Genomic DNA, 57,671 nt, shown 5'->3' on the forward strand with positions numbered 1-57,671 from the left:
TGGGTCGAGGTGTTGCCGCTGGAGTTGCCTGGGCGTGGTCGGCGCTTCAATGAACCCTTGCAGACCGATATGCAGGCGCTGGCCAATCAGCTCGCGGCTGAGCTGAGTGAGTCGCTCAGGCAGCCTTACGCGCTGTTTGGCCACAGTCTCGGTGGCTTGCTGGCTTTCGAGTTGGCCCATGCACTGCGCCAGCTCGGCATGCCAGCTCCGCAGGCTCTGTTTGCCTCGGCAGCCCCGGCGCCGTCGCGCCGCGAGACCCATCTCGAACTGGCACAAGAGCTGAGCGATGAGCAGTTGCTGCAGCGTCTTCGATCCCTGGGGGGAACCCCTGCAGCCGTATTTGACGATGCGGAAATGCTCAGTCTGACCCTGCCGGTGCTGCGCGCCGATTTTCTCCTCTGTGGCCGTTATCGCTACTACCGGCGTGCGCTGCTTGGTTGCCCGATCCATGTGCTGGGTGGCAAGGCGGATCGGGTGTCGGTGGATGCGCTGGCAGCCTGGCAGGACGAAACCGCCGAGGACTTCTCGCTGGAGATGTTCGAGGGCGACCACTTTTTCATCAACGCCTGCGAACAGCAGTTGCTCGAGCACTTGCTCGGCAAGCTGCGTGACGGTGGGCGCGATCTCCGGGCCACCGAGGCCTGAGAGGAGCATGCGATGACTTTCTTCTCCATCAAGCCTTTGCCTGAGTCGCGTGGCGGTTTACCGCTGTTGGTGCAGGCTGAGGGTGGCGTCGACCTGCTGGCGAGCCAGCAGGGGCTGTGCGAGCTGATCGATCAACACCTCGAGCGCTGCGGTGGGGTGTTGTTGCGCGGTTTCGACGTGGGTGAAGCCGAGCGCTTTCGTGCGTTCGCCGCCGCATTCGGCGACCCATTGTTGAGCTACGAATTCGGTTCCACGCCACGCAGTAACGTGACCGCTGGCGTCTACACCTCCACCGAGTATCCGCCGCACCAGCATATTCCGCTGCACAACGAGCAGGCTTATACCCGCGAGTGGCCGATGCGTATCTGGTTCTACTGCGTGCAGGCTGCACAGAGTGGCGGGGAGACGCCGATTGCCGATAGCCGGGTGATCTACCGCCAGGTCGGTGAGGCTATCCGTCGTCGCTTCAGCGAGCGTGGGCTGATGTATGTGCGCAACTACGGCAATGGTCTGGACGTCGCCTGGGAGCAGGTGTTCAACAGCAGCGACCGTGCGGTGGTCGAGGCCTACTGCCGGGCTCACCAGATCGATTGCGAGTGGAAGGACGACGGCGAACTGCGCACGCGTCAGCGCTGTCAGGCCGTGGCCCGCCATCCACGCACCGGCGACTGGGTGTGGTTCAACCAGGCGCATCTGTTCCACGTCTCCAATCTGCCCCCCGAGGTGCGCGAAAGCCTGCTGGAAATCGTCGATGAGGAAGATCTGCCACGCAATGTCTATTACGGCGATGGCAGCCCGATCGAGGAGTCCCTGCTCGATGACATCCGCGGCGTGTTGGCTGAAGCCACGGTCAGCTTTCCCTGGTGCAGCGGCGATGTGCTGATGCTCGACAACATGTTGACCGCCCATGCGCGCGCGCCTTTCAGCGGCGCACGCAAGGTCATCGTGGCCATGGCGCAAGGCCATGGCCTGGACCTGCTCTGAGCGCCCGATTTCCCCATTTCACGCGACGGGTGCAGAGCACCCTTCGCGATTCAAGGTGATGCCATGAATGATCGTTACGATGCTGCCGCCAATCTGGTCGAGGCGCTTGTCCTGCGTGCTGCTGAAACACCGCGTGATATTGCCCTGCGTTTCATCGCCGAAGGGGTGGACGAGGTACTGACCTATCGTGCACTGGATGAGCGAGCGCGTGACCTGGCCGTCTGGCTGCTGCAGCATGGCCAGCCGGGTGACCGCGCCGTCTTGCTGCTGCACAGCAGTACGGAATACGTGGTGTCCTTTTTTGCCTGCCTGTATGCCGGCATCATCGCTGTACCGGCTTATCCGCCCGAGTCGGTACGACCGCAGCATCTGACGCGTCTGCAGGCCATTCTTGGCGATGCCGAAGCGAGTCTGGTGCTTACCGATTCCAGCCTGCTGGAAGTCCTGCGTCCGGCCTGTCAGGTTGCCGGCCGTGTAGTGCCGCACCTGATCGCCGTTGACCGCACGCCGGCCGGCCTGGGGCTGGCCTGGCGCATGCCGGAGTTGAGCGATACGCATATCGCCTTCCTGCAATACACCTCGGGTTCCACCTCGACACCCAAGGGCGTGCAGGTAAGCCATGGCAACCTGCTGGCCAACGAGCGGTTGATCCGCCATGGCCTGGGTATCGGTGCCGATGACGTGATGGTCAGCTGGCTGCCACTGTTTCATGACATGGGGCTGATCGGTGGGTTGCTGCAGCCGATCTATAGCGGCATTCCCTGCGTGCTGATGTCGCCGCGCTACTTCCTCGAACGTCCGCGCCGCTGGCTGGAGGCGATCTCCCGTTACGGTGGCACGGTCAGCGGCGGCCCGGATTTCGCCTACCGGCTGTGCTGTGAACGCATCAGCGAAACGGCCATGGAGGGGCTCGATCTGAGTCGCTGGCGCCTGGCGTTCTCCGGCTCCGAACCGATCCGTCCGGACACCCTGGAGCGCTTCGCAGCCACCTTCGCGCGGGTTGGGTTCGATGCCGATGCGCTCTATGCCTCCTACGGCCTCGCCGAGGCGACGCTGTTCGTTGCCGGTGGCCAGCGCGGCAAAGGCATCGGTTTGCTGGAGGTGGATCCGACGGCGCTGGCCGGTAACCTGGGGCGCCCCGGACGCGGCACCTTGCTGGTCAGTTGCGGGCATTTGCAGCCCGAGCATGAGGTGCAACTGGTCGATCCGCACAGCGGCGCATCGTTGGGCCCTGGGCAGGTTGGCGAGATCTGGAGCAGTGGCCCCAGCGTTGCGTTGGGCTACTGGCGCAACCCCGAGGCCAGTGCACGGGCCTTCGTCGAGCGCGATGGTCGTACCTGGCTGCGTACCGGCGACCTGGGCTTCCTGCACAACGATGAGCTGTACGTCACCGGGCGGCTCAAGGACATGATCATCGTGCGGGGCCAGAACCTCTACCCACAGGATCTGGAGCGCTGCGTCGAAGAGGACGTGGACGTGGTGCGCAAGGGCCGCGTTTCTGCATTCGCCGTGGAGCACAACGGTCGCGAGGGGATCGGTATCGCCGCCGAGATTGGCCGCAGCGTGCGCAAGTTGATACCGGCAGCGGCGCTGATCAAGGCCATCTCGGCGGCCGTGGCCGACAGCTTCCAGGAAGCGCCGCTGCTGGTGGCGCTGCTTGAACCGGGCGCGTTGCCGAAAACCTCCAGCGGCAAGCTGCAGCGCTCTGCATGTCGCCAGCAATTGGCCGACGGCACCCTGGCGGCTTACGCGGTGCAGCGTGCCGGGCAACTGCTGGAAGGTGACCAGGTGAGCACTGCTCGGCTGAGCGAGGCGGAGCAGGCCATGGCCGCCCTCTGGTGCGAGGTGCTGCAGGTGGAGGCGGTCGAACGTGACGACCACTTCTTCGTTCTCGGGGGCGATTCGGTGCGGGCGACCCAGTTGCTGGCACGCCTGCGTGAGCGTCATGGCCGGGCAGTAGAGCCGCGCCTGCTGTTCGAGGCGCCGGTGCTGGGCGCCTTCGTAGCTGCGCTGGCCAGCCATGTGGCAGACGCACCGGTCGCCGCCGAAGTGCCCTGTCTGGATCGCCATGGCCCGTTGCCGCTGTCGCCGGCCCAGCGCCGTCTTTGGTTCCTCTGGAAGCTCGAGCCGCACAGCCCGCTGTACCACATCGCCGGTGGCCTGACGTTGCGCGGTGAGCTGAATGTCGACGCCGTGCAACAGGCATTCGTCGATCTGCAACTGCGTCACGAGACGCTGCGCAGTCGTTTCGTCGAGGAGGGCGATGGCGAGGTGCGCCTGCACCTGGCCGATGTCGCGCCGGTGCCGTTCAGCCAGATCGATCTGAGTGGCCAGCCGAGCATGGCCGAAACCGATGCGCAGCAGTTCGCCGGCGAACCCTTCGATCTGGCCAGCGGCCCGTTGCTGCGCCTGCGTCTGCAGCGCCTGGGCGAAGGCCGTCAGACGCTGCTGTTGTGTGTGCACCACATCATCGCCGATGGCGCCTCGCTGAACCTGCTGCTGGAGGAGTTCGCAGCGTCCTATGCGGCGCGTCTGCAAGGTCAGGCCGCGCAGCTGCCGCAACTGAGCCATCAGTACGTCGATATCGCCGCCGCTCAACAGCAGAGGCTGGACAGCGGGGCGAGTGCACGCCTGCTGCAGTGGTGGCGTGCACGCTTGGGTGAAGAGCATCCGCCGCTGGAGCTGCCTTACGCTCTGAATGAGGCCGCAGGGCCGGGCGGGCGACGTGCTGCGTTTATCGAGCAGCGTCTTGAGGGTGACCTGAGCAACGAGTTACGTCGCCTCGCCCAGCAGCACGGTGTGACCCTCGCCATGTTGCTGCTGGCGGCGTTCAACCTGTTGTTGCAACGCTTTACCGGTCAGCAGGATCTGCGCATCGGTCTTACCCAGGCCGGGCGTGAGCAGCTCGCCAGCGAGCGCCTGGTGGGGTTCTTCGTCAATCTGCTGGTGCTGCGTCATGACCTGTCGGCCAATCCGAGCCTGAGCGCACTGTTGGGCCAGGTGCGCGATGGGTTGCTGGATGCTCAGGCGCATCAGGATCTGCCGTTCGAACAACTGGTGCAGGCGTTGCAGCCAGAGCGCGGCCACGGCCGCCATCCGCTGTGTCAGGTGGCGTTCGACCATCAGGTGCGAGGGGAGGTGGCGTTGCAGGGGCTGAACGTGGAAGGCCTGCGTCAGATCGATCTGGAAACCCCCTTCGACCTGGTGTTGCGTGTGCGCGAGAGTCGGGCAGGTATCGAACTGAGTTTCTGTTATGCCGCCGAACGCTATTGCGCTATCGGCATGACACGCATGGCCGAGCAGTTCTTCGCGCTGCTGCGGGCTCTGCCGATACAGCCGGCGGACACGCCGCTGGAGACGCGTGCCTGGCTTGACGAAGCGCTGTGGCACCGTGCGGTACCCGCCAGCGTCGACGCGTTCGAACCTCTGGCGGCGCGCATCGCCGCCCAGGCTGCCGCCCAGCCCGAGGTCATCGCCGTGCTGGATGAGCAGCGCAGCCTGAGCTTCGCCGAGCTGGATACACGTGCCAACCGTCTGGCTCAGGCGTTGGTGGCGGCGGGTGTCGGCCCCGAGGCGCGGGTTGGTGTGGCTCTGCCGCGCGGCGTGGACATTCCACTGGCTCTGCTGGCCGTGATGAAGGCCGGCGGCGCCTATGTGCCGCTGGATGTGGATCATCCGCGCGAGCGCCTGGCCTGGCTGATCGAGGATGCCGGCATCGGCTGGTTGATCAGTCAGTCCACGCTGGCCGAGAAGCTGCCGCTTGGCGATTCGCTGCAGCGCCTGGATCTCGACCGTTTCGATGATGCCGCCTGGCCGGCGCAATGCCCGACTTCCCACGTTCATCCGGCCAATCTGGCCTACCTGATCTACACCTCCGGCTCCACTGGCCAACCCAAGGGCGTTGCCGTAGCGCATGGCGAGATCGCCGCACACTGTCGCGCCATTGGTGAGCGATATGCGATGCAGCCGAGCGACCGCGAGCTGATTTTCATGTCGTTCGCCTTCGACGGTGCCCATGAGCGTTGGCTCACCGCGCTGAGCCACGGCGCCAGTCTGCTGATTCGCGGTGCTGCGCTGTGGACGCCGGAGCAGACCCTTGAGCGCCTCAAACAGCATCAGGTGACGGTTGCCGCCTTCCCGCCGGCCTTCCTGCAGCAATTGGCCGAGCAGGCGGCGCGCCTCGGCCATGCGCCGAGCATGCGCATCTACTGCTTCGGTGGTGACGCGGTGCCGGAAGCAGCATTCGAACTGGCGCGGCGCAGCCTCAAGGCGGAACACCTGATCAATGGTTATGGGCCGACCGAAACCGTGGTCACGCCCCTGTTGTGGAAGGCTGATGCGGCCAGCCGTTGTGGCGCCGCTTACGCGCCCATCGGCGAGGCCGTGGGTGCTCGCGATCTGTACGTGCTCGACGAGCATCTGCAGCCGCTGCCGCGCGGTGTGGCCGGTGAGCTGTACATCGGCGGTGAGCTGCTGGCGCGTGGTTATCATCAACGTCCCGGCATGACCGCCGAGCGTTTCGTCGCCGACCCCTTCGGCATGGCGGGTGGCCGTCTCTACCGTACCGGCGACCGTGTGCGATGGCGTGAAGATGGCGCATTCGATTACCTCGGGCGCGTCGATCAGCAAGTCAAAATTCGCGGCTTCCGCATCGAGCCGGGCGAGATCGAAGCACGCTTGCGCATGCTCGATGGGGTCAGCGAAGCGGCGGTGATCTGTCGCGATGGCGCAGCGGGGCGCCGGCTGGTGGCCTACGTGGCGCCACTGCAGGCGACCGAGGCGCTGAAGGCGGCGCTGCGCGAGCAACTGCCCGAGTACATGGTGCCCACGCAGATCATCGCGCTGGCGCAGCTGCCGCTGAACGTCAATGGCAAGATCGACCGCAAGGCCCTGCCCGACGTGGCAGAGGTTAATGACAATTACACTGCGCCGCGCGAGGGTCTGGAAAGCCAGCTCGCCGGCCTCTGGGCCGAGCTGCTCGAGCTGCCGCAAGTCGGCCGCGAGGATGACTTCTTCGAGCTCGGTGGCCATTCGCTGCTGGCGACCCGGCTGGTCTCGCGGATACGCCAACGTCTCGCCATCGAATGTCCGTTGCCGATGATCTTCGAGGCCTCGCGACTGGATGCCTTCGCTGCCCGCGTGGCGGCGCTCGCTGCCCCCGACAGCCGCCCGCCACTGCGTAGCGTGCCGCGTGATGGCGCACTGGCGCTGTCCCCGGCGCAGGCGCGCCTGTGGTTCTTCTGGCAGATGGAGCCGCACAGCGCCGCCTACAACGTCCCCGGTGCCCTGCGCCTGCGCGGCGCGCTGGACGAGGTCGCGCTGCGCCAGGCATTCGCTGCGCTGATGGCGCGTCACGAGACCCTGTGCACCACCTTCGACGAGCGTGACGGCGAGCCGTGCCAGATCATCCATGCGCGGATGGAACTGCCCATGGTGCGTCTGGATCTGTCCGCCCACGGTGATGCCGAGGCTCAGGCCCATCGCCTGGCTGAAGAGGAGGCCGGACGCCCGTTCGACCTGCGCGACGGCCCGCTGCTACGCCTGACGCTACTGCGTCTGGGCGCAGAGGATCATGTGCTGCTGCTGACCCTGCACCATATCGTCTCCGATGGCTGGTCGATCCGTGTGCTGATGGATGAGTTCGCTGCGCTGTACAGTGCAGCGCTGGCGGGCAATCAGGCCACGTTGCCGGCGCTGCCGGTGCAGTACGCCGACTACGCCCAGTGGCAACGCAGCCTGCTCGCCGGTGGCGAGGGCGAGCGACAGTTGGCCTGGTGGGTGCAGCGACTGGGACGGGACAATCCGCGTCTCGATCTGGCATGTGATCGCCCGCGTCCGGCGCAACAGAGCTACCGTGGCGGCAGTCTCGGCTTCGAGCTGGACGCGGCGCTGAGCGACCGCCTGAGAGCATTGGCGCGTAGCCAGGACGTCACTCTGTTCATGTTGTTGCTGGGCGCTTATGGCGTCTTGCTGCGCAGTTGCAGCGGTCAGAGCGATCTGCGTATCGCGGTGCCGGTCGCCAACCGCCAGCAACTGGAAACCGAAGGGCTGATCGGCTTCTTCGTCAACACCCTGGTCTATCCCTGCCAGGTCGACGCGCAGGCTTCCTTCAGCGATCTGCTGGCCGCGCTCAAGCCGCTGGCGCTGGGTGCCCAGGCGCATCAGGACGTGCCTTTCGAGCAATTGGTCGAGGCGCTGCAACCGGAGCGTAGCCTGGCCTGGAACCCGCTGGCGCAGGTCAAGTTCAACTTCGGTTTCGACGTCAGCCGTCTGCCGGATGCCGGCCCGCTGAAGCTGCAGCTGTTCAGCGAACAGCAGTACGGTGCGCGTTTCGATCTGGCCCTGGATATGGCTGAGGCCAGCGAGGATGGCCATCTGCGTGGCAGCTTCGTCTTCGCCCAGGATCTGTTCGATGCCAGCACGGTGGCGCGCATCGTCGCCACCTTCACCTGGCAACTGGAACAACTCTGTGCCCGGCCATTCGAGCCACTCAAGCAACTGCCACTGGCTCCAGCCGAACTGCGTTCGGAGCTGGCCGGCGAGCGCCGTCCATGGCCGGCTGCCGATGTGCTGAAACTGTTCAACCGGCAGTGCGCGGCACGTCCGGACGAAATGGCGGTCGAGGCCTGGGATGGCCAATACCGCTATGCCGAGCTGGACGCTGCGGCCAATCGTTTGGCCAACGCCTTGCGCGCCCAGGGTATTGGTGCGGGTGAGCGCGTCGCGCTATGCCAGGCGCGCGGTGCGCGCTGGCTGCTGATGCTGCTGGGGGTACTGAAGTCAGGTGCTGCCTACGTGGCGCTCGACCCGGCATTGCCGAGCGCGCGTCTGCAGCAACTGCTGGCCGAGAGTGGCGCGCGCTGCGTGCTGGTGAGCGAGCGCGAAACCGCTGCGCTCTTCCCAGGGCAGGCATTCCAGGTCGAGGCCAGCGGGCCGCTGGACTGTGCGGCGCAGACGCCTGCCGTGGTCATCGATCCGACCAGCCCGGCCTATGTGATCTTCACCTCCGGCTCCAGTGGTCAGCCCAAAGGCGTGGTGGTCAGCTACGGCGCCCTGGCCAACTACGTGCAGGGCGTGCTGACCCGCTTGGACAGCCGGCCCGGTGAGGGCTGGGCGATGGTGTCGTCGGTGGCGGCGGATCTCGGCCATACCAGCCTGTTCGGTGCGCTGTGCAGTGGCGGGCGACTGTGCCTGGCCAGTGCCGAGGAGGTGGCCGACGCCGAGCGTTTCGCCGCCTTCATCCAGGCGCGTGCGGTGGCCGTGCTGAAGATCGTGCCCAGTCATCTCAGTGGTCTGCTGGCTGCTGCGCCACAACCGGCCGAGGTATTGCCGTCGCGCCTGCTGGTGCTTGGTGGCGAAGCCAGCGGCGCGCCGCTGTTGGGCCGGTTGCGTGAGTTGGCGGCTGATCTGCGTGTGGTCAATCACTATGGCCCGAGCGAAACCACGGTGGGCGTGCTGACCCATGAATGGCGCCTCGGTGATGCCCTGCCGCAAGGCAATCTGGCCATCGGCCGGGCGCTGCCCAATATCCGCGTGCGGGTGGTCGACGAGCAACTCGTCAGTCTGCCGCTTGGCGTGCCGGGTGAGTTGCTGATTGCCGGTGCCGGCCTGGCCGATGGCTATCTCGGCCAGCCGCAACTGACGGCGGAGCGTTTCATCCTGCTCGAGGGTGAGCGTTATTACCGCAGTGGCGACCGCGTGCGCCTGCGCGCCGATGGTGAGATCGAATTCCTCGGTCGCCTCGACGAGCAGGTAAAGATCCGCGGTTATCGGGTGGAGCCGGCCGAGCTGGCGCAGGTGCTCAAGCGGCTGCCAGGTGTATTCGATGCCGTGGTGCTGGCCGAGCGCGAAGGCGATGGCCCGATGCGCCTGCTGGCCTGGTGCTTGGCTGAAGGAGAGGCCGAAGCGTTGCGCCAGGCGCTGGCCGCCCAGGTGCCGGACTATCTGCTGCCGGCGCACCTGATGCTGCTGCCAGCCTTGCCGGTGACGGCCAATGGCAAGGTCGATCGCCAGGCCCTGCCGCGCCCGGATGTGGCTGCCAAACCGCGTGAAGACGCGCTGCTGAGCGAGCTGGAAAGCCAGTTGGCGGCGATCTGGCAGGCGGTGCTCAAGGTCGAACGGGTAGGCGCCGAAGACAACTTCTTCGAGCTGGGTGGCGACTCCATCCTCAGCCTGCAGATCATTGCGCGGATCCGCAAACTGGGCTTCAAGCTCAGTCCCAAGCAGTTGTTCGAGCGGCAGACCGTGCGCCAACTGGCGCAGTGGCTGCAAACACGTGAGGTGCCGGCAGTTGCCGCGGCGCCTGCCATCATCAACGCATCGCTCGACAGCGGTGCGCCGCTGGCCCCGGTGCAGGCGCGCTTCTTCGAGCGTGTACCGGCTGCGCTGCGTAACCACTGGAACCAGGCGATCCTGCTGGAGGCCAGCGAGCCGCTGGATCTCACCGCGCTGGAGCGTGCGCTGCATGCCTTGCTGCAATGCCACCCGGCGTTGCGCCTGCGTCTGGATGGTGAGCAGGCGCGTCTGCGTATCGCGGAGATGGGCGCACTCGACCTGACGCTGCTCTGGCGCCGCCATGCGGCTGATCGGCAGACGCTCGAGCGCCTGTGCGACGAAGCCCAGCGCAGCCTGGATCTGCGTCACGGCCCGTTGCTGCGCGCGATGCATGTCAGTCTGGACGAGGGCGGTGAGCGTCTGTTGCTGGTGATCCATCACCTGGCGGTGGATGGCGTCTCCTGGCGGGTGTTGCTGGACGATCTGCACGCTGCCTATCGCGCCATCCGTGCCGGTCAGCCTGCCGCATTGCCGGCTGAAGGCGACTCCCATGCCGTCTGGGCTGACCGCCAGCAGGCGTTTGCGAAGAGCCCGGCACTGGCTGCCGAACTGTCGTACTGGCTGGCGCAACTGGCCGATGCTCCGGCGATTCCTCAGGCCGACAGCCATGCAGCGGTCACCTGGCGCGAGGCACGGCAGCGCCATGTTGCTCTGGACGCTGACGCCACCGCCGAACTGCTTGGCCCGGTGCTGGCGGCGCAACGTCTGCGCATCAATGACCTGCTGCTGACGGCGGTTGGCCGCGCCCTGTGCCACTGGACGGGGAGCGAGGAGGCCTTGCTGGAAGTGGAGGGCCATGGTCGCGATGCCTTCGATGAGGGCGAACCGCTGGAGCTGTCGCGTACCGTTGGCTGGTTCACCAGCCTTTATCCGCTGCGCCTGCGCCCGACTGGCGAACCGGGGACGGCACTGCGCGCGGTCAAGGAAAGCATCCGTGGTGTGCCGCGTGCCGGTATCGGCTATGGCGTGTTGCGCTACCTGAGCGACCACACCCAGGTATTGAAAGCAGCGGGGCAGGCCCGCGTTACCTTCAACTACCTGGGGCAGTTCGACCAGCAATTCACCGGTGATTCCGTACTGCGCCCGGCCAGCGAGTCGGCTGGCCATAGCCAGCCGGAGAATGCTCCGCTGGGCAACTGGCTGGTGATCAATGGCCGCATCCTGGGCGGACGTCTGGGGTTGGAACTGACCTACAGCCAGGCCATGTTCCCGGCCGAGGCGATCGATGCCCTGGTGCAGGGGTTGGAGCAGGCGCTGCATGAGCTGCTGGCCCATGTGCGCATCGCCACGCCGCGTCTGTCACCGAGCGACGTGCCGTTGGCGGGCGTGGATCAGGCGACGCTGGACAGCCTCGATCTGCCGGTGGGTGAGCTGGACGATCTCTATCCGTTGTCGCCCATGCAGCAGGGGCTGTTGTTCCATGCGCTCGACGTGCCGGGCTCCGGTCTTTACGTCAACCAGCTGCGAGTCGACCTGGATGGCATGGAGGCGCCGCGCTTCATCGCCGCGTGGCGGCAGGTTGTGGCGCGTCATGCCGTGCTGCGCAGCGGCTTCCTGCTTACCGAAGCGGGTGTGCCATTGCAGTTCGTGCTGCGTCATGCCGAGCTGCCGGTGCGTGAGCGCGACTGGCGCTCACGGGCTGCCGAGCCCGAAGCCCTGGATGCACTGGCTGCAGCCGAACGGGCCGAAGGCTTCGACCTCGCTGTGCCGCCGCTGCAACGCCTGACCCTGGTGCGCCTGGGTGAGCGCCGTTACCACTTGCTGTGGACCTGCCACCACCTGATCGCCGACGGCTGGAGTAGCGCTCGGCAAGTGGGCGAGGTGCTGGCGCTCTACCGGGGGGAAACACTGCCGGCGCAGCCTGGCCAATACCGCGACTACATCGCCTGGCTGCAGGCTCAGGATGCTGCCGCTGGCGAGCGCTTCTGGCGCGAGCGCCTGGCCGCGTTCGACGAGCCGACCCTGCTGGCCGGTGCGCTGGGGCAGGCCGCCGCAGAGCCTGCACGTGAAGTGCATGGCCGCTTGAGCGTCGAGCTGACGCAGAGGTTGCAGCAGTTTGCCCAGGCCCAGCGTGTGACCCTCAACACCCTGCTGCAGGGGGCCTGGCTGCTGCTTCTGCAGCGTTACACCGGGCAGGCACGGCCCTGCTTCGGCGCCACCGTCGCCGGGCGTCCTTCTGAGTTGCCGAACGCGGAAAGTCTGCTCGGGCTGTTCATCAATACCTTGCCGATTGCCCATGAGATCCAGCCGCACTGGGCCGTTGGCGACTGGCTGCGCGACTTGCAGGCACTCAACCTGCACGCCCGCGAGTTCGAGCACAGCCCGTTGCACGACATTCAGCGCTGGGCCGGCAAGCCGGGGCAGGCACTGTTCGACAGCATCCTGGTGTTCGAGAACTTCCCCATGGACAGCGTGCTTGCCGGCGGCGGTGACAGCCTGCGCGTACTCGACCAGCGCCCGGTCGAGAGCACCCATTTCGCCCTGGCCCTGGTGGCCAGCGCTGGCGAGTGTCTGGATATCCGTTACGCCTACCGTGCCGACCGCCTGGCGCCCAGCCAGGTAGAGCAATTACGTGAGCACTTCGAGCGTCTGCTGCTGGCCCTGGCCGAGGGTGCCGAGCGCTGTCTGGGGGATCTGCCGATGCTGGCAAACGCAGAACGCGAGCAACTGCTAGGTGGCTGGAACACCACCGAGGCGGCGTTCCCCGCTGACGTGCAACTGCAAACCCTGCTGCAACAGCAGGCCACGCAAACCCCGGACGCCTTGGCGCTGCAATTCGGCGCGCAGCGCCTGAGCTATCGCGAGTTGCACCAGCGCGCCAACCAGCTGGCACGCTGGCTGCGCGCGCAAGGTGTGGGCCCGGATGTGTTGGTGGGCGTGGCGGCCGAGCGCAGCGTCGAGCTGGTGGTGGCCTTGCTGGCCATCGTCAAGGCCGGCGGTGCCTATGTGCCGATGGATCCGGATTATCCACATGACCGTCTGCAGCACATGCTGGACGACAGCGGTGTGACGCTGCTGCTGACCCAGGCGCATCTGCGTGATGCGCTGCCAGTCTCGAACGCTCGTACGTTCTGCCTGGACGTGGACTGGTCAGAAGTGGAGGGGCTGGAAGGGAGTGATCTGCCGATCCAGGGCACGCCGGACAACCTGGCCTACCTGATCTACACCTCCGGCTCGACCGGCAAGCCCAAGGGTGCCGGCAATAGCCACCAGGCGCTGATCAACCGCCTGCACTGGATGCAGAAAGAGTACGGCCTGACGCCCGCTGATCGCGTGCTGCAAAAGACCCCGTTCAGCTTCGACGTGTCGGTGTGGGAGTTCTTCTGGCCGCTGCTGACCGGCGCGGCGCTGGTGGTGGCCGAGCCAGGGGCGCACCGTGACCCGCTGGCCCTGCGCCAGGTGATCAATGAGGGCGAGGTCAGCGTACTGCACTTCGTGCCCTCGATGCTGCAGGCCTTCGTTGCCTCCGGCGAGTTGGAGCACTGCCCGTCACTCAAGCAGGTGATGTGCAGTGGCGAGGCACTGCCCTACGAGCTGCAACAGCAGTTCCGCCAGCGTCATGCAGCCAAGCTGCACAACCTCTATGGCCCCACCGAAGCGGCCATCGACGTCAGCTACTGGGCCTGCGACGAGGAGAACGAGCGGCACATCGTGCCCATCGGCCGGCCCATCGACAACCTGCGCCTGTACATCCTCGACACCTGGCTGGAGCCGGTGCCGCAAGGCGTCGCGGGCGAGCTGTACATCGGCGGTGTTGGTCTGGCGCGGGGTTATCACGCGCGGCCTGGGCTGACTGCCGAGCGCTTCGTCGCCGATCCCTTTGCTGGTTTATATGGTCAGGCGGGCCAGCGCCTGTATCGCACCGGTGACCTGGCGCGCTGGCGCGCGGACGGTGCCATCGAATACGTCGGCCGTATCGACCATCAGGTGAAGATCCGTGGCCTGCGCATCGAGCTGGGCGAGATCGAAGCGCGTCTGCAGGCGCAGCCGCAGGTGGAAGAAGCGGTGGTGGTCGCGCACGACACGCCGCAGGGCAAGCAACTGGTGGGCTACGCCGTGGCCGCTTGCGACGGTGAGGCGCTGCGCCAGGCGCTGGCCGAGCAGTTGCCGGAGTTCATGGTGCCGGCGCGCATCCTGGTACTGGATACCATGCCGCTGTCACCGAACGGCAAGCTGGATCGCAAGGCCTTGCCGGCGCCGGAGTTCGGTACTTCGGCTGTGGGTTACGTGGCACCACGCAATGATCTGGAGCGTGAGCTGGCGGCGATTTGGGCGCAGGTGCTGCAGGTCGAGCGGGTCGGTATCCACGACGACTTCTTCGAGCTGGGCGGGCATTCGCTGTTGCTGACTCAGGTCGGCATGACCCTGCGCAATCGCCTGGGCGTGACGCTGCCGCTGCACGCGTTGTTCGAGTTGAGTTCCATCCAGGCATTGGCCAGCCACCTGCAGGCGCAACGTGATAGCGCGCCCTCGCAAGAGGCCGAGCTGGAGCTGATGGACGAATTGCTGGGCGAGCTGGAGAACCTCTGATGACCATGCTGGATGCACAACTGCGCACCGTTGCCGAACGCCTGGCGGCGCTCCCTGAAGAAAAGCAGCTGACCTTTCTGCAACAACTGCGGGAGAAGGGCGTGAGCCTGGAGCGCCTGCCGATCACGCGTCAGCCCTGTGAGCGTGCGCCCCTGTCGCCGGCGCAGAGCCGCTTGTGGTTCCTCTGGCAGATGGAGCCGCACAGCGCGGCCTACAACATTCCGGCGGCCTTGCGCCTGCGCGGCACGCTGGATACAGAGGCACTGCGCCAGGCTTTCGAGGCATTGGTGGCGCGCCACGAGACTTTGCGTACGCTGTTTCGTGAAGAAGGTGGCGAGCCATTGCAGGTGATCCTGCCAACGCTGCCTCTGGCCATGCTGGAGGAAGATCTTTCCTCTCTGCCGTCAGATCGGCGTGAGGACGCCGCACATGAGCGCCTGGAACAGTTGGCGCGGCAGTCTTTCGATCTCGCCAATGGTCCGTTGCTGCGCCTGCACTTGCTGCGATTGAGCGATAGCGAGCACCTGCTGCTGCTGAACCTGCACCATATCGTCTCCGATGGCTGGTCGATGGGCGTGCTGATCGATGAGTTCGCCAGCCTCTATGGCGCCTGCGTCACAGGTCATGAAGCCAGCCTGCCGCCGCTGCCGATTCAGTACGCCGACCATGGTCGCTGGCAGTGGTTGTGGATGGCGGCGGGGGAGGAGCAGCGTCAGCTCGATTACTGGACGCAACGCATCGGCGATCCGTCGCTGCTGCTGAGCCTGCCCAGCGACCGACCGCGACCGCCAGAGCAGAGTTACCGTGGCGCCACGCTGGACTTTCAACTGCCCACGGCGTGGGTGAGCGAGCTGCGCAGCCTGGCGCGTGGCCAGGGTGCAAGCCTGTTCATGGTGCTGCTGGCGGCATTCGAGGTCTTGCTGGTGCGCTACAGCGGCCAGCGCGAGCTGCGTATCGGCGTGCCGGTGGCCAACCGTGGCCGGGCTGAGTGCGAGCGCCTGGTGGGCTTTTTCGTCAACACTCAGGTGCTGTGCGGCGAGGTCGAGGAGCAGGCTTCCTTCGTCGAGCTGCTCGGCGCGGTACGCCAGGCCGTATTGGAGGCACAGGCCCATCAGGAACTGCCCTTCGAGCGCTTGGTGGAAGCCCTGCAACCCGAGCGTAGCCTGAGCCACAACCCGCTGTTTCAGGTGGCCTGCAACCATTTGCCCAGCGCGCAGGATGCCTTGGGCGAGTTGCCCGCTGCCGATGGTGGGGCACTGACGATGGAATCTCTGCAACTGGCGACCGGCATCGCCAAGTTCGATCTGATGCTGCAGACCGAGGAGAACCGTGAGGGCGCGGTGCGCGGGCAGTTCGCCTATGCCAGTGATCTGTTCGAGGCGGCCACCATCGAGCGTCTGTGCGGTCACTTCCTCAATCTGCTGAAGGCATTGGCGACCGACCCGCAATGCCCGGTGGGGCGTCTGCCGATGTTGGCAGGCGCAGAGCGCGAGCAACTGCTCGATGGCTGGAACGCCACCGAGGCGGCGTTCCCCGCTGACGTGCAACTGCAAACCCTACTGCAACAGCAGGCTGCGAAAACCCCGGACGCTCTGGCGCTGCAGTTTGGCGCGCAGCGCCTGAGCTATCGCGAGCTGCACCAGCGCGCCAACCAGCTGGCACGCTGGCTGCGCGCGCAATGCGTGGGTCCGGACGTGCTGGTGGGTGTGGCGGCCGAGCGCAGCATCGAGCTGGTGGTGGCCTTGCTGGCCATCGTCAAGGCCGGTGGCGCCTACGTGCCGATGGATCCGGATTACCCGCATGACCGCCTGCAGCACATGCTGGACGACAGCGGTGTGACGCTGCTGCTGACCCAGGCGCATCTGCGTGATGCGCTGCCAGCCTCGAACGCCCGTACGTTCTGCCTGGACAGCGACTGGCCAGAAGTGGAAGGGTTGGAGGGGAGCGATCTGCCCGTTCAGGGTACACCGGACAACCTAGCCTACCTGATCTACACCTCCGGCTCGACCGGCAAGCCCAAGGGCGCCGGCAACAGCCATCAGGCGTTGATCAACCGCCTGCACTGGATGCAGAAGGAATACGCGCTGACGCCGGCTGATCGTGTGCTGCAAAAGACCCCGTTCAGCTTCGACGTGTCGGTGTGGGAGTTCTTCTGGCCGCTGCTGACCGGCGCGGCGCTGGTGGTGGCCGAGCCAGGCGCGCACCGCGATCCGCTGGCGTTGCGCCAGGTGATCAACCAGGGCGACGTCAGCGTGCTGCACTTCGTGCCGTCGATGCTGCAGGCCTTCGTTGCCTCCGGCGAACTGGAGCACTGCCCGTCACTCAAGCAGGTGATGTGCAGCGGCGAGGCGCTGCCCTACGAGCTGCAACAGCAGTTCCGCCAGCGCCACGCCGCCAAACTGCACAACCTCTACGGCCCTACCGAAGCTGCCATCGATGTCAGCTACTGGGCGTGTTACGAGGAGAACGAGCGGCACATCGTGCCCATCGGCCGGCCCATCGACAACCTGCGCCTGTACATCCTCGACACCTGGCTGGAGCCGGTGCCGCAGGGCGTGGCGGGCGAGCTGTATATCGGCGGTGTCGGCCTGGCGCGGGGATATCACGCGCGTCCGGGGCTGACTGCCGAGCGCTTCGTCGCCGATCCCTTTGGCGAAGGTGGGCGGCTGTACCGCACTGGCGACTTGGCTCGCTGGCGGGCGGACGGCGCCATCGAGTACGTCGGGCGGATCGACCATCAGGTGAAGATCCGCGGTCTGCGCATCGAACTGGGCGAGATCGAAGCGCGTCTGCAGGCGCACCCGCAGGTGGAGGAAGCCGTGGTGGTGGCGCGTGACACACCGCAGGGCAAGCAACTGGTGGGCTATGCCGTGGCCGGTTGCGACAGCGAGGTGCTGCGCCAGGCGCTGGCCGAGCAGTTGCCGGAGTTCATGGTGCCGGCGCGCATCCTGGTGCTGGATGCCATGCCGTTGTCACCGAATGGCAAGCTGGATCGCAAGGCCCTGCCGGAGCCGGACTTCAGCGTCGTTCAGGCCGATTATCAGGCGCCAGAAACAGCGCATGAGCGACTGCTGGCCGAAATCTGGCAAAGCGTGCTGGGCGTGGCCCAGGTCGGTCGTGAGGACAATTTCTTCGAGCTGGGCGGTGACTCCATTGTCTCCATTCAGGTGGTCAGCCGTGCCCGTCAGGCCGGTTTACAGCTGACCCCCAAGGACATGTTCCAGCACCAGAGCCTGCGTGCCCTGGCGGCCGTTGTTCGTGAGGCCGTAAGCGAGCCCGAGCAGGGGCCGGAGCAGGGCGAGACGCCATTGCTGCCGATCCAGCGCCTGTTCTTCGCCACGCCTATGCCGCAGCGTGCGCACTGGAACCAGGCCGTGCTGCTGCATTGCCGCGAGACGCTGGACGCGCAGCGTATGGCCAAGACCCTGGCGGCGCTGCAGGCCCATCACGATGCCCTGCGCTTGCGCTTCGCTGCCGATGGTAGCCATGCCGTGCACGCCGAACAGGTGGCTGCCGACGTGCTCTGGCTGCGCGAAGCGGCCGATGTCAGCGAGTTGGAGGGCCATTGCGCCGCCGCGCAGCGCAGCCTCGACCTGGAGCACGGCCCGCTGCTGCGCGCCATGCTGGTGAACATGGCCGACGGCAGCCAGCGCTTGCTGTTGGTCGTCCATCACCTGGTGATCGACGGCGTGTCCTGGCGCGCGCTGCTGGAGGATCTGCAGGCGCATTACGACGGCCAGCCCCTGCCGCCGCGCAGTAGCTCGTTCAAACGCTGGGCGCAACGTCTGGTCGATCTGGCTGCCAGCCCCGAGCTGGGCGCCGAGCAGGATTACTGGCGGGCCCAGCTCGAAGCCCAGGCACCGAGCCTGCCCGGTGCCCGCACCGATGCCAGCCTGGCTGAGCGCCATGCTCGAACCCTGCGTCTGGAGCTGGACGAAGGCGAAACCCGCGCCCTGCTGCAACAGGCGCCAGCGGCCTACCGCACCCAGGTCAACGACCTGCTGCTGACTGCGCTGGCCCGCGCTTTGTGTGCCTGGAGCGGGCAGGGCAGTGCCGCCGTACTGCTGGAAGGCCATGGCCGCGAAACGCTGTTCGACGATATCGATCTGAGCCGTACCCTGGGCTGGTTCACCAGTCTCTACCCGCTGCGCCTGCAGGCTGACGGCGAGCCGGGTGCGGCGATCAAGGAGGTCAAGGAACAACTGCGTGCGGTGCCGCGTGGTGGGCTTGGCTATGGTCTGTTGCGTCATCTTGGTCAGGGCCTGGACGGACTGCATGAGCCACGGGTGACCTTCAACTACCTGGGCCAGTTCGATGCCAGCTTCGCCAGCGATGCCCTGTTGCGTCTGGCCAGTGAAAGCGCCGGGGCGAATCGCGACGGCGCCGCGCCGCTGGGGAACTGGCTGAGCATCGATGGCCAGGTGCTCGATGCGCGCCTGGGCCTGCGCTTTACCTTCAGCAGCGAGATGTTCGACGAGGCGCCGGTCATGCAACTGGCGCAGCGTTACCTGACCGAGCTGCGCGCCCTGATCACCCATTGCCTGACACCTGGCGCGGGCGGCGTGACGCCGGCGGACTTCCCCCTGGCCGGTCTCGATCAGGCGCAGCTCGATACCCTCGACCTGCTGGCCGCCGCCATCGAAGATATCTACCCGCTGTCGCCGATGCAGCAGGGCATGTTGTTCCATGCCCTCGACAATCCGGGCTCCGGGCTCTACGTGAACCAGATCAGCGTGGCGGTCGAGGCGCTAGATCCGGCACGTTTGCAGGCGGCCTGGGCGCAGGTGGTAGCGCGCCACGAAACGCTGCGCAGCGGGTTTCTCTGGCAGGGCGGGCTACGCCAGCCCTTGCAGGTGGTGCAGCGTCAGGTGCCGACCGAGGTGCGGGTGATCGAGGGCGAGACAGATGTCATCGCCTTCGCCGAGCGAGACCGCGCTGAAGGCTTCGATCTGGCCCGACCGCCGCTGCAGCGCATGAGCCTGCTGGCTCTGGGCGAGGGGCGCTGGCAACTGGTGTGGACCATGCACCACCTGGTCACCGATGGCTGGAGCGGCGCGCAACTGATCAAGGAGGTGCTGCAGGTCTATGCCGGTGAATGTCTGCCTGCGCCCGTCGCACGCTACGCCGACTACATCGCCTGGCTGCAGCATCAGGATGGCGACGCTGCCGAAGCGTTCTGGCGGCAGCGCCTGACCGGGCTGGACGAACCCTGTTTGCTGGCCGACAGCCTGTCGCGCCCCGCTGAAGGCAGTGGCCATGGCGTGACCTACAGTCATTACGACGCGGGGGCAACCGAGCGCCTGCGAGCCTTTGCCCGGCAGCAGCGCGTTACCCTCAACACCCTGTTGCAGGGCGCCTGGTTGCTGCTGTTGCAGCGCTACACCGGCAAGCAGCGGGTCACCTTCGGCGCCACCGTCGCCGGACGACCCACCAGCCTGGCTGGCGCCGAGACGCTGCTGGGGCTGTTCATCAACACCCTGCCGGTGGTGCAGGCGCCAGCAGCGGATGCGGGGCTCGGTGACTGGCTGCGAGCACTCCAGGCGTACAACCTGGAGGTGCGCGAATACGAGCACACGCCGCTGTATGACATCCAGCGCTGGGCGGGTCATGGTGGCCAGGCGCTGTTCGACAGCATCATCGTGTTCGAGAACTACCCGGTGGACGAGGCGCTGCGGCGCGGTGGCGGCGACGGGCCGCGTTTCGGCGAGCTGGCGTCCAAGGACGTGACCAGCGTGCCGATGGACCTGGCCGTGCGCCTGGGCGAGGGAATGGAGATCGAATACCAGTACCTGCGCAGCCATTTTCATGTGGACGCGGTACTGCGTATCCGCGCCAACTTCGAGCAGATTCTCGCCGCCATGCTGCAGGGGGGCGAGCAGCGCCTCGGCGATATCGATTGCCTGAGCACGCTCGAACACGAGGCGCATCATCGTCTGCACGGTCAGGCATCGTTGCCGACGGCATTCGAGCCGGTGCACCTGGCTGTCACTCGACACAACCGCGAGCGGCCGCAGGATTGTGTGCTGATCGACGAGACCGTCAGCCTCGACCGTCAGCGTCTGGAACTGGACTCCAACCGCCTGGCCCAGCGTCTGACTGCGTTCGGCGTCGGCCCCGAAGTGCGCGTGGGCGTGGCCTTGCCGCGTGGTGTCGAGTTGCCGCTGGCGTTGCTCGCCGTGCTCAAGGCGGGGGGCGCCTACGTGCCGTTGGACGCCGATTACCCGCGCGAGCGCCTGGCGTTCCAGATGCAGGACGCTGGCATCACCTTGCTGCTGACCGACAGCCGCCTGCGTGAGCGCCTGCCCGTACCCGACGGCGTGGTGTGCCTGGAGCTGGACAGGCTCGATCTATCCGCAGAGCCCTGCGAGCTGCCCCAGGTAACCGTGCATCCCGGCAATCTGGCGTATCTGATCTACACCTCGGGTTCCACCGGCCAGCCCAAGGGCGTGGCCGTGGCGCACGGGCAGATCGCCGCGCATTGCCGCGCCATCGGCGAGCGCTACGCCATGACGGCGCAGGATCGCGAACTGATTTTCATGTCGTTCGCCTTCGATGGCGCCCATGAACGCTGGCTTACCACCCTCAGCCATGGCGGCAGTCTGTTGATCCGTGGGGAGGCGCTATGGAGCGCTGAGCAGACCCTGACGCAACTGCGCGAACATCGGGTCACGGTCGCGGCCTTCCCGCCGGCTTACCTGTTGCAACTGGCCGATCAGGCCGCGCAGCTTGGCCATGTGCCGAGCATGCGCATCTATTGCTTCGGTGGTGATGCGGTGCCTGAAGCCGCCTTCGAGCTGGCGCGCCGTACCCTCAAGGCCGAGTACCTGATCAACGGCTATGGGCCGACCGAAACCGTGGTCACACCGCTGCTGTGGAAGGCCGATGCGAGCACCCGTTGCCAGGCAGCCTATGCCCCCATCGGCCAGGCGGTCGGTGCGCGCCGGCTGTACATCCTCGACCCGCAGCTACGCCCGGTGCCGCTGGGCGTAGCTGGCGAGCTGTATATCGGTGGTGACTTGCTGGCGCGTGGTTATCACCAGCGGCCGGGGCTGACCGCTGAACGTTTTGTCGCCGATCCCTTCGGCGAGCCAAGTTCGCGTTTATATCGCAGTGGCGATCTGGTGCGCGGGCGCGCCGATGGCGTCGTCGAGTACGTGGGGCGTATCGACCATCAGGTGAAGATCCGTGGTTTCCGCATCGAACTGGGCGAGATCGAGGCGCGCCTGCAGGCGCATGCACAGGTGCGTGAAGCCGTGGTGGTGGCGCGCGAGGGGGGCAGCGGCAAGCAACTGATCGGCTACGTGGTCGGTGAGGTCGAGGGCGACGCGTTGCGCAGCTACCTGCGGGCGCAGCTGCCGGACTATATGGTGCCGGCGCAGATTCTCAGGCTCGAGCGCATGCCGCTGTCACCGGCTGGCAAGATCGACCGCAAGGCGCTGCCGGAGCCGAGTTGGCAGGGCGCGGGTTATGTGGCACCGCGTAATGATGCCGAGCGCATCCTGGCCGAGATATGGGCGCAGGTACTGCAGGTCGAGCAGGTCGGTATTCACGACAATTTCTTCGACCTGGGCGGCGATTCGATTCTCAGCCTGCAGGTGGTGTCGCGTGCACGTCAGGCCGAGGGGCTCGGCCTGGAGCTGCGTTTGCGCGACCTGTTGCAGTACCAGAGCATCGCCGCCTTGCTGGAGCGTCCGCAGCAGGTCAGCGAGCCTACTCAGACACTGGTGACGGACATGGCCGAGGACGAAGAACACTTCGCCCTGCTGCCGATCCAGCAGTGGCTGTTCGACCAGCATCTGCCCGAGCCCGACCATTTCAACCAGGCCTTGCTGTTGGCTTGCCATCGACCGCTGGACGCGCGCCTGCTGGAGCAGGCGCTGCGTTTGCTGCTGGCCGAGCATGGCAGCCTGCGCCTGGCCTTCGCCAGGGGGGAGGGTGGGCAGTGGCGGCAGCGTTATTGCCAGCTCGACGAACTGGGGCTGGAGGCCGACCCGCTGCTCTGGCATCGACAACCGGACGATGCTGCCGAGGCGCTGACACTGGCCAACCGTGCACAGCGCAGCCTCGACATCGGCCAGGGTCGCTTGCTGCGGGCGGTCTACAGCGAGTTGGCCGATGGCAGCCGCCGCCTGTTGCTGGTGATCCAGCACCTGGGGGTGGACGGCGTGTCCTGGCGGGTATTGCTGGAGGATCTGCAGCGGCTTTATGTGGCGCTGCAGCGCGGCGAAGTGCCGAGTCTGCCGCCGGCCTCCTGCAGTTATCGTCAGTGGGCGCACAGCTTGACGGCTTACGCCAGTCAGCCAAGCCTGCGCGAGGAGCTGCCGTACTGGCTGCAGCAGACTGCCAGCGAGGGGCTGGGCGAGCCGCCGCGTGACAACCCTCGCGGCCGGGCTCAGGTGGCGCTGCGTGAACAGATCAGCCTGCGCCTGGATCGAGCCGCTACCACGCGCCTGCTCAAAGTCGCGCCGCAAGCCTATCGCACGCAGATCAACGACCTGCTGCTGGCCGCACTCGGCCGCGCCCTGTGTGGCTGGAGCGAGCAGCGTGCGGTGCTGGTCGGGCTGGAAGGGCACGGCCGTGAGGATCTGTTCGACGGCCTCGACCACAGCCGCACCCTGGGCTGGTTCACCAGCCTGTTCCCCGTGCGCCTGGAGGCTGGCGAGGGCGATTACAGCCAGGCCATCACGGCGCTGCGCCAACGCCTGCGCACGGTGCCGAACAAGGGCATCGGCTACGGCGTGCTGCGCTACCTGGCCGATGGCGAGACGCGCAGCAGGTTGGCAGCACGGGCGCAGCCGCGAGTGACCTTCAACTACCTGGGCCAGCTCGACCAGAATGGCGATGGCGACGCCTTGTTCAGCCTGCTCGATGAGCGGCCCGGTGATGCCTATGCCGCGAGTGCGCCGCTGAACAACTGGCTGGAAATCGTCGGTCAGGTGCACGACGGCGAACTGGCGCTGCGTTGCCTGTTCAGCCGGCGGGTGTTCCGTCCCACCAGCATCGAACGCTTCATGGCGCTATACGAGGCGGAACTGCTGGCAGTCATCGATCATTGTTGCGCGCAAACCGCGCAGGAGGCGTTCGCGCTATGAATGTTGCCCTTTCTACTGCCCCTGGCGAGCTGCACGCGGAAATCGCCGCCTATCTCGATATGGTCGACGAGGGTCGGCGGGCAGGGCGGCCGGCACCGCACGAACTGCCGGTGGCACAAGCGCGTATCGAGTTTGAGGTGGCTTCGCGCAGCCTGCCGCCATTCGCTCCGGCCTGTACCGTGGAGCAGATTTCGTTGCCGGTGCGACACGGTCAACTGGCCGCACGGCTTTACCGGCCGGTGCTGGCCAATGCGACGTTGCCAGTGCTGATCTACCTGCACGGTGGCGGGTATTGCATCGGCAGCCTGGACTCGCACGATGCGGTCTGTCGGCAACTGACCGTCAGCGCGCAGTGCGCGGTGTTGGCGCTGGACTATCGACTGGCGCCAGAGCATCCCTTTCCTGCGGCCCTGGAGGATGTGCGCGATACCTGGAACTGGCTGCAAGAAGGCGGTTTGGCGCTGGGGCTGGATCCGGCACGAGTGGCCTTGGGAGGGGACAGCGCCGGTGCGACCCTGGCCAGCGTGATTTGCGCTGAACTGGCTGCCACGCAGGGGGCCAAGCCTTGTGCGCAACTGCTGTTCTATCCGGCGGTGGACGCCCGACAAGCCAGCGAATCCCACGAGTTGTTCGCTGAAGGCTATCTGCTGGAAAGCGCGACACTTGCCTGGTTCTACCAACACTACGTGCCACAGCCGGCGCAGCGTTGTGACTGGCGCTGTTCGCCGTTGCTGGCGGAGGGGCAATTGCGTGGCAGTGCGCCGGCGCTGCTGCTGATCGCCGAGTTCGACCCGTTGCTGGATGAGGGCTTGGCCTATGCCAAGCACCTGCGCGAGCAGGGTGTGGTCGTAGAGAGCCGACTATGCCGTGGCATGACCCATGATTTCCTGCGTATGGCCGGGCTGGTACCGGAGGTGCTGGAGTACTACGCACAGACGGCAGCGTTTCTGCGGCGCTGCTGGTAGGGCCTATCGATCAACGAGAAGCGGGAGCACATGGCGCGCCCGCGGGCATCAGGCACAACGCCTTCCCGTAGGGAACGCTGCGCGCACCAGCTGGCTAGCTGCGACGTTCGCGCTGCATCAGCCAGAGAAAGTATGGGCAGCCGATGAAGGCAGCCAGCAACCCGGCGGAAACCGGCCATGGATAGGCCAGGTTGCGCCCCAGCCAGTCGGCCAACAGCATGATCAGTGCGCCGGCACCCGCGCTCAGCAGCAGTTGCGGCAGCGCACGGCGCACGCCGAGGTGGCGGGCGATATGCGGGGCGATCAGGCCGACGAAACTCAGAGGGCCGACCATCAGGGTAGATGCGGCGGTGAGCAGGGCGGCCAGCAGCAGGATGCCCAGGTGGCTGGCACGCAGACGCAGACCGAGCGCCGCCGCCGTGCCGTTGCCCAGGCCGAGCAGGTCGAGTGGGCGTGCCAGCAGTAGCGCCGCAGCGCCCAGCAGCACGGCCATGATCATGGCAGTCGTGGCGGCAGTGGCATCGACCTGATAGGTCGAGCCGGTCATCCAGCTCATCAGCGCGGTCATGCGTGGGTCGCCGCTGGCCATCAGTAAGGTGCTCAACGCGCCCATCAAGGTGGTCAGGCACACCCCGGTGAGCAGCAGACGTTCAGGGCTGAAGGCACTGCGCCAGGCGAACCAGAGCAGAGCTGCGAGGGTCAGCAGGGCGCCCAGGCTGGCTGCTGGTAGCATCAGCGCCTGCGGTTGCGGTACCAGCAGGAACAACACCAGCACGCCCAGTGCCGCGCCGGAGCTGGCGCCCAATACTTCCGGGCTGGCCATGGGGTTACCGGTCAGGCGTTGTACCAGCAGCCCGGCCATGGCCAGCATGGCGCCGGCGGCCAGGGCGCCGAATACGCGTGGCAGGCGCCAGTGCAGCTCGCTGAACTCGGCCCATTGCCAGCCGTGCAGCCCTTTGGCCAAAAACACCGCTGGTATCAGCAGTACGACCAGTAGTCCGGCAATCAGCAGGATAGGTCGCCACGGATGCGCTGTGGGCTGGCCAATGCTCGTTCTGTGCGGCTGGATACTGCCGCTACGCTGGCGGGCCAGCAGCCACAGCAGCAGCGGTACGCTGAACACCGCAGTGAGGATGCCGGCCGGTACTTCGCCGACCAGACGCGACAGCTCGCGTGCGCATTGATCCACCAAGCACAGCAGCGCGGCGCCGAGCAGAGGCGCCCACAGCAACCGTTGGCGCAGGGTACGCGCCCCTGTCATGCGCGCGATGGCCGGCGCGGCGAGGCCGATAAAGCCAATGATGCCGACCACGCTGGTGACGAAGGCACTTAGCGCCACCGCGATCAGCAGGCCGAGGCCACGGGTGGTGCGTAGCGACACACCGATGCTGGCAGCGCTCTGGTCTTCCAGACCGAGCGCTGCCAGTGGGCGAATCAGCAGCACGGCGAGCGTGGCGGCGATGGCCAGGCGTGGCGCCAGGTAGAGCACCCCGTCCCAGCCACTCTGGTTGATCGAGCCGGCCTGCCATAGCAGCAGGTCGATCAGGTAGTCGTGGTTGAACAGCACCAGCAGGGCGTTCAGCGCGTTGCAGTAGAGGCTGATCACCATGCCGGCCAGGATGAAACGCAGCGGCGACAACTGGCGGCCCCAGGCGAAGCTGAACAGGGCCAGGGTGGCCAGCCCGGCCCCTGCCAGGGTCACTGCCTCCAGGCCATGGATCAGCAGCGTCGGTGCCCAGATGGTGGTGACCGACAGCGCCAGGTTGGCACCGGCAGCGACACCAAGGGTCACCGGCTCGGCTAGCGGGTTGCGCAGAATCTGCTGGAACAGGGTGCCGGCCAGACCGAGGGCGGCGCCGACCATCAGGCTGACCAGCAGGCGTGGCGCGAAGCTGAAATGCAGCAGTACCTGATTGGGGCTGTCCCGATCCGGTGACCACAACGCCTGCCACCACAGCTCGCGCGGTAGCAGGCCATTGAGCCCGCGCCACACCAGCAGTGCAGCCAGCGTTGCGATGATCAGGGTGCACAGCGCCGAGCCCAGGCTGTGCCGGGGGGGGGGCACGGGCAGGCTCAGTGACTCAGCCATGGCGCACCTCCTGGTTGTCCAGATAGTCGGTAATGCGCTCGGCGAGGCTGAGGAACGAGGCCACGCCGCCATAGGGATAGAATTTGCCCAGTGCCTGAGTTTGATTGCGGCGTACTGCTGGCAGGTTGTTCCACAAGGCATTGGGCTGACGCAGGCTCTGCAGGCGCGCCGATGTGGTGGGAATTTCGATGTACAGCAGATGGGCATCAGGTTGTTCGCTGAGGCGTTCGATACCGGTGAGGCTGAAGCCCATGGCATTGCTCGGACCACTCCAGGCATTGCGCAGCCCCAGTCGCTGGAGCACGTCCTGGGCCATGCTGTGCTGGCCGTAGACCGTGGCGTGGCGGCCATCCTGGTTGAGCACGGCGATGTACAGCGCTGGCTGTGGGCGTTGTGCCAAGCGAGCGCGTAGCGCCTCCAAGCGCTGCTCAGCAGCTTGTAGATAAACGTCAGCGCGATCACTCAGGTGCAGGCGCTCGGCCAACTGCTGCATGAAGGCGCTGGCGCTGTTCCAGACGCCCTTTTCGGTGGGGAAGATGTTCACCACCTCGGTCGGTGCGATGTCACTGAGCGCGCGTAATACGCTGTTGGGCAGGGCATCGCTGAGGATCAGTTGCGGACTCAATTGATGCAGCAATTCGAGATTGGGCTCCCAGAATGGGCCTATATCACGCACGGTCTGCGGCAAGGGGGGCGCGGGCATGCGCCGTCGGTAGTAGCCGACATCGGAAATAGCCAGTGGCTCCACGCCGAGAGTCAGCAGGGTTTCGGCCGCAGCCCAGTTGATGGCGACCACGCGCTGCAGTGGTTCGGCCCGCAATGGCAAGCCGCAACCGAGGGCCAGTCCGCCGATGGCCATGGCCTGAAGCAATTGGCGGCGTTTCAGTAGTCGGTGGGCAAGGTTCGTTGAGGCTGGCAAGGACTTCTCCAGATACGCGCAAGGCTCCCGCAGGAGCCTGATTAGTCGGCAAGCAAAAGCCCGGCACCGCCAATGGCGGTGCCGGGCTTTGCATCTGGTTACCAGCTGTACTTGACGCTGGTCATCAGGTTGCGTTCCAGGCCGAGATAGCAACTGGTGGCCGAGTCGCAGGTGGCGGTGTATTCCTCGTTAAGCAGGTTCTGCGCGTATATGGCCAGCGTGACTTGTGGCGTCAGTTTGTAGCTGGCCGACGCGTCGAACAGGGTGTAGCTGTCGGCGCCGAAGGTGTTGGCGTTGTTGCCGTACATCGAGCCAACGTAGCGGGCGCCGGCGCCAAGGGTCAGGCCCTGCAGCGAGCCATTGGTGAAGTTGTAGTTCACCCAGGCCGAAGCCATGTGTTCCGGCACGTTGGCCGGACGATTACCTTGGTTATTGTCATTGCTACGGGTGATCTGCGCCTTGGTGTAGGTGTACGAACCAAGGATATCCCAGTGTTCGTCAAGCTTGAGGCGAGCCTCGGCCTCGATGCCGCGCGAGCGCTGCTTGCCTTCGGCAACGTTGAAACCCGTGGTAGCGCCGTTGCTGTCACGCTCGGCGGTCAGGATGTTGGTCTTGATCAGATCGAAGGCGGCCAGGGTCAGCAGCAGGTCATCATGCGGCTGGTACTTCACCCCCACTTCCCATTGATTGGCCTCGCTCGGGTCGAAGGTGTTACCCAGGCGACTGACCCCGCTATTGGGCGCGAAGGATTCGGCGTAGCTGATATAGGGTGCCAGGCCGAAGTCGGTGACATAGGTCAGGCCAACGCGGCCGGTGAAGGCATCATCCTTCTGGTTGGTGGATCGGCCGCCCTGAATATTATTGTCGAAGTCGTTACGCACGCGATCATGGCGTCCACCCAGGGTCAGCAGCCAATGGTCGTCGAAGTGGATCTGATCCTGAACGTAGGCGCCGAGTTGCTCGATGGTTTGGTCGTAATCAGCTCGAGTCTGCGAGTTACCTGCGTTTGGCGTTTGAATCGGCTGGCCATAGACAGGGTTGTTCACGTCCAGAGGTGGTGTCACGCCTCCGGCGCCCAACGGCATGTTGCGATAGAACTTGATGTCGGCGTCCTGCCAGCTGTAGTCGATGCCGGTGAGCAGCGTGTGGCGGATCGAGCCTGTGTTGAAGTCGGCCTGCAGCTGGTTGTCCACGGCGAAGGTGTTTAGATGCTGTAAGCGGCGATCCGCCGCGCGGAACACCGTACCGCTTGCGGTATCGATCAGTGCCGGCAACAGGTTGTTGAACGTCAGGTCCACCTGGCCGTAGCGCAGGTTCTGGCGGAACTCCAGCGCATCGTTGAAACGGTGGCGGAACTCGTAGCCGAGGTTGTACTGATCCTGGTCGAAGCGGTTGAAGCTGTGGTCACCGAGCAGCGTATCGGTGGTGTGGCCGTTGGGCTTGGTGTAGACGAACAGGCTGCCGCCGTTGCGATCACGCAGAAAGTCGGTAAGCAGGGTCAGGCTGGTGTCCTCGTTCGGCGCCCAGGTGGAGGACGGTGCGATGTACTGGCGATCATCTTCCAGCTCATGGCCATCGTCATACTCCACCTGGGTGTTGGCTTCGCGGTATAGACCGACGACGCGGTAGAGAAACTGGCCCTGATCGTCGAACGCGCCACCAACATCGAACTGGCCCTGGCGACGCTCATGGCTGCCGGCAGTGAGCTGAACCTCATTGACTTGGTTGGTGGTAGGTCTCTTGCTCACCCGGTTGATCACGCCGCCGGCATCACCCTGGCCGAACAGGGTTGAAGCAGGGCCGCGAACCACATCGACTCGTTCGAGTGCATAGGGCTCGCTGCGAAACAAGGCGTAGTCGTTGTTCTGCTGACGCAGGCCGTTGAGGTAATCACTGGTGCTCTGGCCGTTGAAACCGCGAATGAATAGCCAATCGTAGCCTTTCGGGTCGAGGCCATATGTCTCCACCTTGACCCCCGGCACATAGCGCAGCGCTTCGGTAACGCTCTGGGCGCCCTGGGCTTCGAGCTGGGCGCGAGTGATCACCGATACCGACTGGGGTATCTCGAGAATTGAGGTATTGGTTTTACTGGCGCTGTTGCTGGTTTTGGGTACGAAACTGTTCTGTCCTTCGCTACGCCCTTCGATTACCTGCTCGGGCAGGGCCAGGGCATTGTCGCCCGCGCTGGTGAATAGGCTGACGCGGTTGCCGTCGAGTTGATAACGCACACCGGTACCTTCTAGCAGGGCGTCCAGTGCCTGCAGAGCCTCCATCTCGCCCACGACTGCATTGCTGCGCAGACGGCTGAGTTGAGCCGGATTGAACAGTATCTGCAGTTCAGTCTGCGCCCCCAAACTGGTCAACGCCGAGGCCAGCGGTTGTGCGGGCAGGTCGATGTGTACAGGCTCGGCCAGCAGCGGAGCAGAGGCTCCAAGAGCCAGACCGAATGCGGTGGCACGGACCAGGCGAGCCAGAGGTTTGAGCGTGTTTGCGGACGTAGAGAAAGAGCTGGATGAACGCACTGCTGTACTCCTGAATAATCTGTGTAGTGTTGGTTTTAATTAGAATGATTTGCTTTAAGACGCGCGAGTAAGAAGAAACCGGAAAATAAATTTCACATTTATGCTTTGCCCGCGCCTTACCCGGCGGGGGCGTCTTCCATGGCGGGCTCAGTGGTGTCCCGGTGCTGTTCCTGAAGCGAAACGATCCGCCCGGAGGCCATCTGCAGCAGGCGGTCGGCAACGTGGAAGTAGCGATCGTCGTGGGAAATCACGATCAAGGTGCGGCCCTGGGCCCGAAGCTCTGGCAGCAGCTCGGTGTAGAAGATGCGGCGAAATTCGGGGTCCTGATCGGCAGCCCATTCGTCGAACACCAGTACCGGGCGTTTCTCCAGCCAGGCCTGGACCAGCGCCAGGCGCTTGCGCTGGCCTGTGGAAAGGTCGGTGGTCGAGTAGTTATGGTCGTCCAGGCTGACCTTGTGGGCGATCTCCAGGCGTTCCAGATAGCGGTTGGCTTCCGCTGGTATGTCCTGGCTACCCTTGAGCAGGTCCTCGAACAGGAAATAGTCGGCGAAAATGGTGGTGAACAGTTGGCGGTAATCGTCGCGATTGGCGTCCGTCACCTGCTCGCCGTTGAGCAGCAACGTACCGCCCTTGGGTACGTAGAGGCCCAGCAGCAATTTGATCAGGGTGGTTTTGCCGCAGCCGTTCTCGCCAGCGATGAAGAGGATTTCACCGGGGCGGATGTGCAGATCCACCGGGCCAACGCCAAAGCCTTCGCCGCCGTCTTCGGTGGGGTAGCGATAGTGCAGGCTGCGCAGCTCGATGCCTTGCATCGGCGGCGCGCTGCGACCGTCGTCTCGCAGCAGCAGGTTGGGTTCCGGCGAAGAGAAGCGCTGTGACAGCTCGGCGATGCGGCGGAAGGCAACCTGGGCGCGGCTGACGATAGGCAACTGGCCGACCAGATGCTCCAGGGGGCCCTTCATGTACAGCAGCACCAGGATGAAGCCGCTCAGTGTCGCTTTGTCGGTGCTTGGCCAGAAGCTCTGGTAGGCCAGGGCCACGCCGATGACGATGAAAAACAGGGTCGAGCCGAAACCCTTGGCAATCACGAACAGGTTGATCGATCGGATCTGGATGTCGCAGATGCGTTCGGCCGTGCCCTGCAGGCGCTCGCTGTAGTGCTGGAAACGGCGCGGACGGCTGATGCGCAGTTCCTTGGCGCCCTCGGCCATGGCACGGTAGTGCTTCTGCAGGTCGTCTTCAGCGTCGCGGGCCTGGAAGAAACCGCGGATACCCTTGCTGCGCGCCACGTACTGAATGGCACTGCCGATTACGATGGCCAAGGCGGTGGTGAGGAACATGGGCAGCGAGAGTGAGGCCAGATAGCCCAGGCAGCCGAGGGTGACGGTCAGTGACACCGCCAGTGGCGCGAAGGCGAAGGCGAAGTCGCTAATGGTGTCGATGTCGTGGGTCAGCACCGGGATCAGGCGGTGGCTGCGGTAGCGCTCGATCTGGTCGATCGGTGCCGAGATGATCTTGCTGCCCAGATCCTTGCGCAGCCTGGCGATGACGTGTTGGCCGACATAATTGGTACCGATGTCGGAGATGATCGAGCCGACCAGCGCCAGCAGGCATAAGCCGGCGAAGCCCAGCAGCAGGGCGCTCTGCATACCTTCGTCAGAGTGCAGGCTGTAGTTGATGGTGGCCAGCAACGCCGTGATGCTAGCGCCGCCGAGCACGCCCAGCAGGGTGGCAGCGGCGAGTTGTGGGGCGAACGGGCGTAACAGCCGGAAGAGTTCGCGGAAGGTACTTTGCGGAGGTGTCTGCATCATCCAGTCCTGAGGCTCGGCGCAGGCTGCGCCGGAAAACGAGGGCGATGCGGCTGCAATCGAAATGACTGCAAACCCGAATCGTTCCTGTTAAGACGGATAAGGCGGGAGAAAACTCAAAGAAAACCGAGGATGGGTGTCTGGCAGCGCTCACTTCGCTTCAGGCGCGAGCGGTATTGTTCATCTCGATGCGCATGGCGCGTCCATCTAGAGTGAGGCGTAGCGGCTTTTCAGAATCAGACCGCCGTCATCGTGGCGTTTGATTTCGATGGGCAGCACGGTTGGTAGCGATTCGATCAGCGCCTTGAGGTCATCGGTACGATAGATGCCACCGATGCGCAAGTTACCACTGGCTGCGTCGCCCAGGCGCGCTGGCTGCTCAAGGTAGCGGTTGATAAGTGGTAGGGCGACGCTCAGTGCCAGGTCATCCAATACCAGTTTGCCCTCGATCCAGGCAATAGCACTGGCGGTACTCGCCTGTTCCACGTCGATCTGGCTGCTACCCTGGCGATAGCGCGCCTGCATGCCGGGAGAAAGTTGTGCCTGGCTACCCTGGACACCCTTCGGCGGGCTGACCACCACGGCGCCCTCGAGCAGGCTGATTAGCATCTGTTGGTCGTCTGTCCAGACATTGAAGCGGGTGCCGGTGACACGTACTTGGCCATTGTCGGTCAGTACGCTAAAGGGGTGTTCGCTGTCGTGGGCGACCTCGAAGTAGCCTTCGCTGCCACTCTTGAGCCAGGCACTGCGGCGGTCGCGGAAGGTGGCGAAGATCAGTCTGCTGTTGCTGTTGAGCTGAACGCGTGAGCCGTCTGCCAGCATGACTTTGCGTGGGGTTTCCTGTGCCGTGTAGTAGCCAGCTTGCGCCGGCAGCAGGCCGGCTGACCAGCCGCCCAGCCAGATGGTCACGGCTCCCAGCATGGCGGCAGTGGCCATTCTGGCGGCGCGCCATGCGCTTCGTTGGCGGCGGGGGCGAGCTGGTGCATGCCGAGGCGTGGGGGCGTGCGCCGGGCTTAGTTGATCGGCCAGTCGCCAGATCGCCAGCATGGCGTCGTATTCGTGCTGGTGGTTGGGGGCAGCGGCTATCCAGCGAGCGAAGGCCTGGCGCTCCTCGGCCGTGCAGTCCACGTCATGCAGGCGCGCGCACCAATACGCCGCCTCGGCGCTGAGGCGCTCGTCTTCATCGGTGGATTGCTGCTCGATCATTCGGGCGTCCCAGGCTTTTGCAAGGCTTTCATTTGCAAAAAATGCGAGTGATTATAAGTACCGCTGACCCAGGCTGTCAGCAAGTGTCTGTTGCCGTGACACATCAGGAACCTGCGCGGGGCGGTTCCGCCAGGGGCTTAGAGAGCGTTGTGATACAGCATTACCAAGAATTGATCCGTTACCTCAGTCGTACGCTCGGTGATCGCCAGGCGGCTGCGGATCTGGCTCAGGAGAGCTTCCTGCGGCTGCTCGAGCGAAAGACCATGGATGTTATCGAGCAGCCGCGCGCCTTTCTTTTTCGTACCGCCATCAACCTGAGTGTTGACCGACACCGGCGTGCCCAGGTGCGCGCCGACGAGCCGCTTGAGTCTTTGGGGCATGAGGAGCTCGTCGACGCGTGCGATCCGCAGATTCAGGCCAGTCAGGCCCAGCAACTGGGGCTGTTGAAGCAGGCTTTGGACGAACTGTCACCGGTTTGCCGAAAGGTGTTTCTGTTGCGCAAGATGGAGGGCTGCTCTCATGCCGAGATTGCCGAGCGCATGGGTATATCTCGCCCTATGGTGGAGAAGCATGTCGTCAACGCCATGAAGCATTGCCGCATACGCCTGCGTCAACGGGCAGGGTGAAATCCGGCTGTCGATCAAGTATCAATAATGAGAATGATTATAAATTTCTGAGCGCCTGCCTCGTCTTTTCTTCAAGACCGCAGTCTCACGCCTTCAGGCCGAGCAAGCGGACTATCCCTGACAGGCCCATGGCTTGTTCGTGGCAAACGGCTAAAGGACACAGGCATCATGACTCAGTTGATCGTTCCGACCTACGACGTGCTCGGCATCGGCTTCGGCCCCTCCAATCTGGCACTGGCTATTGCCCTGCAGGAGCAGGCCGAGCGGGAAGGCCGTGCTTACCATGCGCTGTTCCTCGATCGTCAGCAGGATTACCGCTGGCACGGCAATACCCTGGTGAGCCAGAGTGAATTGCAGATTTCCTTCCTCAAGGATCTGGTGACCCTGCGCAACCCCAGCAGTCCCTACAGCTTCGTCAACTACCTGCATGCGCAAGGGCGGCTGGTCGATTTCATCAACCTTGGAACCTTCTACCCGTGCCGGCTGGAGTACAACGACTACCTGCGTTGGGTCGGCCAGCAATTCGCAGATCAGTGCGCCTACGGCGAGTCGGTGGTTCGCGTCGAACCGGTGTACGGCGCCCAGGGCATCGACCAACTACGGGTGATCTCCGTCGACACTCAGGGCAACGAGCGCTTTCGTCTGGCGCGTTCCATCGTCCTCAGCACCGGTGGTACTCCGCGGATTCCCTCGGCCTTCTCCCATCTGCGTGATGATGCGCGAGTTTTCCATCACGCCCATTATCTGGAGCGCATGGCCAGCCAGCCCTGCACTCGGCACGAACCGATGCGCATCGCCGTGGTTGGCGGTGGGCAGAGTGCGGCTGAGGCTTTCATCGACCTTAACGACAGCTACCCATCGGTGCAGGTGGACATGATCCTACGCGCGGCAGTACTCAAGCCGGCTGACGACAGCCCATTCGTCAATGAGATATTCACCCCCAACTACACCGACCTGGTATTCAACGAGCCTGAGGCCGAGCGTGAAAAGCTGATTCAGGAGTACCACAACACCAATTATTCGGTGGTCGACCTGGATTTGATCGAGCGTATCTACGGCATCTTCTATCGGCAGAAGGTGGCCAAACAGGCGCGTCATGGCTTCCTGTGCCGGCGCACGGTGGAAAGCGCCCGTGCCAGCGACGAGGGTATCGAGTTGGCGCTGCGCGACAGCGCCACCGGTGGCATGGAGAGCCGGCGCTACGATGCGGTGATCCTCGCCACCGGTTACGAGCGCAACTCTCACCGTGAGTTGCTGGCGCCACTGCAGGAATACCTGGGTGACTTCCGCGTCGAGCGCGACTACCGCGTACGTACCGATGCACGCCTAAGGGCGGGTATCTATCTGCAGGGGTTCAGTCAGAGCAGCCACGGCCTGAGCGACACCTTGCTGTCGGTATTGCCGATGCGCGCTCAGGAGATCTCTCAATCGCTGTTCGAGCACTTGCCGGCGGCAATTTCGACTCAGGCTCGGGCGTTGGAAAGCGCCTGAGGAAACTCTGAAAAAGCCCCACACTGTCATTCCCGTGAATGCGGGAGTCCAGGTGCTGCGGGGTTCTGGATTCCCGCCTGCGCGGGAATGACGGCTATTTCAGGCCATCCCTGAGTGAGTTCGACTAAATATTTTCATCTTTCATTCGTCTTGAGGTTTTCGAGGTGATGTCCATGTCCGGTGTTTCCCTGGCCCTGCCTGATGGGCGCACGCTGCTAGTCGATGGCGGCGCACATGAGTTGACTCTGCTGCTCGATGGCCAGCCGCTGTTGCGTGCCGAGCGTCAGGACGAGGTCTGGTGGCTGCAGGGAGGCGATATGCCGCTTGCAGTCTGGGCGTTTGCCTACCAGGCGTTCGCGATCGATCCAGCCTGCCAGCGACTATTGCTGCAGTTGGACGATTGCCCGGCTGCGTTGGTGCAAGGAGGGCTGCTCAGTCCCGAGGCGGATGGCCTCTGGCAGGTGCAGCGTTCGATGTTCTGGCAGTTGCCCATGCCCTGGCGACGCGGGGCGGCCAGCGAGAGCTATCCGCAACGCTTCGTGCTCAGCGATGGGCGGCGTCATCCGCAACGTCCGCCGAAGCCCGCTGGCGAACTGTATCGTCGTTTCGACAGGCGCCTGGGCAGTTGGATCTCGCTGCGTGCGCTTGATATCGAAGCCGACCTGGAGCGCTTCAGTCGCTGGCAGAACCACCCTCGGGTGGCCGAGTTCTGGCAGGAGCAGGGCAGCCTCGAGCAGCACCGTGAGTACCTGGAGCGGCTAGCGGTTGATCCACATGTGTTGACTCTGATCGGGTGTTTCGACGATCAGCCGTTCGCCTATTTTGAGGCTTACTGGGCCAAGGAGGATCGCATAGCACCTTTCTATGCGGTCGATGACTACGATCGAGGTATCCACATGTTGGTTGGCGAGGAGACTCATCGCGGGCCGCACAAGGTGGAAAGCTGGCTATCGGCGCTGGTGCATTATCTGTTGCTGGATGAGCCGCGCACCCAGCGTATCGTCGCCGAACCGCGTGCCGACAATCAGCGAATGATTGCTCACATGCAGCGTCTGGGCTTCTGGCAGGAGAAGGAATTCGATTTCCCGCACAAATGCGCCGCATTGATGGTGCAGAGTCGCGAGCGCTTCTTCGACCGATGCCGATTGTGCTGAGTCGTTTCTCTAGAGCTCGCAGGGGGTGGCGATGATTGCTGCCCTCGCTCCGCTATTTTTTGGCGAGTTTGTGAGTTATCGCGACGTACTGACCACCTTCGACGACCCGCGGCCATCGCTGCCGGTACGCCGACTCCTGCAAACGGCTCAACTCGATGAGGTTTTGCAGTGCTTCGACCCTTTGCATACCGGCCAGGATCGCCGAGCACTGGCCTCGCAGTGGTCCAAGCACTATCTGGTTCGACTGATTCCGCCGGTGGTCGCTGCCGCGCTGGTGTTGGGACGTCGCCTACCCTTGGCGCTCGATGCCATCGAGGTGGTACTGGATGAGCAGGGGTTGCCACTGGCCTTCAAGTTGCCTGGCGATGGTGAACAGTTTGCTGCGCCACCCTCCGATGCCTTTCAGCGTTTCGCCGAGCTGACCGAGCATCTGCAGATGTTTATCCAGATACTGGCGACGGAGACACGGTTGTCGCCCAAGGTGCTGTGGAGCAATGCGGGCAATTACCTGGAATGGTTCGTAGGTGAAATGGGTAAGGTCTTGCCCCAGTCGCTACTGGTTCACGGCCACGAGCTGATGGAGCGGGAGCGGCGTGCCGATGGCGTTCGCAACCCCCTGTTCAGGCCGATTCAGTATGTGCAGGTTAGTCAAGCGCTGCGCCCCGACGGCCTCTGGCGTCAACGCAGGGTGTGTTGCATTCGCTATCGCCTGGACAGCCTCGAGCATTGCGATAACTGCCCCTTGCTCGATCAGCCTCTGCCTTATACCGGCGACCTGTGGCCTCCGCTCAGCACAGGTAGCTGATCGGCGAGCCGTCTGCCGGATTGGCCATCACGCCCATGGGCACGCCGTAAATGCGCTCCAGGGTCTCGCCATGCATCAGTTCGGTCGGGCTGCCCTGCGCCAGCAGGCGACCGCTGTGCAGAGCCAGCAGGTGGTCGCAATAGCGCGCAGCCATGTTGATGTCGTGCAGCACCACCAGCACCCCGAGGCCCAACTCGCGGCTAAGGTCGTGGACGCGTGAGAGCACTTCCACCTGATGGGCGATATCCAGCGCCGAAGTGGGTTCGTCGAGCAGCAGGTAACGGGTGTTTTGTGCCAGCAACATGGCCAGCCAGACGCGCTGGCGCTCACCGCCGGACAGATGATCGACCAGGCGATCGGCAAACATGCCGGTATCGGTCAGGTCCATGGCGCGCTCGATGTGCGCGCGGTCTTCATTGCCCAGGCGGCCAAGGGCACCGTGCCAGGGATAGCGTCCGAAGCCCACCAGCTCGCGTACGGTCAGACCCTCTGTCTGCGGCAACTGCTGAGGCAGGTAGGCCACCTGCCGGGCGAAATCGCGTTGACCCCAGGCTGACAGTGGTTTGCCGTCTAGCAGGATATGTCCAGCGCTGGGCGACTGCTGACGGGCGAGCAATTTGATCAGGGTCGATTTGCCTGAACCGTTGTGCCCGATCAGGCCGACCATGCGTCCGGCATCGATGTGCAGGCTCAAGGGCTGCAGCAGGGTGCGTTCAGGAATGCTGAAACTGACGCTTTGCAATTCGAACATGAAACCGTCCGCTGTGAGGTTGCGAAGGGCGTCAATTTAATTCAAACGCTAATCGTTATCAATTTTATGCTGCCTGCCGTATCCCTGATCTATAGGGCCCGCTGTGCTGCGTGCACTGCTAGCAGACAGTGGGCTCGTCTGATGGACGAGCCCCCGAAATTCAGGCTTGACGCTGTTCTTCCGCCAGGCAGGCAGCAGCGGTGAACAGCACGTCAGTGGAGGAGTTCAGTGCGGTTTCCGCCGAGTCCTGCACGATGCCGATGATGAAGCCAATGGCGACGATCTGCATGGCCACTTCGTTGGGGATGCCGAACAGGCTGCACGCCAGCGGAATCAGCAGCAGCGAGCCGCCTGCCACGCCGGAAGCACCGCAGGCGCTGATCGAGGCCAGAATGCTCAGCAGCAGGGCGGTTGGCAGGTCGACAGGGATGCCCAGCGTGTGCACCGCAGCCAGAGTCAGGACGGTGATGGTGATGGCTGCACCGGCCATGTTGATGGTGGCGCCCAGCGGGATCGAGACCGAATAGGTTTCCTCGTGCAGGCCCAGGCGCTGGCTCAGCTGCAGGTTGACCGGAATGTTGGCGGCCGAGCTGCGGGTGAAGAAAGCGGTGATACCGCTTTCACGCAGGCAGGTGAACACCAGCGGATAAGGGTTGCGACGGATCTTCCAGTACACCAGCGCCGGGTTGACCACCAGGGCCACCAGCAGCATGCAGCCGACCAGCACCATCAGCAGGTGCAGGTAACCGAGCAGAGCGTCGAAACCGGACTCGGCCAGGGTGGCGGCGACCAGGCCGAAGATACCCAGCGGTGCCAGGCGGATCACCAGCTTGACGATGGCCGTCACACCGTTGGACAGATCGCCGAGTAGCTGTTTGCTGCTGGCACTGGCGTGACGGAAGGCAAAACCGAGGCCGATGGCCCAGGCCAGAATACCGATGAAGTTACCCTTCAACAGGGCGTTGACCGGATTGTCGACCACGTTCATCAGCAGGGTCTTGAGCACCTCGCCAATGCCGCCGGGCGGCGTCAGTTCAGCGGCCTGGCTGCTCAGCACCAGCGATGACGGGAAGGCAAAGCTGGCAACCACTGCTACCAGCGCGGCGCTGAAGGTGCCGATCAGGTACATCACCAGGATCGGTCGGATATGGGTCTGCTGGCCCTGCTGATGGTTGGCGATGGACGACATCACCAGGATGAACACCAGCACCGGTGCCACTGCCTTCAACGCCGAGACGAACACGCTGCCGATAAAACCGACCGACAGGGCGGCCTGAGGGGCGATGACGGCAAGGGCGATACCTGCGAGCAGGCCGATGATGATCTGCGTCACCAGGCTGGTGCGGTTGAGAAGCTGCAGGGCAGGGTGGATGGCTTGGGACATCGCGTGGTTCTCTGGTTGCTGAGCACGGCGCACGTGGCGCTGAGCCTGGATCGAGAGGACTTTCAACACCGCCTCGGGAGGTGGGCCGAAAAAATAGCGCGCGACTCTAGCACAGCCTTGCGGGGCTTCGAGCCAGGCGCTGGCAACTGGGCGACAGGGTGCAAGCCGGTGTCGCATCTCGGCAAGCTTCGCCTGCTTGAAATATCGAACGACTGATGCGTATTTTGTACGCTGCGCCGCCACAGAGCGGTATTTGCGTCATTCAAGGACAACAGATAATGAGCACTGCCATCCGCCACGACCTGGAAACCCTGCTGCAGGGTATCGACGAGATCGATTGCGTAACCCCCGACCTCAATGGCGTCCCGCGTGGCAAGGTGATGACCGCGGCCGGTTTTCTCGAGGGGCGACGTTTGCAGCTCGCTCGCGGCGTACTGTTGCAATGCATCATGGGCGGCTATCCAGCGGCGCGCTTCTATGGCAGCGATGACGGCGACCTGGCGCTCAATGCCGAGCCAAGCCAGATTCACCGTCTACCCTGGAGCGAGTCGCCGCGTGCGCTGGCCATCTGCGATGCGGACGAGCTGGACGGGCGCAGCTCCGGCCTGTCCACTCGCGGCCTGCTCAAACGAGTGTTGGCACGTTACGCCGCGCATGGCTGGCAGCCGGTGGTGGCGACCGAACTGGAGTTCTTCGTGTTTGCCGCCAACCCCGACCCACAGTTGCCCTTCCAGCCACCGGTGGGGCTGGATGGTCGTCGCGAAGATGGTGGTTCGGCGTTCAGCGTCAGCTCTGGCAATGGCCTGCGTCCGTTCTTTGCCGAGGTGTATCGATGCATGGAGGCGCTGGGGCTGCCGCGCGATACCTTCATGCACGAGATGGGGGTCAGTCAGTTCGAGATCAACCTGCTGCACGGCGACGCGCTGCAGTTGGCCGATCAGACCTTCCTGTTCAAGCACCTGCTCAAGGAGGTCGGCTTCAAGCATGGCCTGTCCGTGGTCTGCATGGCCAAGCCGCTGTCGCATACGCCGGGCAGTTCCATGCATATCCACCAGAGCGTGGTAGAGCAGGGTAGCGGCCGTAATATCTTCACTGCCGACAATGGTGAGGCCACGCCGGCCTTTTATCACTTCATCGGCGGTCAGCAGGCTGCAATGGCTGATTTCACCCTGCTGTTCGCACCGCACGTGAATTCCTACCAGCGCCTGTGCCATCCCTATGCGTCACCGAACAATGCCTGCTGGTCTGCTGACAACCGTGCTGCTGGGCTGCGCATTCCTGCCAGCGCACCTGTCGCGCGACGGGTGGAAAACCGTCTGCCGGGCGCCGATGCCAACCCCTATCTGGCCCTCGCTGCCAGCTTGGCGGCTGGGCTGCATGGCCTGGAACGCGAGCTGCAACCGAGCGCGCCGATCCAGGGTGAGTTCGAGGTGCCGGAAGAATTGGCGCTACCCTGTACCATGCACGCCGCTATCGAGCGTCTGAAACGCAGCGAGTTGGCAATCGAACTGTTCGGTGCGGAATTCATCGAAGGTTACATCGCCAGCAAGACCCTGGAGCTGACCAGCTTCTACGATGAAATAACGCCCTGGGAGCGCCGTGTTCTCGCCGCGCAGGCCTGACACTGATCCCGGTTACCGCACAAGGAGCTTTACCCGCCAATGCGACTGATCTGGAAGTCATTCCGCTCGTTGTACTTTGCCACTCTGTTGATGTTGCTCGGCTCAGGCCTGCTCAGTACCTATCTGGCTCTGCGCCTGGCCGATACGGTGGATGGCTTGTGGGTCGGTGCGTTGATGGCGGCCAATTATTTCGGCCTGGTGCTGGGCGGCAAACTGGGGCATCGGCTGATCGGTCGGGTGGGGCATATCCGCGCGTACGTGGCCTGTGCCGGCGTGGTCACAGCCGCGGTGCTTGGCCATGGTTTGTTTGAGTGGCTGCCGTTATGGCTGTTCCTGCGCATGCTCGTGGGCTTGGGCATGATGTGCCAGTACATGGTGATCGAGAGCTGGCTCAACGAACAGGCTGAAGCCAAGCAGCGTGGTCTGGTGTTCAGCGGTTACATGGCGGCTTCCTACCTGGGCTTGATCCTCGGGCAACTGGCGCTGGTGATACATCCGACCCTTGGGCTGGAACTGCTGATGCTGGTCGCCCTGTGCTTCGCGCTGTGCCTGGTGCCAGTGGCCTTGACCCGGCGCTTGCACCCGGCACCGTTGCATCCGGCACCGCTGGAGCTGCGCTTCTTCCTCAGTCGTGTGCCACTGTCGCTGACCACCATCTCTGTAGCCGGTCTACTGATCGGCTCCTTCTATGGTCTGGCGCCGCTGTATGCCACGCGTATGGGCTTGTCGACCGAGCAGGTGGGTCTGTTCATGGGCAGCTGCATTCTGGCAGGCCTGCTTGTGCAATGGCCTCTGGGCTGGCTATCCGATCGGCATGATCGTGTGCGACTGATTCGCGGCTGCTCGGTCCTGCTGTTGCTGGCTGCCTTGCCGCTGGCGGCACTGCCGGAGGTCTTCCTCGGTTTGTTGTTCGGCGTCGGTTTTCTGGTCAGCCTGATGCAGTTCAGTCTTTACCCACTGGCAGTGGCCTTGGCCAATGATCACGTCGAGCCCGAGCGCCGCGTGTCATTGACGGCCATGCTGCTAGTCACCTTCGGCGTGGGCGCGTGTATCGGCCCGCTGCTTGCCGGTGTGCTGATGCGCTTTTACGGCGCCAACATGCTGTATGTGTTCGTCAGCGTCTGCGCGCTGATCCTGGTCTGGCGCATTCGCCCTGAAGTGGTGACTCATCAGCACCAGGTCGATGATGCGCCGCTGCACCATATGGCCATGCCCGGTAACGTTACCAGTTCACCGCTGGTGGCTGCGCTCGATCCTAGAGTGGATGAGCAGATGGTGCAGGAGCAGATGCAGGAACCCGCTGCTGCTGCGGCAGAGGAAGAAGATCAGCAGAAAGCACAGGCAGCCCAGTAGAGGCTGCCGTGATTCAGAAGGGGCCGTCGCTTTCGGTGCGACGCGCCTCGCGTTGCAACTGATAGACGAAGCGCTCGACCTGGCGCTGCTCCAGGCCGTTCATGCGGTGAAAGCGTGTGCCGACGAAGGTCATGTCGACTTTGTCGTCGTACTGCACGTGGCGCAGCTCCACGGCGCAGGTCATGTTACCGAAGGGCAGGTAGGCGGTGAGGCGTTCATGCACCTGGCCGTTGCTCAGCTGTTGGGTGAGATTGCCGGCAAAGCGCAGCTTGCAGCCCGTTGCCGAAATATCCAGCAGGTGGCCAGGTAGCGGCTCGCGCAGCTTGTCGCCGTTGAGCACCACCTTGACCAGATCGCTCTGTTTCAGCGGCGCACGAAAGGCGCTGCGGCGCTGGTGATAGATCACTTCGCTGGGCAACGGCGCCCAGTAGCAGGGCGCTCCCTCGAGTTCACCGAGTTGCACGTCGTGATCACAGGTCCAGGCGATTCGCACTCCGTCACGAAACGCCTCGACGTTGAAGGTTTCACCCTGCTTGAGAAAGCGTTCGCCGTCATTCGGGATGATTTCGTCCAGCGCTACGCGAGCGCGGTCTTTATCTATTTCGACAAGATAGCTTTGGAAACGCAGGCCACGCCCCTTGAACTGAATGATCAGGGGGTCATGGTTCTGTTGCAATTGACGCAGGGTGGCAATGATCTCTACGGATGTCTTGAGCACCTTGGGCGGCTGAGGGCCGCTCTCGTCGTTGAACGCGCTGGACACAGGTCGGAACTCTCCGAGTCATGAACTACAACGGCACTAGCATACTGGCGGAGTGCCTGCATGTCCCTGTGCTTCTTGTTAGGGGGATGGCTCAGGCCTGGCTGAGCGGTCTTTGCTGCGCGATTCTAGCGGCACTACCGCGGCTGTCATAGAGGCCGGGTGTCTCTCCTCCGCGAAGAATGCCGAGGACGCTACCGACCGAGGCCTGGTTGGCGCGGATCAAGCGACCATTGCGCAGGTTGGCCTCCTGGCAGCGTTGCAGCAAGGTGGAGAGTTGTTCGCTGCGTGCGAGTAGCTGATCGCCAACGGAGGATGTGTTTGCTAGAGCGTGGAGTCCGTCGCGGTCAGCGCTCAGACCAGCAGTCTGCAGGAGGCGGCTACGGTCGTTGCCGTGCTGTTGGAGCAGGGCAAGAAGGGGTTGTTTTTCACCGAGCAGGCTATCGAGGCGTGGTAGGTCGCGTTCGGTGAGGGCCTGAAATTCGTTATCGATCAGCTCAAGCAATTGCTCGGCGGTGCCGATATCGGAGGTGAACAGGTCAAGCAGGGCTGTGTCGTGCATGGCGGGCTCTTGGGGGTCGGGCGTCCAACACCCCCAGCGCAGCCCTGAGACTAGCGCTGGGATTCGAAGTCGAGCAGTTTATTGGCGACGCGTTTGCTGTCGACCTGATAGCTGCCGTCGGCGATGGCCTGTTTCAGTTGGGCCACACGCTCCTTGTTGACGATGGGCTGATCACGCAGCTTCTCGCCGATTGCTTGCAACTGTTGTGCCTCACGGCTCAGTTGTACCGATTCACCGCTCTTGGCGTTGGTTTGTTCATCGGTACCGGTGACAGGCGCCTTGTTCGGCTGTGCCGACTCATTGCGATTGCCAGCCTGAGTCGCGCCGGTACGTCCCGTGTTGGCGGGCGTATTGGCATTGTTCAGCCGGTTGAAGTCGATGACCATGATGCAAAACCTCGGACGATATGGTGGACGCTTGCCATGCTTTTCGGCCGCTGCCGGGAAAACTTTAGGACTAATTTCATTGCGTCATTGGACAGTGTAGGGAATCGCCAGACCTTTGCGCTACAAGAAACGTGCCTACATGGACACTTCTACCTGCCCGGGCCCGACCACTCGGGCTCGCACCACCCGTTGCGAGCGCAGGTTGCGCACGTTGATCTGCTCACCCGGAGCCCCGTCTGTCAGGGCTTCGCCCGGCATGCGCACGTTGACGGTGGTGCCGCGAGCGCTAATCACCACCTGATCACCACGACGGATAACCTCGGCCACTTGCAGGTGGCTTGAGAGAAGAATCTGGTCACTACCCAGCTGGCGCGTCAATTTCTTGCCAATCGCCTGATTCATGTCAGTCAGAAAGTTCTGTCCCAATTGGCCAACATCGCGTTCAACCAGGCTTAGATCCGTAGCTTTGACTACGCTCATGCGTTTAAGGGGGCGAGTCAGCACGACGATTGGGCGATACAGGCGTACTTCTGCTGGTACGAATACTGTCCACGGCGCGCTGCCATCGCAACGAACGCGTGTGGTGACGCGGCCCAGTGGCTGCGACGGGCTTTCCAACGTCGTAGTCAAGGGTTGATCGCACAGTGGCAGACGCAAGCGCGGGTCGAGGCGATTGACGCGAATCTCATGGCGGCCCTGAATTTCGCTACGCTGTAGATATTCAGTGGTCGCCTGCTCAAGAAAGGCCTCGGTGACGCCGATAAGTTGTTCAGTGCTGGTGAAAGTCGCCGCCGCCGTACCGCTGTAGCCGAGTGTCGGCAAAGCGAGTAAAACGGATAAAGGGGCAAGGCACTTTGCCAGTAGCTGACGGAATGATGACGTTCTCTGTTTCATAAGCAATGCAAAGCAAGCCCCGTGCCGCCTGCTAGGCTCAACGGGGTAGGCGTTACTAGACGAGAAGGAGTCCGGGCATGGCCGGGTTGATGGATTCGGTTAACCAGCGAACTCAGCTGGTGGGACAGAACCGCTTGGAGTTGTTGCTGTTTCGCCTGGAAGGCCCACAGCTTTACGGTATCAACGTATTCAAGGTGAAGGAGGTGCTGCAGTGCCCGAACCTCACCATCATGCCCAAGTCCAGTCCGGTGGTGCGGGGCGTGGCCAATATTCGTGGGGGCACCATTCCGATTCTCGATCTCTCCATCGCTACCGGCCGTGCGCCGCTGGGAGATCTGAAGACCAGCTTCGTGATCATCACCGAGTACAACACCAAGGTTCAGGGCTTTCTGGTGCGTTCGGTCGAACGTATCGTCAACATGAACTGGGAGGAAATTCATCCACCACCCAAGGGTACTGGTCGTGATCACTACCTGACCGCAGTCACGCGGCTCGATCAACAGCTGGTCGAGATCATCGATGTCGAGAAGATCCTTGCCGAGGTCGCGCCGACCTCCGAGGTGATCTCCGCCGGCGTTATCGATGATCAGGTGCAGAGTCAGGCGGTGACCAAGCACGTGCTGATCGTCGATGACTCCTCGGTGGCGCGCAAGCAGGTTTCGCGCTGCCTGCAGACTGTCGGTGTCGAAGTGACTGCGCTGAACGATGGGCGTGAGGCGCTGAATTACCTCAAGAAAATGGCGGAGGAGGGACGGTATCCCGACAAGGAACTGCTGATGCTGATTTCCGACATCGAGATGCCGGAAATGGACGGCTACACCCTGACCACGGAGATTCGTAGCGATCCGCGCATGCAGAAGCTGCATATCCTCCTGCATACTTCACTTTCCGGTGTGTTCAACCAGGCGATGGTGAAGAAGGTCGGCGCTGACGACTTCCTCGCCAAGTTCAAGCCAGATGATCTGGCGGCGCGTGTGGTTGATCGCATTCGTGTATCGGATGGGGGCTGAAGGGGCGACCTTCGGCGAACGTTATGGTTGGTGAGGCGGCACTAGTGTCTTCAGGTAATTTGGATTTTGAGCAGTTCCGGACTTTCCTGGAAAAGGCCTGCGGTATTCTGCTTGGTAGCAACAAGCAGTACCTGGTTTCCAGCCGTCTGAACAAGCTGATGGAACAGAACGGCATCAAGACCCTGGGCGAGCTGGTGCAGCGTATGCAAACCCAGCCGCGCGGGGGGCTGCGCGAGCAAGTCGTGGATGCCATGACCACCAACGAGACCCTGTGGTTTCGTGACACCTATCCTTTCGAGGTGCTCAAGAACCGTGTGCTGCCGGAGCTGATCAAGGCCTATCCGGCCCAGCGTCTGCGCATATGGTCGGCGGCCTGCTCGTCCGGCCAGGAGCCTTATTCCTTGTCGATGTCCATCGATGAGTTCGAGCGCACCAACCTCGGTCAGCTCAAGGCCGGTATTCAGATCGTGGCGACTGACCTATCGCCGTCGATGCTGACCAATTGCAAGTCGGGTGAATATGACAGCCTGGCGATGGGGCGTGGTTTGTCGCAGGAGCGTTTGCAGCGCTACTTCGATCCCAAGGGGCCGGGGCGTTGGCAGGTCAAGGCGCCGATCAAGAGCCGTGTCGAATTTCGTCCGCTCAACTTGCTGGACAGCTATGCAGCGTTGGGCAAATTCGACATCGTGTTCTGCCGCAACGTACTGATCTACTTCTCCGCGGAGGTGAAGAAAGACATCCTCACGCGCATTCATGCAACGTTGAAACCAGGTGGTTATCTGTTTCTTGGCGCATCCGAGGCGCTCAATGGTCTGCCGGACAAGTACCAGATGGTGCAGTGCAGTCCTGGGATCATCTACAAGGCCAAATAGCCGCGAGGCATGTCTGGTATCAGCAGCGGGAGGCCTTTGGCCTCCCGTTTGCGTTTCTGGGTTATGGAAATCTCGGGCATGCCCTAGGGTTCGGCGGGGCGGCAATCTATCCGGTTGGCTTTGCCGCTTACTTGCCCGTAGGCGGTAAAGCCTTGCCGCTTTGCCGCTATTTCTCTGTTTGAAAGACATTAAGGCGTTGATTTTATTGAGATAATTAAATTGGCACAGCCTTTGCTGAATAGCTTGCAACAGAGACCACATGGCCCTAGCGGCAAAGGTTCGGAACATGAGCATCAACTTCGGCAGAGCACTCGGCATCCACGAACAGGCCCTCGGTTTTCGCGCCCAACGCGCCGAGGTGCTGGCCAACAACATCGCCAACGCCGATACGCCGAACTACAAGGCTCGCGATTTGGACTTCGCCAGCGTTCTGGCTGAGCAAAGCAATCGCATGCAGCGCGGCGGCGTTTCCCTGAATCGCACCGATAGTCGCCACATTCCTGCCGAAGGCATCAGCAGCGGCGAAGCTGAACTGCCGTACCGCACGCCGTTCCACGCGTCGCTGGACCAGAACAGCGTCGACCTGCAGATCGAGCAGTCGAACTACGCCGAGAACTCGGTGCAGTTCCAGGCCAGCTTCACCTTTCTCAATAGCAAATTCAAAGGGCTGACTGCAGCCCTGCGCGGCGAATAAGGAGCGCGACCATGTCCCTTGCCAGTGTCTTCAACATCGCCGGAACAGGCATGAGCGCCCAGAGCACTCGCCTCAATACCATTTCCAGCAACATCGCCAACGCCGAGACCGTGTCGTCGAGCCTGGATCAGACCTACCGTGCCCGTCACCCGGTTTTCGCCACCGTATTCCAGCAGTCGCAGAACGGTGACCGCGGGTCGCTGTTCGCCGAGCAGGATGAGGCAGGCCGCGGCGTTCAGGTTATGGGTGTGATCGAGGATCAGAGCAGCCTGATGCCGCGCTATGAGCCCGACCACCCGATGGCCAATGCCGACGGTTATGTCTACTACCCGAACGTCAACGTGGTCGAGGAAATGGCTGACATGATTTCCGCCAGCCGTGCCTTCCAGACCAACGTCGAGATGATGAACACCGCCAAACAGATGCTGCAGCGCGTGCTGACCCTGGGTCAGTGACGTATCGAGGAGACTAGGGATGAGCACAGTAAGCGGCACGAATTCGGTACTCGATCAGTATCAGATCAAGCAAGACACCACGCAGAACAAGGATCTCGGCAAGAACGAGTTTCTGAACCTTCTGGTGGCACAGCTCAACAACCAGAACCCGCTGGAGCCTCAGGGTAACGGTGAGTTTATCGCCCAGTTGGCGCAGTTCAGCCAGGTCGAGGGGATCGAGAAGCTCAACACCAGCATGGGGTCGATGCTGTCCAGCTTCCAGTCTTCGCAGGCGTTGCAAGCCTCCTCTCTGGTCGGGCGCAAGGTCATCGTGCCAAGCGAGAAGGCCGTGGTCGATACCAGCGAGAGCTTCAAGGCCAGCACCGTGCTGCCGGTCAGCAGTAGCAACGTGTATGTCAACGTCTACGACAATTCCGGCTCGCTGGTGACGCGCGTCAACCTGGGCGAGCAGGCTGCCGGCAACGTCAGCTTTATCTGGGACGGCAAGGACTCCGACGGCAATGTGGCGCCGCCGGGCACCTACAAGTTCGAGGCGCAGGCCACCTACGGCAGCGAGACCAAAGGGCTGTATACCTTGCTGCCGGCCAACGTCGACAGCGTCACCCTGGGCGGCAGCGAGCTGATGCTCAACCTTGCCGGTCTGGGCAGCGTTCCGCTTTCTCAAGTGCAGGTCATCGGCCAATAACTATTGCCGCCGGCAGTTCCGGCAAAGGAGTTTTCCATGTCGTTCAATATTGGTCTTAGCGGTCTGCGTGCGGCGACCAGCGACCTCAATGTCACCGGTAACAACATCGCCAACGCCGGCACTGCGGGCTTCAAGCAGTCTCGTGCCGAGTTCGCCGATGTCTACGCTGCTTCCGTGCTGGGTACCGGTAAGAATGCGCAGGGCAGCGGTGTGCTGCTGGCGGACGTTTCGCAGTTGTTCAACCAGGGCAACGTCAATTACACCAATAACGCGCTGGATATGGCCATCAACGGCAATGGCTTCTTCATGACCAGCAACAACGGTGAGATGAGCTACACCCGGGCTGGTTATTTCGGCACGGATCGCGACGGCTATATCGTCAACAACTTCGGCTACCGCCTGCAGGGGTATGCGGCCGATGACAGCGGCAACGTCTTGCCGGTGCAGGCTGACCTGCGTGTGAGTGCTGGCCAGCAGGAGCCCCGGGCGACCACTACTGTAACTCAGCGGACCAACCTGAACTCCAATGCCGTTCGTCCTGCCAATGCCGGGACCATGGCGGCGCCGACCTTTGACCCAAGTGATTCGAAGTCCTTCAACTGGTCGACCTCGACCAACATCTACGATTCGCAGGGTAATGCCCACGTGATGAGCCAGTACTTCGTCAAGAACGAAGCTCCGGCTAACAACGGCTGGGTCATGCATGTGCTGATCGATGGCGTCAACCCGCGTGATCCCACCAGCACCCAGCCGTTCAGCTATGCAGTCAACTATGATGCTGCTGGTCAGTTGGCTACCCCTGCAATCACGCCGCTGGCCAGTACACCAGCCGACCCAGCCCTTGACGCGCCAGCCATTCCTGTTGGAACGCCTAACGGCGTCTTTGCCTTGGCAGATACCGACTGGGTGCCCGCCGAGAAAGATCCAGTAAACCCGGGGACCATGGTGCCCAATGGTGCTGATAGCGAGTCGTTCACCTTCGACATGCGCGGTTCGACTCAGTATGCCGCCTCCTTCGGTGTCAACACCGTAAGCCAGGATGGTTACACCACGGGCCAATTGGCCGGTATCGAGATCGACGACACCGGTGTGATCTTCGCGCGCTACACCAACGGACAATCCAAGGTGCAGGGGCAGGTATTGCTGGCCAACTTCGCCAACGTTCAGGGGCTGACCCCGGTGGGCAAGACTGGTTGGGTGCAGTCGTTCGAATCGGGTGAGCCGGTGATCGGTACGCCACGTAGCAGTACTCTGGGTGCTCTGCAGGCGGGCGCCCTGGAAGACTCCAACGTCGAACTGTCCGACCAGTTGGTGAACCTGATTGTGGCCCAGCGCAACTACCAGGCCAACGCCAAGACCATTGAAACCGAGAGTGCCATTACCCAGACAATCATCAACCTGCGTTGATGATTGGGGGGTAGGCAAAGCGGCAAGCCAGGCTTGCCGCTTTGCCGTTCCAGGGCCGGCAAAACCTCGCCGCCTGATTTTAAAAAGCTCCAAATATTTCTATAAAATCCTTTTAAATCAGTATCTTGAATTAATTTTTCGAGCCTGGCACGGCGCTTGCTTTAGTCATTGCAAAGAGCCAAGGGCGTGTCGCCCACTCGGAGAATTACCATGGACAAGATGCTGTACGTCTCCATGACCGGAGCGCAGAACAACACACTGGCTCTGCGTGCCCACGCCAATAACCTGGCAAACGTTTCCACCTCGGGTTTTCGTCGCGATTTTGAGCAGGCGCGCTCAATGCCGCTGTTCGGTGAAACCTATCCGGCGCGTGTATTTGCCATGAGCGAGCGCCCGGGTACGGATTTCCGTCCAGGCTCGCTGCAGGAAACCGGACGCGACCTGGATGTGGCTGTCGGTGGCAAGGGTTGGGTTGCGGTGCAGGCACCTGATGGCAGCGAAGCCTATGTGCGCACCGCCAGCCTGAACATTGATGCCTTGGGTGTACTGCGCACCGGCAACGGTTTGCCGGTGATGGGCAACGCCGGGCCGATTGCCGTGCCGCCGGAGCAGAAGGTAGAGATTGGCCAGGACGGCACCATCAGTATTCGTGCTCTTGGCGAGAATCCCAATGTGTTGGCTGAGGTCGACCGTATCAAGCTGGTCAACCCGGACCCGAAAAGCATGGAGAAGGGCACTGATGGCTTGATTCGCGTCAAGGGCCAGCCCGAGGTAGAAGCCGACGCCACGGTTCAGCTCACCTCCGGGTTTCTCGAAGCCAGCAACGTCAACGCCGTCGAGGAGATGACCGCGATTCTCTCCTTATCCCGCCAGTTCGAGCTGTCGGTAAAGATGATGCGCACTGCCGAGGACAACTCGTCGGCCATGGCGCGGGTTTTGCAGATTAGCTAATTACCAGCACGCGGCGCCGTAAAACCGGCGCCCGAGGAGAATCGATATGCTTCCGGCACTGTGGGTCAGCAAGACCGGTTTGTCCGCTCAGGACATGAACCTGACCACTATTTCCAACAACCTGGCCAACGTCGCGACCACGGGTTTCAAGCGCGACCGTGCCGAGTTCGAAGATTTGCTGTACCAGATTCGTCGTCAGCCCGGCGGCCAATCCAGCCAGGACAGCCAGTTGCCCTCGGGTTTGCAGCTCGGCACGGGTGTGCGTGTTGTTGGTACCCAGAAAATCTTTACCCCAGGCAGCCTGCAAACCACCGAGCAGCCACTCGATCTGGCGGTGAACGGTCGCGGTTTCTTCCAGATTCTGCAGCCTGACGGCACCGTGTCCTACACCCGTGACGGTAGCTTTCACCTGAACTCCGACGGCCAGATCGTTACCTCGCAGGGCTTTGCCCTGGAGCCGGCAATCGTGCTGCCCAACGAGGTGCGGACCTTTACTGTGGGCGAGGATGGCACCGTCTCGGTGACTACCGCCGGCAACGCCCAGCCGCAAATCATCGGCAACATTCAACTGGCCGACTTCGTCAACCCGGCGGGTCTGGAAGCTATCGGCAACAACCTGTTCCTGGAAACTGGGTCCAGTGGCGCGCCGCAGGTAGGTAATCCAGGTCTCAATGGCCTGGGCACGACCCTGCAGAACACCCTGGAAAACTCCAACGTCAGTGTGGTGGAGGAGCTGGTGAACATGATCACCACCCAGCGTGCTTACGAGATGAACTCCAAGGTGATTTCCACCGCTGATCAGATGCTGTCCTTCGTGACGCAGAACCTCTGATTTTTTGACACTGTTGTGAACGCCGCGAGGTAGTGGTTATGAACCGGCAAATTCTCTGTTTCCCCCTGTTGGCTGGCCTGCTGCTGAGCAGCGGCTGCGTGGCGCCGACAGCCAAGCCGGATGATCCCTATTACGCGCCGGTATTGCCGCGTACGCCGCTGCCGGCTGCGCAGAACAATGGCTCGATCTACCAGGCGGGTTTCGAGAATGGCCTGTATGACGACCGCAAGGCTTTCCGCATCGGCGACATCATCACCATCACGCTGAACGAGCGTACCCAGGCCAGCAAGAACGCCAACAGTAATCTGCAGAAAGACAGCAGCGGAACTCTGGGGGTGCCCAACCTCTTCGGCATGGCCGTCGCCCCGGACAACCCGCTGCGCAGCCTCAGCGCGCTGGGCATGACCAACAACAACCTGAGTCTGGATTCGAGTTGGGATTCCCAGCGCGCCAACACGGGTTCCGGTCAGGCGGGACAGAGCAACAGCCTGTCTGGCTCGGTCACCGTGACCGTTGCTGAAGTGCTGCCCAACGGCATTCTGGCTGTGCGTGGCGAGAAGTGGATGACGCTCAACACTGGCGATGAGCTGATGCGTATTTCCGGGCTGGTGCGTGCCGACGACATCTCCACCGACAACACCGTGTCTTCTACTCGTGTTGCCGATGCACGCATCACCTACTCGGGGACGGGCGCCTTTGCTGATGCCAGCCAACCCGGTTGGATGAGCCGTTTCTTCATGAGCCCGCTGTGGCCGTTCTGATCACGGGGAGTTCTAGATGAAAACCTGGCTGACTCATTCACCGTCTTCACTGCTCAATCGCTTGTCTCTCTGGTATGCGCGAATGACGGCTGGCGGCTCTGCGCGCAAGGCTTTTACCGTCACTTCGACAGCCAAACGAGGTGCGCGATTTGACCGCTTTGAGTCAGCGCAGGCCGGAGCATGCCGTCGACAGTTTGCGGTCGCTCATCGCGGTTATCGTCATCGCGGCGCCAATGATTGGCTGCTGTTGGTAACCATGCTCGCGTGCATGCTGCTGAGCCTGCCGACCCAGGCCGAGCGCCTGAAGGATCTGGCTTCGATCCAGGGTGTGCGCAGCAACCAGTTGATCGGTTACGGCCTGGTGGTCGGCCTCAATGGCAGTGGCGACCAGACCACCCAGACGCCATTCACCGTGCAGACCTTCAACAACATGCTGGCGCAGTTCGGCATCAAGGTGCCGCCAGGCGGCAACGTGCAGCTGAAGAACGTCGCGGCCGTATCGGTACATGCGGACCTGCCGGCTTTCGCCAAGCCGGGGCAGACCATCGACATCACCATTTCCTCCATCGGTAACGCCAAGAGCCTGCGCGGTGGCAGCCTATTGATGACGCCGCTCAAGGGCATCGACGGCAACGTCTACGCCATCGCCCAAGGTAATCTGGTGGTCGGCGGCTTCGATGCCAGCGGCGCCGACGGTTCGCGCATCACCGTCAACGTGCCGTCTGCCGGCCGTATTCCCGGTGGCGCCACCGTGGAGCGCCCGGTGCCGAGCGGTTTCGATCAGGGCAACTACCTGACCCTGAACCTCAATCGCCCTGATTTCACCACGGCGAAGAACATCGTCGACCAGATCAACGATCTGCTTGGCCCGGGTGTCGCCCAAGCCATCGACGGTGGTTCGATTCGGGTTAGTGCACCGCTCGATCCCAATCAGCGCGTCGACTACCTGTCGATTCTGGAGAACCTGCAGGTCGAAGCCGGCAAGGCGGTGGCCAAGGTCATCATCAATTCGCGCACCGGCACTATCGTCATCGGTCAGGACGTCAAGGTGCAGCCGGCCGCGGTCACCCACGGCAGCCTGACCGTGACTATCACTGAAGACCCCATCGTCAGCCAGCCAGAAGCCTTGTCTGGTGGGCAGACTGCGGTGGTACCCCGTTCGCGCGTGGGCGCTGAGGAAGAGGCCAAGCCGATGTTCAAGTTCGGCCCTGGCACCAGCCTCGACGAGATCGTGCGTGCGGTTAACCAGGTGGGCGCGGCGCCTTCCGACCTGATGGCCATCCTGGAGGCGCTCAAGCAAGCCGGCGCTCTTCAGGCCGACCTGATCGTGATCTGAGGAGGATTGCCGATATGGATTCTCGACTCTCAGCCGGTTTGCTCGGAAACGGCAAAAGCCCGGTCGACAGCGGTGCTTTTACCGACCTGAACCGCCTCAACCAGTTCAAGGTGGGTGGCGATACCGAGCAGAATATCCGCAAGGTCGCTCAGGAGTTCGAATCGCTGTTCATGAACGAAATGCTCAAGGCCATGCGCTCGGCCAACGCTGCATTCGGCGAGGGTAACTTCATGAACAGCAACGAGAGCAAGACCTACCAGGACATGCACGACCAGCAATTGGCGGTAACGCTGTCCAAGGAAGGGCGCGGCATTGGCCTGGCCGATGTGCTGGTGCGGCAGATGTCGAAGATCAAGCAGCCGTCGAGTCGTGCCAATCCTTTTGCGCAGGTCGAGCAACCAATTGCCGCGACAGGTGAGGCGAAAGCTGACACGGTCGCCAGCAGTGAAGGCTTTCGCGATGACGCGGCACTGCTTAATCGTCGTCGCCTGGCTGTGCCGGGCAAGCTGGCGGATCGCCTGTTGGCCGGCATCGTGCCGTCGGCGGGAGAGGGCGAGAGCAAGGCACTGGCGGGCAATGATTGGATTCCGGCACAGGCCGGAGCAGCCCCCAAAGCTGCAGGCCTGAGCCTGGCCAATAGCGATGCCTTGACGGGACGCCGTATCGCCCAGCCGCCGCTGGCACCGGGCAAGGCCGCGTTCAGCTCACCGCAGGAATTCGTCGCTACCATGCTGCCGATGGCAGAAGCCGCGGCCGAGAAGATCGGTGTCGACCCGCGTTATCTGGTGGCGCAAGCCGCTTTGGAAACCGGTTGGGGCAAGTCGATCATTCGTACCGGCGATGGCCAGAGCAGCCACAACTTGTTCGGCATCAAGTCCCACAACAGCTGGGGCGGCGAGTCGGCCCGCGTACTGACCACCGAGTACAAGGGTGGCAAGGCCGTCAGGGAATCCGCCAACTTCCGCGCCTACGACTCCTACGCGCAGAGTTTCGACGACTACGTCAGCTTCCTGCAGAACAACGGTCGCTACGAGAAGGCGCTGAACGCTACTGAGAGCCCGGAGCGTTTCGTCAAGGAACTGCAGCAGGCCGGCTACGCCACCGACCCGAACTATGCGCGCAAGATCTCGCAGATCGCTCGCAAGATGCAGACCTATCAAGCAATCGCCGCTGCCGATAGCGCCACCACAAGGACTTGAGGTTGAACCATGGCTGACCTATTGAACATAGGCCTCTCGGGCCTGGCGGCGAACAAGACTTCGCTGGCTGTTACCGGCCATAACATCGTCAACGTCAATACGCCTGGTTTCTCTCGTCAGGAGACGATCCAGTCCACGCGTACGCCGCAGTTCAGTGGTGCTGGCTATATCGGCTCGGGTACGACCCTGACCGACGTGCGGCGCATCTACAACGAGTTCCTGAATACCCAGGTACGCAGTAGCACTGCACTCAACAGCGACACAAAGGCCTACCTGAGCCAGATCAACCAGCTCGATTCCCTGCTTGCGGGCAGTACCACGGGTATCACTCCCGGCCTGCAGAAACTGTTCTCCGCTCTGCAAACCGCAGCCGAAGACCCCGCTAACATACCCGCGCGGCAGCTGGCCTTGTCGGAAGCGGAAGGTCTGGCCAAGCGTTTCAATACCGTCTATGACCGCCTGTACGAGCAGAACGCCTTCATCAACAAACAGCTGTCGGCGGTTACCGATCAGGTCAACCAACTGGCGACATCGATTGCCGGCTACAACGACGCGATTGCCATTGCAGCCTCTAACGGACAGGCGCCGAACGACCTGCTCGATGCCCGTGAAGAGGCGGTACGCAAGCTTTCCGAGTTCGTCGGCGTGACCGTCGTTCCACAGGACGACAGCAGCTACAACCTGTTTATCGGTTCCGGTCAGCCATTGGTCGTCGGCAAGCAGGCCGCACGGCTCGAAGTGGTGCCGGGGCAGGCCGATCCATTGCGTCAGGAGATACAGTTCGTCAGCGGCAACTCGCGGCAGAACGTCAGCTCCCTGATCACAGGCGGCGAGATGGGCGGTTTGTTGCGCTATCGAGAAGATGTACTGGATACCTCGTTGAATGCTGTTGGTCGCCTGGCGCTTTCGGTTACGGACCAGATCAATCGTCAGCTGGGGCAGGGGCTGGATCTCAATGGCGAGTTCGGTAACAACCTGTTTCGCTCGATCAACGATCCCCTGCTGCTCAGTCAGCGCAGCCTGGCGCGGATTGGTAACAGCGATGCGAATGCCAACCTCAATGTCACGCTGACCGACACCACGCAACTGACTACCAGCGATTACGAGGTACAGTTCACCAGCGCGACCGAGTATGTGGTTCGCCGTCTCTCCGATGGCACGCAGTTTCCTGCCAGCCCGGCGACCTTCGATATCACCACGGTGCCTGCACCCGAAGTGGACGGCTTCTCCCTTGGTGTGGCCAGTGGCACCTTCGCAGCAGGTGATCGCTTTCAGGTGATGCCGACCCGTAACGCCGGCCGTGACATTCGAGCGGACATGAAGAACGCCGAGGAACTGGCCTTCGCTGCGCCGCTCAAGGCCGAAACCAGCCCAGCCAATATCGGCACCGGCAAGATCACCCAGCCGAAGCTGCTGACCGAAATCAATATCTACGATCCGGCCGCACAGGCGGATCTGGAAACCAGCCTGCGCAATGCGCCGCCGCTGCGCATCGTGATGGGGGCGGGAGGCGGCGCAACGCAGAGCTATGACGTCGTCGATATCAACGGCAACGTGATCGACACCGGTAGCATCGTTCCGGGGCAGGACAACGCGCTGACCATCAGCGTACCGGCCAACCCGCCCGCGGTTCCTGCTGCGTTTGACTATCAGGTGACCATCAGCGGCCGACCGTCGGGTGGCGACAACTTCTCGGTGTCGTTCAACACCAATGGCGTGTCGGATAACCGTAACGCGTTGAACCTGGTCAACTTGCAGAACAAGTCAGTAATCGGCATCAACCCGGCGGCGCCCAATACCACAGGTTCGAGTTTTTCCGACTCCTATGGTGACCTGGTCGAGCGGGTCGGCACGCTGACCAGTCAGGCGCGTGTAGACGGCGAGGCGACTGGCGCGATCCTCAAGCAGGCCACCGATAACCGCGACTCGATTTCCGGGGTCAACCTCGATGAAGAGGCGGCCAAACTGATCCAGTTCGAGCAGTACTACCAGGCATCCGCGCAGATCATTCAAGTTGCGCGTAACCTGTTCGATACGTTGATCAATACATTCTGAATTGTCGCTTTCCCGAGTTCGGGAAAGCGCGGCCTGTACAGCTGACAGGCGTTGCAAGAGGCAAGCCCCATGGTCATGCGCATCTCATCCATTCAGGCGTTCAATAACGGCGTTTCCGGTCTGGGGCGCAATTATTCGAATCTGATTCGCACCCAGGAGCAGATCAGCAGTGGCAACCGTATCCTCACCCCGGCGGATGATCCAGTGGCCTCGGTGCGCCTGTTGCAGCTCGAACAACAACAGGCGGTACTCAAACAGTACAGCGACAACCTGACCGCCGCGAAGAACAGCCTGACTCAGGAAGAGACCACGCTCAATTCGGTCAATACCGTGTTGCAGCGTGTGCGTGAGCTGGCGGTGCGGGCCGGCGGCGGTTCACTCTCATCGGAGGACCGCAACTCCATCGCCAAGGAGCTTTCCGAGCGTGAGGCCGAACTGCTCAACCTGATGAACAGCCGCAACGCCCGTGGTGAGTACCTGTTCTCCGGTTTTCTGGGCAAGAACGAGCCGTTCTTGCGCAACCCGGATGGCA

Annotated in this window: 35 protein-coding genes (2 of these 35 running past the window's edge); 24 read left to right on the forward strand and 11 right to left on the reverse strand. The window is 63.1% G+C overall.

Features of this window, described 5'->3' with window-relative positions; translation table 11 throughout:
- The 5 genes from BM059_RS05475 to BM059_RS05495 all read left to right on the forward strand — a co-directional run.
- Positions 1-645 carry the 3' portion of a thioesterase II family protein gene (locus tag BM059_RS05475; RefSeq protein WP_074937435.1) on the forward strand. 87 nt of this gene lie to the left of the window's left edge, so 645 of the gene's 732 nt are visible here — the last part of the coding sequence; its start codon lies beyond the left edge, outside the window; it ends in the stop codon at positions 643-645.
- Positions 646-657: 12 nt separating this feature from the next.
- Positions 658-1,629 carry a TauD/TfdA family dioxygenase gene (locus BM059_RS05480; protein WP_074937280.1) on the forward strand — a complete coding sequence of 324 codons (972 nt, stop codon included), beginning with the start codon at positions 658-660 and terminating at the stop codon, positions 1,627-1,629.
- Positions 1,630-1,692: 63 nt separating this feature from the next.
- Positions 1,693-14,493 carry a non-ribosomal peptide synthetase gene (locus BM059_RS05485; RefSeq protein ID WP_074937283.1) on the forward strand — a complete coding sequence of 4,267 codons (12,801 nt, stop codon included), beginning with the start codon at positions 1,693-1,695 and terminating at the stop codon, positions 14,491-14,493.
- Positions 14,493-23,585 (forward strand): non-ribosomal peptide synthetase, encoded by a 9,093-nt coding sequence (locus BM059_RS05490; RefSeq protein ID WP_074937286.1) that lies wholly within the window; start codon positions 14,493-14,495, stop codon positions 23,583-23,585. The genes BM059_RS05485 and BM059_RS05490 overlap by 1 nt, the downstream gene beginning before the upstream one ends.
- Positions 23,582-24,550, forward strand: coding sequence for an alpha/beta hydrolase (locus BM059_RS05495; protein WP_074937290.1), 969 nt, complete (start codon positions 23,582-23,584; stop codon positions 24,548-24,550). The genes BM059_RS05490 and BM059_RS05495 overlap by 4 nt, the downstream gene beginning before the upstream one ends.
- Positions 24,551-24,644: 94 nt before the next feature.
- On the opposite strand, the gene fhuB is transcribed toward BM059_RS05495, so the two are convergent.
- The 5 genes from fhuB to BM059_RS05520 all read right to left on the reverse strand — a co-directional run bounded on the left by fhuB (position 24,645) and on the right by BM059_RS05520 (position 33,094).
- A complete protein-coding gene (gene fhuB / locus BM059_RS05500) occupies positions 24,645-26,639 on the reverse strand; it encodes a Fe(3+)-hydroxamate ABC transporter permease FhuB (protein WP_074937293.1) in 1,995 nt (664 codons plus the stop codon).
- Positions 26,632-27,558: an ABC transporter substrate-binding protein gene (locus BM059_RS05505; RefSeq protein WP_244154382.1), complete on the reverse strand. Its 927-nt coding sequence runs from the start codon at positions 27,556-27,558 to the stop codon at positions 26,632-26,634. The genes fhuB and BM059_RS05505 overlap by 8 nt, the downstream gene beginning before the upstream one ends.
- Before the next feature lie 98 nt (positions 27,559-27,656).
- On the reverse strand, positions 27,657-30,080 hold the full coding sequence (locus BM059_RS05510) for a TonB-dependent siderophore receptor (protein ID WP_074937298.1): 2,424 nt from the start codon (positions 30,078-30,080) through the stop codon (positions 27,657-27,659).
- Positions 30,081-30,196: 116 nt separating this feature from the next.
- Positions 30,197-31,888, reverse strand: coding sequence for a cyclic peptide export ABC transporter (locus BM059_RS05515; RefSeq protein WP_179527324.1), 1,692 nt, complete (start codon positions 31,886-31,888; stop codon positions 30,197-30,199).
- Positions 31,889-32,095: 207 nt separating this feature from the next.
- Positions 32,096-33,094 (reverse strand): FecR family protein, encoded by a 999-nt coding sequence (locus tag BM059_RS05520; RefSeq protein ID WP_074937304.1) that lies wholly within the window; start codon positions 33,092-33,094, stop codon positions 32,096-32,098.
- Between the two features lie 41 nt (positions 33,095-33,135).
- On the opposite strand from BM059_RS05520, the gene BM059_RS05525 reads away from it, so the two are divergent.
- The 4 genes from BM059_RS05525 to fhuF all read left to right on the forward strand — a co-directional run bounded on the left by BM059_RS05525 (position 33,136) and on the right by fhuF (position 37,170).
- Positions 33,136-33,720: a sigma-70 family RNA polymerase sigma factor gene (locus BM059_RS05525; protein WP_083413234.1), complete on the forward strand. Its 585-nt coding sequence runs from the start codon at positions 33,136-33,138 to the stop codon at positions 33,718-33,720.
- A 168-nt stretch (positions 33,721-33,888) separates the two neighbouring features.
- Positions 33,889-35,211: a lysine N(6)-hydroxylase/L-ornithine N(5)-oxygenase family protein gene (locus BM059_RS05530; protein ID WP_074937306.1), complete on the forward strand. Its 1,323-nt coding sequence runs from the start codon at positions 33,889-33,891 to the stop codon at positions 35,209-35,211.
- A 173-nt stretch (positions 35,212-35,384) separates the two neighbouring features.
- A complete protein-coding gene (locus BM059_RS05535) occupies positions 35,385-36,365 on the forward strand; it encodes a GNAT family N-acetyltransferase (protein WP_074937438.1) in 981 nt (326 codons plus the stop codon).
- A 70-nt stretch (positions 36,366-36,435) separates the two neighbouring features.
- Positions 36,436-37,170 carry a siderophore-iron reductase FhuF gene (gene fhuF / locus BM059_RS05540; RefSeq protein WP_341864718.1) on the forward strand — a complete coding sequence of 245 codons (735 nt, stop codon included), beginning with the start codon at positions 36,436-36,438 and terminating at the stop codon, positions 37,168-37,170.
- Here the strand turns inward: fhuF and BM059_RS05545 are convergent.
- Positions 37,154-37,921, reverse strand: coding sequence for an ATP-binding cassette domain-containing protein (locus BM059_RS05545; RefSeq protein ID WP_074937310.1), 768 nt, complete (start codon positions 37,919-37,921; stop codon positions 37,154-37,156). The two genes, fhuF and BM059_RS05545, sit on opposite strands and share 17 nt — an antisense overlap.
- 160 nt (positions 37,922-38,081) lie before the next feature.
- Entirely contained in the window at positions 38,082-39,305 is a 1,224-nt protein-coding gene (sstT, locus tag BM059_RS05550) for a serine/threonine transporter SstT (protein ID WP_074937312.1), read from the reverse strand.
- 278 nt (positions 39,306-39,583) lie between these two features.
- Here sstT and BM059_RS05555 point away from each other — a divergent pair, with 278 nt between their 5' ends.
- Together BM059_RS05555 and BM059_RS05560 are read left to right on the forward strand one after the other, a co-directional pair.
- Positions 39,584-40,927 (forward strand): glutamine synthetase family protein, encoded by a 1,344-nt coding sequence (locus BM059_RS05555; RefSeq protein WP_074937314.1) that lies wholly within the window; start codon positions 39,584-39,586, stop codon positions 40,925-40,927.
- A 39-nt stretch (positions 40,928-40,966) separates the two neighbouring features.
- Positions 40,967-42,280 carry an MFS transporter gene (locus BM059_RS05560; RefSeq protein ID WP_037002946.1) on the forward strand — a complete coding sequence of 438 codons (1,314 nt, stop codon included), beginning with the start codon at positions 40,967-40,969 and terminating at the stop codon, positions 42,278-42,280.
- A gap of 13 nt (positions 42,281-42,293) precedes the next feature.
- Here the strand turns inward: BM059_RS05560 and BM059_RS05565 are convergent, their stop codons facing one another.
- From BM059_RS05565 to flgA, 4 genes are all read right to left on the reverse strand, one after another.
- A complete protein-coding gene (locus tag BM059_RS05565) occupies positions 42,294-43,043 on the reverse strand; it encodes a flagellar brake protein (protein WP_037002945.1) in 750 nt (249 codons plus the stop codon).
- Positions 43,044-43,134: 91 nt separating this feature from the next.
- Positions 43,135-43,602 (reverse strand): flagella synthesis protein FlgN, encoded by a 468-nt coding sequence (locus tag BM059_RS05570; RefSeq protein ID WP_037002944.1) that lies wholly within the window; start codon positions 43,600-43,602, stop codon positions 43,135-43,137.
- Positions 43,603-43,652: 50 nt separating this feature from the next.
- Positions 43,653-43,988: a flagellar biosynthesis anti-sigma factor FlgM gene (gene flgM / locus BM059_RS05575; protein ID WP_037002943.1), complete on the reverse strand. Its 336-nt coding sequence runs from the start codon at positions 43,986-43,988 to the stop codon at positions 43,653-43,655.
- A gap of 135 nt (positions 43,989-44,123) precedes the next feature.
- Complete coding sequence (gene flgA / locus BM059_RS05580; protein ID WP_074937315.1) at positions 44,124-44,882, reverse strand: flagellar basal body P-ring formation chaperone FlgA; 759 nt, start codon at positions 44,880-44,882, stop codon at positions 44,124-44,126.
- A gap of 77 nt (positions 44,883-44,959) precedes the next feature.
- On the opposite strand from flgA, the gene BM059_RS05585 reads away from it, so the two are divergent.
- From BM059_RS05585 to BM059_RS05645, 13 genes are all read left to right on the forward strand, one after another.
- Positions 44,960-45,892 (forward strand): chemotaxis protein CheV, encoded by a 933-nt coding sequence (locus BM059_RS05585; RefSeq protein ID WP_037002941.1) that lies wholly within the window; start codon positions 44,960-44,962, stop codon positions 45,890-45,892.
- 44 nt (positions 45,893-45,936) lie between these two features.
- Positions 45,937-46,764 carry a protein-glutamate O-methyltransferase CheR gene (gene cheR / locus BM059_RS05590; protein WP_037002972.1) on the forward strand — a complete coding sequence of 276 codons (828 nt, stop codon included), beginning with the start codon at positions 45,937-45,939 and terminating at the stop codon, positions 46,762-46,764.
- Between the two features lie 286 nt (positions 46,765-47,050).
- Positions 47,051-47,458, forward strand: a complete 408-nt coding sequence (flgB, locus tag BM059_RS05595) for a flagellar basal body rod protein FlgB (protein ID WP_037002939.1) — start codon at positions 47,051-47,053, stop codon at positions 47,456-47,458.
- An 11-nt stretch (positions 47,459-47,469) separates the two neighbouring features.
- Positions 47,470-47,913 carry a flagellar basal body rod protein FlgC gene (flgC, locus tag BM059_RS05600; protein ID WP_037002937.1) on the forward strand — a complete coding sequence of 148 codons (444 nt, stop codon included), beginning with the start codon at positions 47,470-47,472 and terminating at the stop codon, positions 47,911-47,913.
- A gap of 19 nt (positions 47,914-47,932) precedes the next feature.
- A complete protein-coding gene (flgD, locus tag BM059_RS05605) occupies positions 47,933-48,598 on the forward strand; it encodes a flagellar hook assembly protein FlgD (protein ID WP_037002936.1) in 666 nt (221 codons plus the stop codon).
- Positions 48,599-48,634: 36 nt separating this feature from the next.
- On the forward strand, positions 48,635-50,005 hold the full coding sequence (gene flgE / locus BM059_RS05610) for a flagellar hook protein FlgE (RefSeq protein WP_074937317.1): 1,371 nt from the start codon (positions 48,635-48,637) through the stop codon (positions 50,003-50,005).
- A 210-nt stretch (positions 50,006-50,215) separates the two neighbouring features.
- On the forward strand, positions 50,216-50,956 hold the full coding sequence (locus BM059_RS05615; RefSeq protein WP_037002933.1) for a flagellar basal body rod protein FlgF: 741 nt from the start codon (positions 50,216-50,218) through the stop codon (positions 50,954-50,956).
- A 46-nt stretch (positions 50,957-51,002) separates the two neighbouring features.
- Entirely contained in the window at positions 51,003-51,788 is a 786-nt protein-coding gene (gene flgG / locus BM059_RS05620; protein ID WP_037002930.1) for a flagellar basal-body rod protein FlgG, read from the forward strand.
- 38 nt (positions 51,789-51,826) lie between these two features.
- Positions 51,827-52,549 carry a flagellar basal body L-ring protein FlgH gene (gene flgH, locus BM059_RS05625; protein WP_037002929.1) on the forward strand — a complete coding sequence of 241 codons (723 nt, stop codon included), beginning with the start codon at positions 51,827-51,829 and terminating at the stop codon, positions 52,547-52,549.
- Between the two features lie 256 nt (positions 52,550-52,805).
- Positions 52,806-53,885 (forward strand): flagellar basal body P-ring protein FlgI, encoded by a 1,080-nt coding sequence (locus tag BM059_RS05630; protein WP_037002928.1) that lies wholly within the window; start codon positions 52,806-52,808, stop codon positions 53,883-53,885.
- Between the two features lie 14 nt (positions 53,886-53,899).
- A complete protein-coding gene (gene flgJ, locus BM059_RS05635; RefSeq protein WP_074937318.1) occupies positions 53,900-55,084 on the forward strand; it encodes a flagellar assembly peptidoglycan hydrolase FlgJ in 1,185 nt (394 codons plus the stop codon).
- A gap of 9 nt (positions 55,085-55,093) precedes the next feature.
- Positions 55,094-57,139, forward strand: a complete 2,046-nt coding sequence (flgK, locus tag BM059_RS05640; RefSeq protein WP_074937320.1) for a flagellar hook-associated protein FlgK — start codon at positions 55,094-55,096, stop codon at positions 57,137-57,139.
- A 69-nt stretch (positions 57,140-57,208) separates the two neighbouring features.
- Positions 57,209-57,671, forward strand: partial view of a flagellar hook-associated protein 3 gene (locus tag BM059_RS05645; RefSeq protein ID WP_037002924.1) — the start only. The gene runs 1,226 nt beyond the window's last position; 463 of the gene's 1,689 nt are visible here — the first part of the coding sequence; it begins with the start codon at positions 57,209-57,211; its stop codon lies beyond the right edge, outside the window.

This window comes from Ectopseudomonas composti (assembly GCF_900115475.1).
GTDB lineage: Bacteria > Pseudomonadota > Gammaproteobacteria > Pseudomonadales > Pseudomonadaceae > Aquipseudomonas > Aquipseudomonas composti.

Coding starts and splice junctions, on each gene's coding strand:
- fhuB (WP_074937293.1), bottom strand. CDS start 26,639: ATGGCTGAGTCACTGAGCCTGCCCGTGCCCCCCCCCCGGCACAGCCTG.
- BM059_RS05615 (WP_037002933.1), top strand. CDS start 50,216: ATGGACAAGATGCTGTACGTCTCCATGACCGGAGCGCAGAACAACACA.
- BM059_RS05490 (WP_074937286.1), top strand. CDS start 14,493: ATGACCATGCTGGATGCACAACTGCGCACCGTTGCCGAACGCCTGGCG.
- BM059_RS05480 (WP_074937280.1), top strand. CDS start 658: ATGACTTTCTTCTCCATCAAGCCTTTGCCTGAGTCGCGTGGCGGTTTA.
- BM059_RS05525 (WP_083413234.1), top strand. CDS start 33,136: ATGCGAGTGATTATAAGTACCGCTGACCCAGGCTGTCAGCAAGTGTCT.
- flgM (WP_037002943.1), bottom strand. CDS start 43,988: ATGGTCATCGACTTCAACCGGCTGAACAATGCCAATACGCCCGCCAAC.
- BM059_RS05485 (WP_074937283.1), top strand. CDS start 1,693: ATGAATGATCGTTACGATGCTGCCGCCAATCTGGTCGAGGCGCTTGTC.
- BM059_RS05535 (WP_074937438.1), top strand. CDS start 35,385: ATGTCCGGTGTTTCCCTGGCCCTGCCTGATGGGCGCACGCTGCTAGTC.
- flgA (WP_074937315.1), bottom strand. CDS start 44,882: ATGAAACAGAGAACGTCATCATTCCGTCAGCTACTGGCAAAGTGCCTT.
- flgH (WP_037002929.1), top strand. CDS start 51,827: ATGAACCGGCAAATTCTCTGTTTCCCCCTGTTGGCTGGCCTGCTGCTG.
- BM059_RS05520 (WP_074937304.1), bottom strand. CDS start 33,094: ATGATCGAGCAGCAATCCACCGATGAAGACGAGCGCCTCAGCGCCGAG.
- BM059_RS05545 (WP_074937310.1), bottom strand. CDS start 37,921: ATGTTCGAATTGCAAAGCGTCAGTTTCAGCATTCCTGAACGCACCCTG.
- BM059_RS05530 (WP_074937306.1), top strand. CDS start 33,889: ATGACTCAGTTGATCGTTCCGACCTACGACGTGCTCGGCATCGGCTTC.
- BM059_RS05495 (WP_074937290.1), top strand. CDS start 23,582: ATGAATGTTGCCCTTTCTACTGCCCCTGGCGAGCTGCACGCGGAAATC.
- BM059_RS05555 (WP_074937314.1), top strand. CDS start 39,584: ATGAGCACTGCCATCCGCCACGACCTGGAAACCCTGCTGCAGGGTATC.
- BM059_RS05515 (WP_179527324.1), bottom strand. CDS start 31,888: ATGCAGACACCTCCGCAAAGTACCTTCCGCGAACTCTTCCGGCTGTTA.
- BM059_RS05585 (WP_037002941.1), top strand. CDS start 44,960: ATGGCCGGGTTGATGGATTCGGTTAACCAGCGAACTCAGCTGGTGGGA.
- flgG (WP_037002930.1), top strand. CDS start 51,003: ATGCTTCCGGCACTGTGGGTCAGCAAGACCGGTTTGTCCGCTCAGGAC.
- flgC (WP_037002937.1), top strand. CDS start 47,470: ATGTCCCTTGCCAGTGTCTTCAACATCGCCGGAACAGGCATGAGCGCC.
- BM059_RS05560 (WP_037002946.1), top strand. CDS start 40,967: ATGCGACTGATCTGGAAGTCATTCCGCTCGTTGTACTTTGCCACTCTG.
- BM059_RS05570 (WP_037002944.1), bottom strand. CDS start 43,602: ATGCACGACACAGCCCTGCTTGACCTGTTCACCTCCGATATCGGCACC.
- flgD (WP_037002936.1), top strand. CDS start 47,933: ATGAGCACAGTAAGCGGCACGAATTCGGTACTCGATCAGTATCAGATC.
- flgE (WP_074937317.1), top strand. CDS start 48,635: ATGTCGTTCAATATTGGTCTTAGCGGTCTGCGTGCGGCGACCAGCGAC.
- flgJ (WP_074937318.1), top strand. CDS start 53,900: ATGGATTCTCGACTCTCAGCCGGTTTGCTCGGAAACGGCAAAAGCCCG.
- BM059_RS05630 (WP_037002928.1), top strand. CDS start 52,806: ATGCTCGCGTGCATGCTGCTGAGCCTGCCGACCCAGGCCGAGCGCCTG.
- flgB (WP_037002939.1), top strand. CDS start 47,051: ATGAGCATCAACTTCGGCAGAGCACTCGGCATCCACGAACAGGCCCTC.
- sstT (WP_074937312.1), bottom strand. CDS start 39,305: ATGTCCCAAGCCATCCACCCTGCCCTGCAGCTTCTCAACCGCACCAGC.
- flgK (WP_074937320.1), top strand. CDS start 55,094: ATGGCTGACCTATTGAACATAGGCCTCTCGGGCCTGGCGGCGAACAAG.